57 protein-coding genes (2 of these 57 cut by a window edge) are annotated in these 57,671 nt (G+C 42.9%); 13 read left to right on the top strand and 44 right to left on the bottom strand.

Translation table 11 applies throughout. The features are described 5' to 3' along the window. Window positions 1-1,165, bottom strand: partial view of an o-succinylbenzoate--CoA ligase gene (gene menE / locus IAE45_RS05615; RefSeq protein WP_200125338.1) — the 5' portion only. The gene continues 335 nt to the left of window position 1, outside the view; only the first 1,165 of its 1,500 coding nucleotides appear in the window; its start codon is at window positions 1,163-1,165; its stop codon lies beyond the left edge, outside the window. Continuing rightward, window positions 1,165-1,980: a 1,4-dihydroxy-2-naphthoyl-CoA synthase gene (gene menB / locus IAE45_RS05620; protein ID WP_077451834.1), complete on the bottom strand. Its 816-nt coding sequence runs from the start codon at window positions 1,978-1,980 to the stop codon at window positions 1,165-1,167. The genes menE and menB overlap by 1 nt, the downstream gene beginning before the upstream one ends. Window positions 1,981-2,168: 188 nt before the next feature. On the opposite strand from menB, the gene IAE45_RS05625 reads away from it, so the two are divergent. Together IAE45_RS05625 and IAE45_RS05630 are read left to right on the top strand one after the other, a co-directional pair. After that, window positions 2,169-2,537 (top strand): PaaI family thioesterase, encoded by a 369-nt coding sequence (locus IAE45_RS05625; protein ID WP_016612672.1) that lies wholly within the window; start codon window positions 2,169-2,171, stop codon window positions 2,535-2,537. A 202-nt stretch (window positions 2,538-2,739) separates the two neighbouring features. Further along, the gene (locus IAE45_RS05630; protein ID WP_060792815.1) at window positions 2,740-3,939 is read left to right on the top strand and encodes an AI-2E family transporter; all 1,200 of its coding nucleotides are present in this window, start codon (window positions 2,740-2,742) and stop codon (window positions 3,937-3,939) included. A 46-nt stretch (window positions 3,940-3,985) separates the two neighbouring features. On the opposite strand, the gene IAE45_RS05635 is transcribed toward IAE45_RS05630, so the two are convergent. From IAE45_RS05635 to IAE45_RS05660, 6 genes are all read right to left on the bottom strand, one after another. Then, the gene (locus tag IAE45_RS05635; protein ID WP_200125340.1) at window positions 3,986-4,930 is read right to left on the bottom strand and encodes an ROK family protein; all 945 of its coding nucleotides are present in this window, start codon (window positions 4,928-4,930) and stop codon (window positions 3,986-3,988) included. Further along, window positions 4,927-5,565, bottom strand: a complete 639-nt coding sequence (locus IAE45_RS05640; protein ID WP_077451838.1) for a GyrI-like domain-containing protein — start codon at window positions 5,563-5,565, stop codon at window positions 4,927-4,929. The genes IAE45_RS05635 and IAE45_RS05640 overlap by 4 nt, the downstream gene beginning before the upstream one ends. A 148-nt stretch (window positions 5,566-5,713) precedes the next feature. Beyond that, complete coding sequence (gene celB / locus IAE45_RS05645) at window positions 5,714-7,066, bottom strand: PTS cellobiose transporter subunit IIC (protein ID WP_086291886.1); 1,353 nt, start codon at window positions 7,064-7,066, stop codon at window positions 5,714-5,716. Then, window positions 7,059-7,577 (bottom strand): hypothetical protein, encoded by a 519-nt coding sequence (locus IAE45_RS05650; protein WP_200125343.1) that lies wholly within the window; start codon window positions 7,575-7,577, stop codon window positions 7,059-7,061. Before IAE45_RS05650 ends, celB begins: the two co-directional genes overlap by 8 nt. Further along, window positions 7,567-7,923, bottom strand: a complete 357-nt coding sequence (locus tag IAE45_RS05655; RefSeq protein ID WP_140965976.1) for a PTS lactose/cellobiose transporter subunit IIA — start codon at window positions 7,921-7,923, stop codon at window positions 7,567-7,569. Before IAE45_RS05655 ends, IAE45_RS05650 begins: the two co-directional genes overlap by 11 nt. A gap of 13 nt (window positions 7,924-7,936) precedes the next feature. Further along, window positions 7,937-8,272 carry a PTS cellobiose transporter subunit IIB gene (locus IAE45_RS05660; RefSeq protein WP_086291883.1) on the bottom strand — a complete coding sequence of 112 codons (336 nt, stop codon included), beginning with the start codon at window positions 8,270-8,272 and terminating at the stop codon, window positions 7,937-7,939. Window positions 8,273-8,526: 254 nt separating this feature from the next. Between IAE45_RS05660 and IAE45_RS05665 the strand changes: the two genes are divergently transcribed. Then, complete coding sequence (locus IAE45_RS05665) at window positions 8,527-8,847, top strand: helix-turn-helix domain-containing protein (protein ID WP_081117526.1); 321 nt, start codon at window positions 8,527-8,529, stop codon at window positions 8,845-8,847. A 124-nt stretch (window positions 8,848-8,971) separates the two neighbouring features. Here the strand turns inward: IAE45_RS05665 and IAE45_RS05670 are convergent, their stop codons facing one another. From IAE45_RS05670 to IAE45_RS05730, 13 genes are all read right to left on the bottom strand, one after another. Next, window positions 8,972-9,652: an amino acid ABC transporter permease gene (locus tag IAE45_RS05670; protein ID WP_081117527.1), complete on the bottom strand. Its 681-nt coding sequence runs from the start codon at window positions 9,650-9,652 to the stop codon at window positions 8,972-8,974. Beyond that, window positions 9,652-10,503, bottom strand: a complete 852-nt coding sequence (locus IAE45_RS05675; protein ID WP_015510211.1) for a transporter substrate-binding domain-containing protein — start codon at window positions 10,501-10,503, stop codon at window positions 9,652-9,654. Before IAE45_RS05675 ends, IAE45_RS05670 begins: the two co-directional genes overlap by 1 nt. A 12-nt stretch (window positions 10,504-10,515) precedes the next feature. Beyond that, entirely contained in the window at window positions 10,516-11,967 is a 1,452-nt protein-coding gene (locus IAE45_RS05680) for an amidase (protein WP_195266586.1), read from the bottom strand. Between the two features lie 259 nt (window positions 11,968-12,226). Further along, the gene (locus IAE45_RS05685; protein WP_194195090.1) at window positions 12,227-13,069 is read right to left on the bottom strand and encodes a DUF368 domain-containing protein; all 843 of its coding nucleotides are present in this window, start codon (window positions 13,067-13,069) and stop codon (window positions 12,227-12,229) included. A gap of 120 nt (window positions 13,070-13,189) precedes the next feature. Next, window positions 13,190-13,699, bottom strand: coding sequence for a GNAT family N-acetyltransferase (locus IAE45_RS05690; RefSeq protein ID WP_200125345.1), 510 nt, complete (start codon window positions 13,697-13,699; stop codon window positions 13,190-13,192). A gap of 111 nt (window positions 13,700-13,810) precedes the next feature. Next, window positions 13,811-14,437, bottom strand: coding sequence for a glycosyltransferase family 32 protein (locus tag IAE45_RS05695; protein WP_200125347.1), 627 nt, complete (start codon window positions 14,435-14,437; stop codon window positions 13,811-13,813). A 177-nt stretch (window positions 14,438-14,614) separates the two neighbouring features. Continuing rightward, window positions 14,615-15,718 (bottom strand): alpha-hydroxy-acid oxidizing protein, encoded by a 1,104-nt coding sequence (locus IAE45_RS05700; protein WP_010749842.1) that lies wholly within the window; start codon window positions 15,716-15,718, stop codon window positions 14,615-14,617. A gap of 143 nt (window positions 15,719-15,861) precedes the next feature. Continuing rightward, window positions 15,862-16,284, bottom strand: a complete 423-nt coding sequence (locus tag IAE45_RS05705; RefSeq protein WP_200125574.1) for an NUDIX hydrolase — start codon at window positions 16,282-16,284, stop codon at window positions 15,862-15,864. A gap of 106 nt (window positions 16,285-16,390) precedes the next feature. Beyond that, window positions 16,391-16,708, bottom strand: coding sequence for a DUF1292 domain-containing protein (locus IAE45_RS05710; protein WP_005228559.1), 318 nt, complete (start codon window positions 16,706-16,708; stop codon window positions 16,391-16,393). A 22-nt stretch (window positions 16,709-16,730) separates the two neighbouring features. Continuing rightward, window positions 16,731-17,162, bottom strand: coding sequence for a Holliday junction resolvase RuvX (gene ruvX, locus IAE45_RS05715; RefSeq protein WP_005234242.1), 432 nt, complete (start codon window positions 17,160-17,162; stop codon window positions 16,731-16,733). Then, window positions 17,162-17,428 carry an IreB family regulatory phosphoprotein gene (locus IAE45_RS05720; protein ID WP_005228556.1) on the bottom strand — a complete coding sequence of 89 codons (267 nt, stop codon included), beginning with the start codon at window positions 17,426-17,428 and terminating at the stop codon, window positions 17,162-17,164. The genes ruvX and IAE45_RS05720 overlap by 1 nt, the downstream gene beginning before the upstream one ends. 145 nt (window positions 17,429-17,573) lie before the next feature. Next, a complete protein-coding gene (locus tag IAE45_RS05725) occupies window positions 17,574-18,404 on the bottom strand; it encodes a TIGR03943 family putative permease subunit (RefSeq protein WP_200125349.1) in 831 nt (276 codons plus the stop codon). A 3-nt stretch (window positions 18,405-18,407) separates the two neighbouring features. Next, window positions 18,408-19,355, bottom strand: coding sequence for a permease (locus tag IAE45_RS05730; protein ID WP_077451875.1), 948 nt, complete (start codon window positions 19,353-19,355; stop codon window positions 18,408-18,410). A 220-nt stretch (window positions 19,356-19,575) separates the two neighbouring features. Here IAE45_RS05730 and IAE45_RS05735 point away from each other — a divergent pair, with 220 nt between their 5' ends. Continuing rightward, window positions 19,576-19,938 carry a thioredoxin family protein gene (locus IAE45_RS05735; RefSeq protein ID WP_200125351.1) on the top strand — a complete coding sequence of 121 codons (363 nt, stop codon included), beginning with the start codon at window positions 19,576-19,578 and terminating at the stop codon, window positions 19,936-19,938. Window positions 19,939-20,030: 92 nt separating this feature from the next. Here the strand turns inward: IAE45_RS05735 and IAE45_RS05740 are convergent, their stop codons facing one another. After that, window positions 20,031-20,705, bottom strand: a complete 675-nt coding sequence (locus IAE45_RS05740; protein ID WP_005228549.1) for a redox-sensing transcriptional repressor Rex — start codon at window positions 20,703-20,705, stop codon at window positions 20,031-20,033. Window positions 20,706-20,922: 217 nt separating this feature from the next. On the opposite strand from IAE45_RS05740, the gene IAE45_RS05745 reads away from it, so the two are divergent. The 4 genes from IAE45_RS05745 to add all read left to right on the top strand — a co-directional run bounded on the left by IAE45_RS05745 (window position 20,923) and on the right by add (window position 26,100). Then, window positions 20,923-22,854 (top strand): ABC-F family ATP-binding cassette domain-containing protein, encoded by a 1,932-nt coding sequence (locus IAE45_RS05745; RefSeq protein WP_200125353.1) that lies wholly within the window; start codon window positions 20,923-20,925, stop codon window positions 22,852-22,854. Window positions 22,855-22,954: 100 nt separating this feature from the next. Beyond that, complete coding sequence (locus IAE45_RS05750) at window positions 22,955-23,677, top strand: C39 family peptidase (protein WP_200125355.1); 723 nt, start codon at window positions 22,955-22,957, stop codon at window positions 23,675-23,677. Window positions 23,678-23,824: 147 nt separating this feature from the next. Then, window positions 23,825-24,931 carry an alanine dehydrogenase gene (ald, locus tag IAE45_RS05755; RefSeq protein WP_200125357.1) on the top strand — a complete coding sequence of 369 codons (1,107 nt, stop codon included), beginning with the start codon at window positions 23,825-23,827 and terminating at the stop codon, window positions 24,929-24,931. A 152-nt stretch (window positions 24,932-25,083) separates the two neighbouring features. Beyond that, window positions 25,084-26,100, top strand: a complete 1,017-nt coding sequence (add, locus tag IAE45_RS05760; RefSeq protein WP_200125359.1) for an adenosine deaminase — start codon at window positions 25,084-25,086, stop codon at window positions 26,098-26,100. A gap of 69 nt (window positions 26,101-26,169) precedes the next feature. Here add and IAE45_RS05765 read toward each other — a convergent pair whose 3' ends face one another. The 8 genes from IAE45_RS05765 to IAE45_RS05800 all read right to left on the bottom strand — a co-directional run bounded on the left by IAE45_RS05765 (window position 26,170) and on the right by IAE45_RS05800 (window position 31,489). Continuing rightward, entirely contained in the window at window positions 26,170-26,937 is a 768-nt protein-coding gene (locus IAE45_RS05765) for a histidinol-phosphatase (protein ID WP_200125361.1), read from the bottom strand. A 2-nt stretch (window positions 26,938-26,939) separates the two neighbouring features. Next, window positions 26,940-27,047, bottom strand: coding sequence for a LacI family DNA-binding transcriptional regulator (locus tag IAE45_RS05770; RefSeq protein ID WP_200125363.1), 108 nt, complete (start codon window positions 27,045-27,047; stop codon window positions 26,940-26,942). A 161-nt stretch (window positions 27,048-27,208) separates the two neighbouring features. Further along, entirely contained in the window at window positions 27,209-27,919 is a 711-nt protein-coding gene (locus IAE45_RS05775) for a GntR family transcriptional regulator (RefSeq protein ID WP_200125365.1), read from the bottom strand. A gap of 42 nt (window positions 27,920-27,961) precedes the next feature. After that, window positions 27,962-28,861, bottom strand: coding sequence for a class I mannose-6-phosphate isomerase (locus IAE45_RS05780; protein WP_200125367.1), 900 nt, complete (start codon window positions 28,859-28,861; stop codon window positions 27,962-27,964). A gap of 36 nt (window positions 28,862-28,897) precedes the next feature. Continuing rightward, on the bottom strand, window positions 28,898-29,707 hold the full coding sequence (locus tag IAE45_RS05785) for a PTS system mannose/fructose/sorbose family transporter subunit IID (RefSeq protein WP_005234209.1): 810 nt from the start codon (window positions 29,705-29,707) through the stop codon (window positions 28,898-28,900). A gap of 12 nt (window positions 29,708-29,719) precedes the next feature. Next, complete coding sequence (locus IAE45_RS05790; RefSeq protein WP_142424621.1) at window positions 29,720-30,550, bottom strand: PTS mannose/fructose/sorbose/N-acetylgalactosamine transporter subunit IIC; 831 nt, start codon at window positions 30,548-30,550, stop codon at window positions 29,720-29,722. Between the two features lie 12 nt (window positions 30,551-30,562). Then, window positions 30,563-31,057, bottom strand: a complete 495-nt coding sequence (locus tag IAE45_RS05795; protein WP_142424622.1) for a PTS system mannose/fructose/N-acetylgalactosamine-transporter subunit IIB — start codon at window positions 31,055-31,057, stop codon at window positions 30,563-30,565. Between the two features lie 18 nt (window positions 31,058-31,075). Next, complete coding sequence (locus IAE45_RS05800) at window positions 31,076-31,489, bottom strand: PTS sugar transporter subunit IIA (protein WP_005234206.1); 414 nt, start codon at window positions 31,487-31,489, stop codon at window positions 31,076-31,078. Window positions 31,490-31,652: 163 nt separating this feature from the next. Here IAE45_RS05800 and deoC point away from each other — a divergent pair, with 163 nt between their 5' ends. Continuing rightward, window positions 31,653-32,354: a deoxyribose-phosphate aldolase gene (gene deoC, locus IAE45_RS05805; protein WP_200125369.1), complete on the top strand. Its 702-nt coding sequence runs from the start codon at window positions 31,653-31,655 to the stop codon at window positions 32,352-32,354. A gap of 10 nt (window positions 32,355-32,364) precedes the next feature. Then, the gene (locus IAE45_RS05810; protein ID WP_200125371.1) at window positions 32,365-33,228 is read left to right on the top strand and encodes an SDR family oxidoreductase; all 864 of its coding nucleotides are present in this window, start codon (window positions 32,365-32,367) and stop codon (window positions 33,226-33,228) included. Window positions 33,229-33,378: 150 nt separating this feature from the next. On the opposite strand, the gene IAE45_RS05815 is transcribed toward IAE45_RS05810, so the two are convergent. The 14 genes from IAE45_RS05815 to IAE45_RS05880 form a co-directional block, all read right to left on the bottom strand. Next, window positions 33,379-34,230, bottom strand: coding sequence for a sugar phosphate isomerase/epimerase family protein (locus tag IAE45_RS05815; RefSeq protein WP_200125373.1), 852 nt, complete (start codon window positions 34,228-34,230; stop codon window positions 33,379-33,381). Next, entirely contained in the window at window positions 34,202-36,874 is a 2,673-nt protein-coding gene (locus IAE45_RS05820) for a beta-galactosidase (RefSeq protein WP_200125375.1), read from the bottom strand. The genes IAE45_RS05815 and IAE45_RS05820 overlap by 29 nt, the downstream gene beginning before the upstream one ends. Before the next feature lie 193 nt (window positions 36,875-37,067). Then, window positions 37,068-39,278, bottom strand: a complete 2,211-nt coding sequence (locus IAE45_RS05825; RefSeq protein WP_200125377.1) for a helix-turn-helix transcriptional regulator — start codon at window positions 39,276-39,278, stop codon at window positions 37,068-37,070. 86 nt (window positions 39,279-39,364) lie between these two features. After that, window positions 39,365-40,243, bottom strand: coding sequence for a carbohydrate ABC transporter permease (locus IAE45_RS05830; RefSeq protein WP_086297880.1), 879 nt, complete (start codon window positions 40,241-40,243; stop codon window positions 39,365-39,367). Window positions 40,244-40,254: 11 nt separating this feature from the next. After that, window positions 40,255-41,202: an ABC transporter permease gene (locus IAE45_RS05835; RefSeq protein WP_005234199.1), complete on the bottom strand. Its 948-nt coding sequence runs from the start codon at window positions 41,200-41,202 to the stop codon at window positions 40,255-40,257. Further along, entirely contained in the window at window positions 41,187-43,700 is a 2,514-nt protein-coding gene (locus tag IAE45_RS05840; protein WP_200125379.1) for an exo-rhamnogalacturonan lyase family protein, read from the bottom strand. Before IAE45_RS05840 ends, IAE45_RS05835 begins: the two co-directional genes overlap by 16 nt. Continuing rightward, window positions 43,675-44,349: a YesL family protein gene (locus tag IAE45_RS05845; RefSeq protein WP_200125381.1), complete on the bottom strand. Its 675-nt coding sequence runs from the start codon at window positions 44,347-44,349 to the stop codon at window positions 43,675-43,677. Before IAE45_RS05845 ends, IAE45_RS05840 begins: the two co-directional genes overlap by 26 nt. After that, window positions 44,349-45,017 carry a DUF1961 family protein gene (locus IAE45_RS05850; protein WP_194193358.1) on the bottom strand — a complete coding sequence of 223 codons (669 nt, stop codon included), beginning with the start codon at window positions 45,015-45,017 and terminating at the stop codon, window positions 44,349-44,351. Before IAE45_RS05850 ends, IAE45_RS05845 begins: the two co-directional genes overlap by 1 nt. Window positions 45,018-45,284: 267 nt before the next feature. Further along, the gene (locus IAE45_RS05855) at window positions 45,285-46,799 is read right to left on the bottom strand and encodes an extracellular solute-binding protein (RefSeq protein ID WP_081117545.1); all 1,515 of its coding nucleotides are present in this window, start codon (window positions 46,797-46,799) and stop codon (window positions 45,285-45,287) included. Between the two features lie 419 nt (window positions 46,800-47,218). Further along, on the bottom strand, window positions 47,219-48,472 hold the full coding sequence (locus IAE45_RS05860; RefSeq protein WP_200125382.1) for a glycoside hydrolase family 28 protein: 1,254 nt from the start codon (window positions 48,470-48,472) through the stop codon (window positions 47,219-47,221). Window positions 48,473-48,896: 424 nt separating this feature from the next. After that, the gene (locus IAE45_RS05865) at window positions 48,897-50,510 is read right to left on the bottom strand and encodes a glycosyl hydrolase family 28 protein (protein WP_200125384.1); all 1,614 of its coding nucleotides are present in this window, start codon (window positions 50,508-50,510) and stop codon (window positions 48,897-48,899) included. A 75-nt stretch (window positions 50,511-50,585) separates the two neighbouring features. Beyond that, entirely contained in the window at window positions 50,586-51,419 is an 834-nt protein-coding gene (locus tag IAE45_RS05870; protein WP_005234188.1) for a carbohydrate ABC transporter permease, read from the bottom strand. Window positions 51,420-51,422: 3 nt separating this feature from the next. Then, entirely contained in the window at window positions 51,423-52,382 is a 960-nt protein-coding gene (locus IAE45_RS05875; protein WP_016608843.1) for a carbohydrate ABC transporter permease, read from the bottom strand. A gap of 189 nt (window positions 52,383-52,571) precedes the next feature. After that, window positions 52,572-53,882, bottom strand: coding sequence for an ABC transporter substrate-binding protein (locus IAE45_RS05880; protein ID WP_200125386.1), 1,311 nt, complete (start codon window positions 53,880-53,882; stop codon window positions 52,572-52,574). 264 nt (window positions 53,883-54,146) lie between these two features. Between IAE45_RS05880 and IAE45_RS05885 the strand changes: the two genes are divergently transcribed. The 3 genes in view from IAE45_RS05885 to IAE45_RS05895 are tightly spaced (at most 3 nt apart) and all read left to right on the top strand, a layout consistent with a single transcriptional unit that may run on beyond the window. Next, window positions 54,147-54,803, top strand: coding sequence for a DUF624 domain-containing protein (locus IAE45_RS05885; protein ID WP_195266559.1), 657 nt, complete (start codon window positions 54,147-54,149; stop codon window positions 54,801-54,803). Continuing rightward, window positions 54,772-56,535 (top strand): sensor histidine kinase, encoded by a 1,764-nt coding sequence (locus IAE45_RS05890; RefSeq protein WP_200125388.1) that lies wholly within the window; start codon window positions 54,772-54,774, stop codon window positions 56,533-56,535. The genes IAE45_RS05885 and IAE45_RS05890 overlap by 32 nt, the downstream gene beginning before the upstream one ends. A gap of 3 nt (window positions 56,536-56,538) precedes the next feature. After that, window positions 56,539-57,671, top strand: partial view of a response regulator gene (locus IAE45_RS05895; RefSeq protein WP_005234181.1) — the 5' portion only. 319 nt of this gene lie beyond the right edge of the window; 1,133 of the gene's 1,452 nt are visible here — the first part of the coding sequence; its start codon is at window positions 56,539-56,541; its stop codon lies off the right edge, out of view.

Genomic DNA, 57,671 nt, shown 5'->3' on the forward strand with positions numbered 1-57,671 from the left:
GACTGACTACATACAAAAAGCCCTCTTGATCAAGATACCCTAGATCTCCTGTGGCAAACCAGCCCTCTTGGTCCCACTGCTGTGGACTGCGATCGTTCAAGTAACGAGTCGTGATCGCAGGTCCTTGCAGGTGGATCTCTCCGATCGGCTGGGTACTTTCAACAGTCTGATGATCTGCCATTTTCGCATCAGCCGCAATTCGTAAATGGACACTTTGCAGGGGAACCCCTGAGGAGCCGATTTTTTCTGAAGCTTTTTCTGGTGGCAATGCCACCACTTGTGAACAAGTTTCTGTCATCCCATAGGATTGGATCACAGAAAGCTGTTTTTGCTGGCATTTTTCCAATATACTTTTGGCAATGGGCCCGCCGCCTAGCAGTACATAACGCAACGAATCAAAGCTATGTTGGGGCACCAATGGCAGCAAGTCCATCAACATTTTTGCCACCAAAGAAACGATCGTCCCTTTTCCTGCTTCAAGATCTTTTGCCATTTCTACAGCATCAAAGCGCTCATACAAACGAACACTCATTCCAAGTCGCAGTGAACGCAAGAGAATTGATAATCCACTGATATGGTACAGCGGAACTGCACAAAGCCAACAATCCTCACTAGTGATCGTTAAGTTCTTTTGAGTCGCTTCGGCACTTGCCAGATGATTCCCAAAGGTTTGCGGCACACCCTTTGGATTGCCAGTCGTACCGGATGTATACATAATCGAAGCTACCTGTTCTGCTTGATAGATTGCTTTATTAGGAACAAACGAAGGATCAAAAGAACTGGCAAGAGCCTTCGCCTGCTCCATCGCTTGTCCAAAGGCCATGCTGCGAACACCTGGGACTGCAGCTTGATCTGCCGTGATCAGCCAGTCGCAGTGGGCATCTTGCAATTGGAAGGTGATTTCAGCGGCTGTCAATCGCGTATTCAACAGCTGGACTTCGATCCCCAACTCCCACAACGCAAGGATCGTAAAAACCATTTCAGGGGAGTTATTGCTAAAAAGGGCTACCCGGTTTGGCTGATCAACGAACTGGGCTTGATAATAAGCAGCGTAAGCATAAACCTCTTTTTGCAAGGCAGCAAACGACCAGCTTTTTTCATACCAATAAAAAGCTGGTCGTTCTGGATGAAGTTGTGCTTGCCTTTGCAGCCAACTCCCAGTCATTATGGGAATTTAGGGAATTGGTCGAAGTTTGGTTGACGTTTTTCTTTAAACGCGTCACGACCTTCTTTGGCTTCATCCATCGTGTAATACAATAAGGTCGCATCGCCGGCTAATTGCTGAATGCCAGCTAATCCGTCCGTATCGGCGTTCATAGATGCTTTGATCATGCGTAGCGCCAACGGGCTCTTTTGCAGCATCGTTTCTGCCCATTCCATCGTTTCATCTTCTACTTGATCAAGAGGAACGACTGTATTGATCCAGTTCATCGCCAATGCTTCTTCAGCAGTATATTGTTTTGTCATGAACCAAACTTCCTTGGCTTTTTTATGTCCGATCGTCCGTGCAAGATAGCCCGAACCATAGCCACCATCAAAACTGCCGACATTTGGTCCTGTTTGACCAAATTTAGCATTGTCAGCGGCAATCGTTAAATCACAAACCAATTGTAAAACATTCCCGCCGCCGATCGACCAGCCTTTGACCATGGCAATCACCGGTTTTGGCAACGTGCGGATCAAGCGTTGCAGATCCAATACGTTTAAGCGAGGAACCTGATCTTCCCCAACATAGCCACCGTGACCACGGACTTTTTGGTCTCCGCCTGAACAAAAGGCTTTGTCGCCGGCGCCTGTCAAAATAATCACGCCGATGCCTGGTTCATCGCGACTGATTGAAAACGCATCAATCATTTCAAACACCGTTTTTGGTGTAAACGCATTGTGGACTTCTGGGCGGTTGATCGTGATTTTCGCCACTTTTCCATGTTGTTCAAATAAAATTTCATCGTACTCTTTTAAGGTTTTCCATTCTCTCATTACTTGTTCCTCCTCAATTCACATAGCTCTATTATACACATATCTAGTCGCTTTTCGTTAGAAATTGCTTTGTTTAAGGGAATTTCTTAAGACTTCTCCACCTGTTGCTGTCTTTCTTAGAACTTCGGCTATTTCTACCAAAACTCGTGCTATAATCATGGTAACTTTCTTAGAAAAAGGAGCAAAAAATGAACTTACTAGAAGCTTTAGAAATCGAAGTAGAAGCAGCAACAGCCGATTTTGTTCGTTTACGAATGCCCATCAAAGAACAGCACAAACAGCCTTTTGGTCTCGTTCACGGTGGCATTAACGGCGTTTTGATCGAGACTGCCTGCAGCATCGGTGCCAATCAAGCTTTGGCTCAAGAAGAAGCCTTCGCCGCCGGCATTGACCTACAAGTCAACCATCTAGCCGCCGCCCAAGAAGGAACCCTGATCGTAGAAGCTAGTCCTGATCGCATCGGCGCCCGTATCCAAACTTGGCAAGCCACTATTTGGTTAGCTAGCGGGTTAAAAACTGCCGTTGGTCGCTGTACCTTGACAACAGTGCGCAAATAATTCTTTTCGCTCCTGTGTTGTAAACACGGGAGCATTTTTGGCCTGCTTTATAAGAAGAGTTTCACCAGACAACTCCTTATGGAAGAGCTTCTTTCAGTAAAGAGGATTCTAAAAGCGCGACAGTGTTTTTTCGAAAGATACGTTGTTTTTTTACAGAATAGAGGTCTTTCGTTATAATGTAGCTAAGAAAGCGAGGCTTATTATGAAAAATAACCGATTGATCCACTTTTTAGGCGGCAAAACAAGCTATTATGTCTTAGGACTGATTATCTTGTCGGCAGTTGCTGTCTTTTTGCTAAATCAGATTTCTTTTTTATTTACACCCTTTTCAGCCATACTTACAGCTATTATCCCACCCTTTTTATTTGGGCTGATCCTTTACTATCTGTTTAACCCGGTGGTCGATAAATTGGAATCGAAAAAAATTCCCCGCAGTGTTTCGATTGCTGGGATCTATCTTTTGATTCTTTTGTTGATCGTCTTTGCTGGTTTCCAGCTTTACCCGATTTTGGAGCAGCAAACCACCGATCTGATCAACAGTTTACCGAGTTTGGTCAGTGACTTTGAGAAAAACGCGACCGCCTTTTTAGAAAATACCCCGTTTCAAGATGAGATGGCACAAATTACAGACACATTGCAAAATATCACCAACAACATCATGAGTTTTATTGGGGACTATTGGGAAACTGGTGCTGCTGGGCTCAGCAGTTTGTTTTCAACGATTTCGACCTTGTTCATTGCTTTGTTTACTGGACCGATCATTGCCTTTTTCTTATTGCGCAACCCCAACAAGTTTTATTTTTCGGTCCTCTCATTAGTGCCACCGCGTTTTCGCAAAGACTTTAATGAAATCGTCAAGATCTCTGACATACAAGTCGGTGCCTTTTTGAAAGGACAAATCATTTCTTCATTGATTTTAGGGGCGATCTATTGGGTCGTTTTCCTATTGATTGGCTTAGAGTATGCCAGTATTCTGGCGATCGCCGCTGGTCTGCTTTGCATCATCCCCTATATTGGTCCTTTTATCGTCTTTTTCCCGGGACTTTTCATTGCCGCACAAGACTCCACCGGGATGTTGGTTAAATTTTTGATTGCTTGGTTTGCTGTACAGTTGCTTCATGGGGATTTAGTCGTGCCCCGTGTGATGGGTGACCGATTGAAAATTCATCCTATTACGATTCTGGTTGTTTTATTAGTGATGGGTGATTTGATGGGGATCGTTGGGGTGATTTTCGGGATCCCAATTTATTGTCTGCTAAAAGTTCTTGTCGTTTACGTGTTCCGCAAATTCAAGCAGCGCTATAACCGCTATTACGGTCAAGAGGGCAAATACTTCCACAGTGCCTTCACTAGCAAAGATTACCTAGGTGACGAAGACAAAGACACCAAGAAAAAAGCCTAAAAAAACTGTCGCGAATCGTTGGTTCGCGGCAGTTTTTTGGTCTATTTTATTTCAGCTCATGTTCCAAAAAGAAATGATAGAGCGCCCCTAATAAATTGGCGTCATTTTGAAATTTGCAGACTTGGATTTCCGGCTTCGTCAAGGTCTGCTGCAAAATCGGTAAACTAGCCAGCAGTTGCTGATACTGACGGTCGATTTCTTCCACCACGATCGCTTGGGCACTGATGCCACCACCAATCACGAAGCGCTCTAAGTCGATCACGGCTTGAACATTGAGTATGACACACGCGATTTCTCGGCAATACGCTGTAAACAGCGCCCAGACCTGTGGCTCTTTTTGATTGATCGCGTCAAAAACTGCTTCACCATCCGCAAGATCAGCTAAGCCTAGCAGTTGGGCGCTGCGGTGAATCATGGCGACCGCTGAACCGCTAAAACCTGCCAATTGCTGCAGGGTCAATCCCTGATTAGCTGGTTGCTCAGCGTTTTCTGGAGCATCGCTTCTCTTAGTGGCATTTAGTAGAAAACTTAATTCCCCTGCTTGAAAATGTGCACCTTGGATCAGTTTTCCTTCAACGATTACACCACCACCCAAACCAGTACCTAAGGTTATGGCAGCCCCATTTTGAATCCCTTTAAGGTTTCCTAGCCACCATTCAGCTAATGCGGCTGCCTTGCCATCGTTGGTCACAGCCAGCGGCACTTGGTACTTTGCCAGCAGCTGTTTTAAGGAGACTCCATCTAAAAAAGGCAATGCCCCGCCAAACGAGATCGTCCCTGTCTCTGGGTTGACTTTTCCTGGAGTACTGACCGCAATGCCCCGAATGCTTCCATGAACATCCTCAACGATCGTTTCAATCCCTGTCAGAAATTCCGTAAGATTTTTCGGCGTATCCATCCGTCCTCGTGTCAGAATATTCCCCGAGCGATCAATGACAGCCGATTTGATTTTCGTGCCGCCGATGTCGATGCTTAAATAGTTTTTATTCACTGAATCCCACCCTCTGCTTCTACTGCCCATCGCAGGACGGTTTTGGCTTTATCTGGTGAAACTTTTCGCGGATCAGACAAATAGATTTCTCGATGCTGGAACGTGTCCATCGTTGGACGGATCACTAACTGTTCTTGTTTTAACAGCTCCTTCATTTGCGCAAAGGTTTCCGCTTCATTGTCAAAAGATCCTGTATGCATCGCTTGCAGACACAATCCTTCTTCATAGCGCTCAAAGATGAGCTTTTCTAGATTTGGATTGTCTTTCTTCTCTTTGACTGCCAAGAGCTGTTCTTGAAACAGTGTTTCCGTAACGGGCTCTGGTTGGCGAATCATGATTTTGTAGATCAATTCTTCTTTGTTGACGGCACCGTCTGGCTTTGTCAGCGAGGTCCATACGCCTTCCAAAGGAAAGACCGTGTATTCAAAGGGTTCATTGCCAAAAGCCCCTTTTTTCAATCCCATCCTGAGTGAATAAGAAATCGTATATAAAGCGGCGATCTCTTCGCTAAATTCAGGACGATTCGGATTGCCGCTGCCGCTCAAACTAATAAATTGATACGTTGGAACCTCGATCACTGTTGGTTTTTTGGGAAGATAAAGCTCTTTTTCTAGTTTGCGCCATTCATACTTCATAAAAGACCCTCCTCGATTTGCTTTTCTTTATTTTACCATGAAAAAGAAGGGACATCGCAAAAACAGTTATCCCCTCAACTGCAAAGGGACAACTGTTTTTTTCTTATAGGGATAATGTAGCTACTTGATTTTTTCCCAGCTGCTCGTCTTATGCAGCTTCTTGTTCTTCTTTCAGCAATTTTGTGTCATAAAACTTCGCAAATGGAAAATAGATCAAGAAAGAAACAACTGCACAGACAATGGCAACGACACCTGCACGCCAGTCTCCACCGGTGCCAATAAAGCCACCAAGTCCAACGGGTGTTGGGAAAGGAATATTGGCGATCATGGGACGAATCAATTCCATCCTTGTGGCAAAATACGCGATCGTGGCGGATGCCATCGGTGCTAGCAAGAAAGGAATTGCTAAATAAGGATTATAGATGATTGGCACCCCGAAAATAATCGGTTCATTGATATTGAAAATCGACGGGACGATGGCAGCTCTTCCTAATACTTTCATCTGTTTCGATTTAGCAATGTAGATCATAAATAAGGTAAAACCAAGGGTTGCTCCCGAACCACCTAACGTCACGTACCCGTTGGTAAATTGGCCTGCTAACGGGAAACTCGCTCCTTCAACATTGGCAGCTAAATTAGCTAACATGATCGGGGTGATCAGTGGACTAATGATATTGAATCCATGAATCCCTACCAACCACAAGGCATGCGCGAGGAAGTAAATCACCATGATTCCCAACCAACTATCCGTAAGGTGGGTAACAAACCCAAACGGAATTGCCACTAGTTGAAAAATATCCGTCCCCAAAACAACTAAAATCCCATTGATGGTCAGAACCACGACTGCCACTACAAAGGCTGGTATCAGTGCCGTAAAACTACGAGCCACACCTTCAGGCACTTCTTCGGGCATTTTGATGACCCAGTTGTTTTTTACACAGAGACGATACAACTGAACAGCAACGACTGCCATCACGATACCGGTGAAAATACCAACAGTTCCTAAACGTGCGACTCCATCGGCACCAATCAACCAGCCATTGATCAGCCCTTCTTCCACATCATTAATCCTTGTCATTTTTCCGCCGTCAAAAACAAGCTGAGGAATCGACATTAATGTAGCAAAAACACCTAACAATGCCCCATTGATCGGCGTCAGGTCGAGATTCTCCTCGACTTGAATGATCTTGGAATACTCATAGCCCAGAACGATACAAAAATATAATGCCAATAACCCCATGGTTGTACTATTTGCTAACATATACAAATCACTGAAATTCAAAAAAGTCGCTTCAAAAAAGTCAGCTAAAAACGGAAACGTGATTGGTAAAATGTTGAATACTAAAAACATTGAGCCTACGATCGTAAAAGGAATCGATGCCATCCCTGCCGCCATGATGCTACGAACGATTTTATATTGAGAAATCTTTCCCATCGGACCCATTACTGCTTTTTCCAAAAGTTGAAATAGTTTATTGTTCGATTCTGTCAATTCAATCACCCTTTCTTTCTATCTCTTCAAATTCGCGTATCCATTGCCAATGTTTATCTTTATTGCGAAAAATTTTCTTCAATTTTCTGACACCACTCCAAGCAAAGACGCCACTTATCCAGAGAACTATGCGAACATACTCCGTACTTTGCGAGGTAAAATAGGGGAAAATAACTTCTGTCACTCCAAAAAATGTCAATAAAAAAAGAATGATCATTGTCCCCGCTTGAAGGCGTAAATACCAAGTTGTAAAAAAGAGTTGCTTGGGGTCGATGGTTGCGTGGTGTCCATATAAGCGAATAAATTCACTGACCGGTCCCATTGAAAACAGCAACAGGCTCAGTGGAACCACACGCAGCCATTGCCCTGCCAAAGAAGCAGCCAACAACCAATATAGGTTAAAAAAGAAAAAGAATGCGACTAAGTACCGCAAAAGTAACAGACGTTGAAAATAGAGATTTTTCTTCGTCAGTTTTTGCGATGCATCTCTTTGCGCGACTTTTGCTTGCTTACTCGCCATCTGCACTCCAGCATTGGATCGCTTCTTCAAGGCGATTCATCTTTTGATAAATCCCTAGCATTTCTAGTGCAACTTCTCTGAGGGTCATGGTTGTCATCAAATGATCTTGTGCATGGATCAACAAGATATCACAGGTAAATGAAGTCCCTGAAGCATATTCTTGCAGCATTTTTGACTGGATGCGGTGGGCTTTGACTAATGAATCATTGGCTGTGTCCAACAACTCTTGCGCTTCTTGACAACTGCTGATTCGCATCTGTTCAAAGGCTTGATGAATCATCGTGCGGGCATCACCGCTTGCTAAAATAAGTTCAAAGGATATTTCTTGAATTTTTTCACTATCCATAGCCTACCTCCATTTATTTCGCACTTTTTTCTAATGCAATGCTTTCTTTGACTAGCTGTGCTAATTTCTCGATCCCGATCGGTATCGGAATATATGCTTGCGGGGGAATATTCACGATTGGTTTGCCGTATTTTTCGGCGCTTTTCTTTAAATTGGCAAAATGCATTTTCGTTTGCGGGCTAACTAAATATAAATCATACTCATCCTTAGCAATCGTAGCGATCCCCTCTGAAGCAGAGATGGCATCGATCCTCACTGACCACCCTTCTGTTGTTAAAAAGCTTGTTCCTTTTTTAGCGATCAACGATGAAGACATGCCTGCTGCACAAATTATCAATACTTTTTTCATTTCACTTCCTCCTTCTATGAAACGCTTCCATTTTGGTGTATCTGTTTCTTTCTTCTACCCTCCTTCGTGCTAAAAAAATCCTTGAGAACGATTCACTACCTGCTGATTCTTACAGGTAGTAATCCTTCTTCACATAAATAGTATTACAAAACGAGTACTTTGTAAATGCAATAAAACTCTATTAGTGATATAAAACATTAATTTCTTTCTGCTTCTACCGTGTCATAGTAGAATAATTTTGTGGAGGGGATTTCATGTTTAAAGATCGTTTAAGACAGTTGCGGAAAACGCGATCTGGTTTAACACAAGCAAAAATGGCAAAATACTTAGGAATCGCCAAAACAACCTATGCTTCGTATGAGCAAGGCAATCGGATGCCCGATATTGAGATCCAGAAAGAACTTGCTGATTACTTCAATGTCAGTCTCGATTATTTGCATGGACGTCCGAATGATTTGGAAGCCCTCTCTATGAAACAGATTCGTGTGGCTTCAAGAATCAATGAGGACTTTACTGAATATCAACTATCTGAAATCATTACCTTTATTGAATTTGTAAAAAATCGCCCAGAGTAAACGGTACTATTCTGACTTTTTTCTCTGGCTAACTTGTGGTGCTGCTTCGTTACCTAAAGAAAAAACTGCTGTCAATGTCTCGCAAGGAAACATTGACAGCAGCTGAAGAGCCTCGGCTCTTTTTTTATTGTCTTACGGTCTCATTAGCAGCAAAGCGTTTTGAAAAATGTTGTTCTAACCGCTTTTGCCCGGCTTCAATCAAAATGCACAACAGCCAATAGATGATGGCAACTAGCACATACATGGACATGTAATCAAAGGTTCGTCCACCAACGATCTTGGCTTTTTGAAAAATATCAGGAATCGTGATCATTGCTGCCAAGGACGTCCCTTTCAACAAATCCATTGCCACATTACTCAATGCCGGTACAGAAATACGAAAGGCTTGCGGCAAAATAATCAGACGCATCGTTTTCGTAAAGGATAACCCTAACGCATAGGCAGCATCAAATTGCCCACGATCCACACCAGCAATTGATCCTCGGTAGATTTCCCCGATAAATGCGCTGCTGGTCAATGTAAAACAGATGATCGCAGCACTAAGCGCCGACAATTGATAAGGCAAGCCAAAATACAGTAGGAACAACAAGACCAGCGCTGGGACGCCTCTTAGAAATGAGAGGTAGCCCCGCACGAACCCTCTAATGATGGGGTTTTCCAACATCCCTAAGAAGGTGAGCATGATCCCTAAGAGGTTGCCACCTAGAAACGAAACGACAGCAATGCCGACCGTATAGGACAAGCCCGACAGCAAATAGGGCAATGAGTCCCACATCAACGGCAAATCAAGGGTTGGAATATACATTAGTCTGTTTCAACCGTTTGGATCGCTTGATCAGATTTTACTGAAATATCGGTTTGAAAATACGTTTCCGCAAGTTCTTTTAAACGGCCGTCTTCTTTCATTTCTGCTAAAACAGCATCCACTTTTTCCTGCAATGCTTGATGATCTTTCACAAATAAGAAGCCCGTTTCATTCGGATTAAAGTAAACATCTTCTAAAATTTTCACAGGGATATCTGGCAAAGCAGCGACTGCCATTTTTTGTAAATAGTAATCATTCAAGATCACATCCGTTCGACCATTCGCAACATCTGTCAAATACTGATCATTCGTTGCGTTGTCGTAAGTCACTAATTCTGCCCCATAAGATTCGGCTAAGCGCATGTAGCTGGTATTCGGTTCACCAGCAGCTTTTTTGCCATCCAAATCTTCTAAAGAAGCAATCCCAGAGTCATCACTTTTACGCACGATCATACTATCGAACGAGTATTTGATAGGCGTTGAGAGACTGAATTTTTCCGCTCGTTCATCCGTCAAACCAAAATCGTTGGCAGCAAAATCGGCTTCTCCACGTGTTAAAGAAGAAACTTGTCCATCGACATTGTACTCTTTAAATGTGATCTCTACGCCTAATCGTTTGGCGACTTCTTTTGCCACATCGACATCATAGCCCACTAATTCATTTTCATCGTTATAGTAAGACGATGGATACAAGGTTCCCGAAGTAGCAACAACCAATGTTTTGGCTTCTTCCACCTTGCTTAAACTGGTGTCTTCTTCCGTTGGCTTGCTGCAGGCACTTAACAAGACTCCCGCAAATAAACCTAAAAAGCCAACCATTGCAACGATTTTCCCTTTTCTAACTTGTTTCATAATATCCTCCTCTTAGTTTCCTTGTTTTGGCAACAGAAATCGTTGCTGTGTTTCAAATAAATAGCCGACTTGGAAAAGTAGATCTTCTCTGCCTTTAGACGCCATAAATTGGATCCCTAGCGGCAACCCTTCCTCACTAAGAGCAGTTGGCAAGCTGATGGCTGGCTGCCCCGTTAAATTGGCTAATTGAGTGTACGGTGTCAGAGCATAGCTCTTGGCAAACATTTCTTCGATCAACTCACCCGCAGCACTTTTTCCAAGCGTCTCGATCTCATGCAGTCTTTGGCGAATGCTATCGCTTTGTAAGTCTTCCTCAATCAAAGGGGCTGGAAAAGCCGTCGTCGGTGTTAAAAAGAGATCATAGGTCGAAAAGACTTCTTCCATTTTTTCTGCCAGCTGATCCCACCACTGCAAGGCAAGGACGTAATCGGCGGCAGGCAGTTTTTTGCCATATTGGTAAAGTGCCCAGGTCATCAATTCCATCTCTTCCCGTCTGACCGGTTCTTGACGAGCAGCATTGATTTCAGCAAACATCGCAGCTGTTTCGCCGCCATTCATGGCGTAATAGGTGGTCATCATTTGCTGACCATCCACTGGATAGCCCACTTCAACCACTTCGTGCCCCTGCTTTTCTAAAAATGCGGCTGCACTTCGGACTGCTTGGATGGCAGTTTCAGACACTTGGCCACCGGTCGGCGATGCGGTAGTAAAAGCAACCTTCAACCGCGGTTTTTGACTCGCTTGCTGATGATGCCATTCTACTTGCGGTGCCTGATAAGGGGCAGTCGGCTGTGACGTTCGCAACGCATAAAACAACTGTTCCGTATCACGCATAGAAAGCGTCAACGCAAAGTTGATGGAAGCGCCTTGCCAGCTGCGCCACTCACTAGGACCCACTGGCATCGTGCCACGGGTTGGCTTCAAACCAATCAATCCGCTAAAGGATGCTGGAATGCGGATCGATCCGCCGCCATCACTGGCACCCGCAATCGGAAACATCCCCGAAGCCACTGCCGCTGCCGCACCACCACTGGAACCACCAGCTGAATAGGCAGGATTCCACGGATTACGTGTAGGCCCATACAATGTTGGATCAGTGATATTTTTGAATCCAAATTCTGGTGCATTGGTTTGCCCTAACGGCACAAAGCCCTTCTCTTCTAAACGAGAGACAAAATGAGCCGTGCGACTGGCCCGTGCTTTTGCAAACAGTTTGGCTCCTGATGTTGCTGGCCACCCTGCTTTGTTTTGGCCGAGTATTTTTAATGGCATGGGTTGTCCACCAAAAACCGTTTTTTGAAGATGCTGCTCGTAATGCTGAATCGCTGCTTGCGGATCAAATGTTACAAGCGCATTCAAAAGCGGATTTTGTTGATTGACTTTTTCTTCGATCATCGCCACCCGCTCGGCAAAGCTAATTTGTCCTTGCCGAAATTGTTCCGCCCAATAGGTCGCATCTTGCATGATTGTCCCTCCTTTTTCTCAAAAACCTCAAACAATTATCTAAACTGTAACACATGAAAAATTCTTCTTTATATAGACTACAATATACCAAACACTAGGAAATCTTTCAACAAAAATAGAACAGTTTCCAAACCTGTATCATATCGTTCTCAAATGTTCCCATCTTTTTACTACCAGCTGTCGACCAGCGCTTCTTCTTAGCTGCCCTCATCATTACCTAACAAAAACGGCACATCGCCAAACGATGTGCCGTTTTGATTTACTTGTATTTTTCTTCCAGCTTGCTCATCCAAAGACCTAACCAAGCCCCCAAGACAAACAAGATAATTCCGATGACGGCCGTTATCCAAGTAAAGCCGCTATAGTTTGCCACAGGAGGAATCACGATCAAACCCGTTGAGGCAATAACGATCCCTAAAATGAAGTGATAGACTTTTGAATGATAATGGGTCAATAGCCACTCCATCAATTTCGAAAACAACAGCATCACTGCCAAGCCGCCAATGGCGATCGGTAGAAAGACACCCATGATGTCAAAGCTCTTAAAGCCTTTCAACATCGGATCATAAAGGCCCAGAACGAGCAAAAGGTTTGAAGGACTCAAGCCGGGAACCAAAACACCTAACGCGATCAGACCGCCGGCGATCACAAAACCTATGAAATTGGCAGGGATCGTTCCTAAGATATCGCCCATAAAATAGAGGAACAAGAAGCCGATGACCATACTGCCGAAGAACCAAATCAAATCACCGGTTGTTCGTTTGCTTTTTAAAGTCGATTCTTTGGCAAGTGCCGGTAATGTCCCAATAATTGCCCCCGCAAAGCCCCACAAAACGATGATTTGATAATTTTGCAGCAGCCACTCTAATGGCTTCGATAAAAGACCGATCCCTACGATTCCCCCAATCCCTACTGGTAGGAAAAAGAGGAAATTCTCTTTAAAATTCTTCGTCAGATGTGCCATAAAGCGCAGCATCCGCTCATAAATGCCTAAGATGGCTGCCAATACACCACCTGAAACACCAGGCAAGATAAAGCCCAAGGCAATCACCACGCCTTTAAGAAAACGTGACAAAATACTTTCGTTTCTCTGTTTTTCCATTTACAATTGCTCTCCTTAGCGATGGTTTTCACCAATCGTTCTTTTTTCATCAATCCCTTTAACTATACTTGATTGCCAAAAAAATGGAAAGTAATTTCTAATTCCTCATAAAAGCAGATTTCAAAGTTCTTTCAGCATCAAGAAATCCGTCTGCTCATCATCCCCCATAAAAAAGGAATGACTGCCAACTCTTTCAAAGCCCATCGTTTGATAAAAAGCCAACGCATTGTCGTTGAATTCCCAAACGCCTAACCAGATCGACTTTTTCTGCAGCTCTTTGGCGGTCTCTTGGGCAAACAGCAGCAGTGTTTTGCCATAGCCACTGCGCTTATGTTCTTTTTTGATATAGATTCGTTCAATTTCCAACCCCTCTGGGGCGATCGCTTCCGTCTGTGCCTCACCCCAGTTAAGTTTGATATATCCTACGGTTTGATCATTTTCTTGTAAAAAATAAAACGCCGACTGCGGATTTTCTAACTCTCGGGTCAGTTTCGGCAGATTGTAGGCTTCTTCTAGATAGATACGAGTATTTTCCTCCGTATTGAAAGGAGCAAATGTATCGTAATAGGTGGATACGCTGATTTCTCCCAATTCTTCTAAATCTGCCAAAGTACATCGTTTGATAGCCATCAAAACGCCTCCTTTTTTTATCAAGCTATTCTATCACATCTCCATTATCCCTTGCAAAAGCAAAAAGGACCGACAGCTTTCCCACTGTCCGTCCTTTCATAGACTTACTTTTTATAACCAAGACCCAGAAAACTGATGGATCACCATCGTACTCGGATCTTCCTCGACCTCACCCGTGATATAGCTTTTTGGTGAAAACGTCATTTGCGGGAAGATCTCTACGCCCTTAACGGTTTGTCGTTGATTATTCAATTCTAATCCGTGGTTTTGCAACAGTTCCGTCACTCGGATCACATTGGTGACGACATCTTCCGTTTTTTCTGCCCGGACAAATTTTCGGTCATCGTAATCGTGGTACCATTCTTCCATAAAGGGATGATGCGGCACCGCCCCAATGATCCCAGTAGAAATCTTGGTTTCGATCTCAAAGCCCATAAATGCCTCCAGTGTCAAGAGCCCATCTAAAGGTTTGACCACCTCGATATCGGTATCCATATAAATACCGCCTTCTGTCACTAACGCATACAAACGAACCACATCTGACACAAATGCCCATTCTTCTTGGTCATAGGCCTCTTTTAGATAAGGACCGAATTTTGAAAGGTCGATCGTTGATTCATCCCAACGTTTGATCTCATAATCCGGACAATATTTTTTCCAGGTATCCATGTATTTCTTTTCTTGTTCACCTAATGGATTGCCGCCAAACCAGCAATAATGAATAATTTTGGGAATCATCAATCTCTCTCCTTTAGTTTATTGGTCTCTTTTAAGTGTAGCTGATTTTGCAATTGTTTCAAAATCATATACACTTTTTACGGCGAAAAGAACTGTTGTCTCTGCTCTTCAGGATCAGAAAGGATCATTGAAAAAAGCACCTGAGTCAACGACTCGAGTGCTTTTTTGAGGGATTGCTTATAAATAACGATTGTCCCGTAAAACGGCTTTTTTGATGTCTGCCACTGTTTGTGTTCCCGCAAGCTGCATGACCATCTCCAATTCTTTTTTGAAGAAATCAAAGACTTGTTGAACACCAGTGGCACCACCTAGAGCCAACCCATAGATCACTGGGCGGCCGATCGCCACTAGATCTGCTCCGCAAGCGATTGCTTTAAAGACATGCTGTCCTCGCCGTACCCCGCTATCAAAGACGATCGGCGCCCGACCTGCCACTGCTTCAGCCACGATCTGCAAGGAATCAAAGGAAGCTGGACCACCATCCAATTGGCGTCCCCCGTGATTTGAGACCCAAATCCCTTGTGCACCTGCCCCTAAAGCTCGTTCCACATCTTCTTCTGATTGCACCCCTTTGACATAAACTGGCAAGTCAGATTCTTTGGCGATAAAAGCGACATCCTGGGGACTTAATTTTTGTTTTGATGAGCCGTAAACGGCATCCATCGTTTGTCCGATCCCTGATTGATAAGCCTGAACGATCGGCATTGCCAACGGAAAGGTGAAGCCATTGCGGCGATCCGTTTCTCGATTGCCCCCAACAGTTGCATCTGCGGTCAAAACGATCGCTTTGGCGCCATTGCGTTTTGCCATCGCCAAGATGTCTTTATTGATGCCATCGTCTTTGCTCATATAGAATTGGAACCACTGCGGCGCTTCTTGGCCACCAGCTGCTCGGATTTCTTCCAACGTACAAGAAGCATACGAACTCGCCGTATAGATCGTGCCAAAACGTGACACACCTTTGGCTGACGCTTGTTCTGCCGCAACATTTGCTAAGCCGTGGGCAGCCACAGGCGCCATAATGATTGGCGCTGACAACGTATCACCGCCAAAGGACAACGTTGTGTCCGGTAATTCAATGTCCTTTAAGACATGAGGAATGATCAATTTGTGATTGAAGGCGCGTTCATTTTCTTGATAGGTAAAAATATCCCCCGCACCACTGCTGATATAGCCATACCCACCTTTAGGAATCACTTCCTCTGCCGCGATCTCCAAATCGCGCATATTGATAAAATCAATTGCTCCTTCTGCTGTACTTGCTTGATAAATTTTTTCCATGCCTTTCCCTACTCTCCAATAAGATAACGTTTACATTCTCATCCTACGCCTGATTGTAGGATCACGCAACTCATTCGCTCACTCTGTCAAATAAGCTTCTTTTACTTTTCCACTCAAGACAGCCCTCCATTGAGCTGGCTGAATTATTGTTTTGCTCGTTTAACATATTCTGCCAATAACAACGGCTGAATCGTTGGATATGTCCAGCTGGCAGGCGGCTCTGCCATTACATAGATTGCTTCGATCTCTGAGGTCAACTCATCCTCCAAGTCCGTGATCTGGGCTTCGAACACCAAGCCGTAATCGGTCTCCCCGTCTTTTTCTACCCCATAGATAAATAACGGCTCTAGAGTAAAGTGCTTGGCGCCTGTTTCTTCTTTTAATTCACGGGCAGCACACGCTGTGATGCTTTCTCCTAGTTCTCGCTTACCTCCGGGTATTTCTAATGTGTCTCGTTCTTTGTGTTTGACATAGACGAGCTTTTCTTGATACTTGCTGATGATCACCGCAAAATCTAGCTGCTCTTCTGCGATCTTTTCAAGCTCAAAAATCGTTACGTGATTCATTTTACTCATTCCTTTCAAAAAAGCAGGCTTGCTTCTATAATAAACAGTCGTTAAAAATCAAAAAAAGTGCTGATCCCTTATGAAAAGGGCCAGCACTTGCAGCTTATTACTCTTCTTCTTCCGCCATGAATGTGTTGAAGACTTCTTCAATCATATCCCATTCTGCTTCTGTTTCGATCTGTTCTAATTCACCTTCAGAACCGTCTTCGTTTTCAATATAAGCGTACGCTTGTAATTCAACATCTTCTTCTTCTGGTACGCCTGCTGGATAAAGCAAGACGTAGTTGCGGCCGAATTCTTCCGTACCGTCAACCGTTAATAGAATTTCGTATAATGTTTCATTTCCTTGATCATCGATTAAAGTAATGTGTTCATGTCCTTCATGATCGTGATCGTGGTTATGATCGTGTGTATGTTCTGACATTTATTTTCCTCTTTTCTGTAAATTAAAACAGCTGTTTCCCAGCACCATCTAAATAATTCTGCAAAATCATGACTGCTGCTAATTTATCAATCACTTTTTTTCGTTTGGCACGCGAGGTATTCGCCTGTTCTACCAGCATTCGTTCTGCTTGAACGGTCGTCAGACGTTCGTCTTGGTAAACGACCGGCAAACCGAATTGCTGTTCGATCGCTGCGCCGTAAGCCATAGAAGCTTCCGCTCTAGGTCCGATCGTATTATTCATATTTTTAGGTAGTCCTACCACAAAACGTGAGACTTCATATTCTTTCACCAATTCAGCAAGTCGATCATAACCGAAATTGCCTTCATCTTCATTGATGCGAATGATCTCAATCCCTTGTGCTGTCCAGCCCATTGGGTCACTGACCGCCACGCCGACTGTCCGCGAACCAACATCCAATCCCATGATTCTCATTATAGGTTGATCCCGTGATTGCCTAAATAATAACGGATCAGAACTTCCATGATCTCATCCCGCTCGTGACGACGAATCAAATTCCGGGCATCCCGATAACGAGGAATGTAAGCCGGGTCGCCAGAAAGGAGATAACCGACGATTTGATTGATCGGATTGTATCCTTTTTCCTCTAATGCTCGGTAGACGATAGCTAATGTTTCGCTGACTTCTTTTTTACGGCTATCATCAAAATCAAAGCGAACTGTTTCATCTGTAAAACCCATTTCACGACACCTCTCTTTTGTATAGATTTTAGCATATGTTCCTTCTATATTGTACTAAACGTTTGATAAAACTACAAACATATGCTTAGATTTTCTCCATTATAACAAAGGTTTATGATGTTTTTATGAACTTTCTTAAAAAAAGCTAGAAAGCGCGATAGACATACTGATTTTCTGGTGCTTCAATCGTCTTCTCTTGGTCTGCTACCACCATCGGCAAGTCCCGTTTGAAGGGTTGATAGTACTTCGATTGGATCGTCCCTTCCACGTGGAGCCACTGGTTATTTTCTGCCGTTGTTTGTTGAGGTAATTCCACTCGCAAGCCAAAAACGCCTGAATCAGCCACACAATGGATAATGCCAAAACGAAACAAAAAGATTTCATTGGCATCATCTTGATCTGCATGGTACACAAATCCATCATAGGTGATTTTCTTACCAATGAATTCACTCGGGTACGTATAGATCAACTCCATGACTTCCAAGTAATTTTCTTCCGTTACCGCAATCGTCTCATCTTTGGCGTAACGTGCCAATGCGGCATCCATCTGAGTGTCATAATCTTCTTTGTTAAAATAAAGACTTGTATCGGGTTTCAGATATTGGGTCGTCATTTCTGGATCCCCTACAGATTCTTCACTTAGGGGGAAATTAAACCCTTTTGCTTCAACGATCGTCGTATCCAAGCTAACGGTGGGGAAAAAGAGACCCACGATGATCGGTAAGGCTAATAGAAAATACGCAATCACTCGTTGGTATTTTTTCTCTAATCCATGCTGGTGTTCGTCGTCATGATGATGCTCAGGCTCTTGTTTGACCCAAAAGTACAGCTGGACCAAAGCCAACAATAAAGAAATGATCATAGATAAAATAGCGAGATAGCGATAATGAATGTTGATAAACTGATTGAGTTTGCCCGTCACTTGCAAATACATCATTAATTCAAAATAGCCTGATAAGATCAAAAAACGAATCATTCTTTACACCACCCATGCATAAATTGAAACGACGATTGCGACTAAACCAACTAAAGAAGCGATAAAACGCCCCGAAAAGTACCGCTTCATCATCAACAGGTTTTTAATATCTACCATTGGACCAAAAACCAGAAAACCGACGACTGGTCCAGTGCCGAATAAACTCAACAACGAAGAGCCGATAAAGGCATCTGCTTCGGAACATAGGGATAATGTCAGTGCCAACAGCAGCATGACGAAGACCGCTAGCAGCTTCGTGGAACCTAATGTCAGCATCAAGCCAGTTGGCAGATAGGTCTGCATCGCTGAGGCGATCAACGCACCAATGATCAAATAACGCCCAGTATCGAAAAACTCATCCAAACTATGTTGCAGCAAATGACGAATCTGCCGAAGGAGCGGATGACTGGTCTTTTCAGTTTGATGGTGGGCGTGATCATGCCCATGATGGTGTGGGTGAGCTGCCTGCTCATTCCCGCCACTTAATTGATTGGCAAGCCGTGTTTTTAAGACCTCTTGTTTGTTAAAATACGCCAGCCAGATCCCCACGACCATTGCGACCAATAAGCTGCCCAGTACACGCAAAAAGGCAAACTTCGCGGAATTTCCAAAGGCAATGAATGTAGAAAAAATCACGATAGGATTGATGATCGGCGCAGTTAACATAAAGGCAAACGCCGTATACACTGGCACTTCTTTTTTTACGAACTGATTGACGATCGGTACGATCCCGCATTCGCAGGAAGGAAAAAAGACCCCCAGACCACAACCAACTGTGATCGATGCCAATTTGTTTTTTGGTAAGAGTCTCGTGACTCTTTCTGGCGTCAAGAAGACTTGTAAGGCGCCTGAGATCAAGCAGCCCAATAGGACAAAGGGCAAGGCTTCAATGACGATAGATAAAAAAATAACACTCATTTGCAGGACAGAATTCGGTAATGCCTGAAACATAACTTTAACCTTCTTTATCAATAAATTCGAAACGCTGGAATTACTATACGTTTTTTCCTTTTTTTATACAACGTTTTTTTTAAAGCAGCCTGTTTTTTTAATCGTTGCTTTAGATTTCCCTTATCTTAAACTCCTTCTTACTCACCTAAGCGATCAGCTACTAGCAGATATTTTGACTTTTCCTCAAGAACAGCGTACATTTTCCATGGAGGAATGACTTATGCAAAAAAATCAACCGATCCAAGAGCAGCTCGCCCAACATCCGTTGGCACTACTCTATCTCTCTCAACCAAATTGCAGTATTTGTGTTGCGGACAAACCACGCATCCAAACACTGGCACAAACCCAACAACTCCCACTATTTACCATCAACACGCTGGCAGAGCCAGAAGCAGCCAGTTTATTTTCGGTCTTAACGGTTCCCGTCGTCCTCTTGTTCGCGAATGGGAAAGAAGTGCATCGTGAAGCCCGCATCATCGATTTTACACGTTTGACTCAACAAATCTTGCGGTATCAAGAAGCGCTCACAAGCGATGAGGAGCAAGATTCCTACGAATCACTTTTTGACCAGTTAGACGAGTAAGTTCAGTGAATGAAAGAAAAAAACAGCTGTCAGATCCTTGTATATACTACGATCTGGCAGCTGTTTTGCTGGTTCCTATTTATGTGAAGCGATTATTCGCTTAGTGATGGTTCTTCTACTGGTTCTTCATGTGACAAGACGTTGCCTGAATGCAAGAAATAAATCAATGTTTGCAATTCATTGGTTAAGTCAACGTTTTGAATCAGCACGCCTTTTGGTGCGGTGATTCGCGCAGGTGTAAAGTTCAAGATTCCTTTAATGCCAGCTTTCACAAGCTCGTTCACTAAATCTTGTGAATGTTGTGCGGGAACCGTCAAAATAGCCACATCGATCTGCTGGATCTTCACTTGTTCCTTCATGTCATCCATTGGATAGACCGGCACACCATCTACGATTCGACCAACTAGATCTTCGTTGACATCAAATGCGGCACTGATCCGAATGCTGTTGCTTTGGTGAAATTTGTATTTCAACAAGGCGCTCCCCAAGTTTCCGACACCGACTAAAGCTACATTCGTCATGTGGTCTTCGTTCAATGTCTTCGCAAAGAACTGCATCAAGCTTTCAACATCATAGCCGTAGCCGCGTTTTCCTAATTCACCAAAGTAGGAAAAGTCGCGGCGGATCGTCGCACTATCAACTTGAACAGCTTCACTTAGTTCGGTCGAAGAAACTTTTAATTTGCCTGCTTGGTGCAAAATACGCAAGTAACGATAATATAAAGGCAATCGCTTCGCTGTTGCCTTTGGAATTTGATGATCTTTCAAAGAATACTCCCCCATTGTGAAAAATTCACTTGTGATGAAGCTATCATAACAAATACATTGTTCAAAAATCAATTTGAATGCTCATAATTTGAAATATAAATTTTATAATGGTAAAATCAAACTTTTTCCCAATCGCCGTTTCCCCTAAAATATGATAGACTTGTAGTATTGCAACCTTGATACAGACAAGTTTCTTAAAGATAGGAATGACATACACATGATTTTATTACAAGCCAACCAAATCGCCCGTCTTTTCGGAGCCGAGGTTTTATTTGAAAATATCCAATTAGAGATTGCCAGCAATTCCCGAATCGCGCTTGTTGGGCGCAACGGTGCTGGTAAATCAACGCTACTGAAAATTATTGCTGGACTCGAAAGTCCTGATAAAGGAACGATCGCTAAAAACAAGACCGCTACGATGGGCTACTTAGCTCAAGATACCGGACTTGCTAGTGAGGCCACCGTTTGGGAAGAAATGCTAGGAGCTTTTGCAACGGTTCGACAGATGGAGCAGCGCATGCGTACCTTAGAGATCGCCATCTCCGAAGCAGATCCTGCTGCTGACTCTGGCAATCTCCTGAAAGAATACGACCAGTTGCAACATGAATTTGCAGAAAAAAACGGCTATGGCTATGAAAATGAAATTCGCTCCGTCTTGCACGGTTTTCAGTTTGATCCTTCTTTTTACACGCAAGCTATCAATACCCTTTCCGGTGGTCAAAAAACCCGCTTGGCATTAGCAAAAATGCTGCTGCAAAAACCTGATATCTTGATCCTGGATGAGCCGACCAACCATTTAGACATCGAAACGTTATCTTGGCTGGAAAACTATCTACAAGGATATGCCGGTGCGTTGCTGATCGTTTCCCATGACCGTTACTTCCTAGACAAAGTCGTCAACGAAGTCTACGAACTGAGTCGCCAAAAAATGCGCCACTACAAAGGCAATTACAGCCGCTATTTGACCCTGAAAGCCGAACAGCTGCAAAGCGAATGGAAAGCCTTTGAAAAGCAGCAAGAAGAAATCAATAAACTGGAAGACTTTGTTGCCCGCAATCTTGTCCGTGCCTCTACCACCAAACGCGCGCAAAGTCGCCGTAAGCAATTGGAGAAAATGGACCGGTTGGATCGCCCGCAAGGAGATGAAAAGTCCGCCCACTTCCTTTTTTCCATTGAAAAACCTTCAGGAAATGTTGTAATGCAAGTAGAAAATGCCGCTATCGGTTATTCTGAAGAAGAAGTCTTATCGGCGCCCATCGACTTAGATGTTCGGCGCAAAGATGCGATCGCTTTAGTAGGACCGAATGGGATCGGCAAATCAACCTTACTGAAATCACTGATTCATAAAATCCCCTTTATTCAAGGAAAGGTCCATTTTGGCGCCAATGTCACAATCGGGTACTATGACCAAACTCAATCCGATCTGCACTCAACCAAAACGATCCTCCATGAGCTTTGGGATGACCACAGTACCACACCTGAAGTCGAGATTCGCAATATATTAGGCAGCTTCTTATTTTCGGGAGAAGATGTTGAAAAGCCGATCACGCTGTTAAGCGGTGGCGAAAAAGCCCGTGTCGCTTTGGCAAAATTAGCCATGGACCATGACAATTTCTTGATTTTGGATGAGCCAACCAACCACTTAGACATCGACAGCAAAGAAGTCTTAGAAAATGCCCTGATCGATTATGAAGGCACGTTGTTCTTCGTATCTCACGACCGCTACTTTATCAATCGAATCGCTACAAAGGTCGTGGAACTGTCTGAAAACGGCAGCAAGCTCTATCTAGGCGATTACGATTATTATTTAGAAAAGAAACAAGAAGAAGCTGAGATCGCAGCGATGCTGGAAGCAAAAACAACCGAAACCATCATTTCAGCGGGCAAACAAACCTTTGTCCAAAGCAAAGAACAGCAAAAAGCCGTTAGAACCTTACAGCGAAAAGTCGCCCAAATCGAAGAAGAGCTTGCCACGATAGAAGAAACGATCCAGCAACTGGAACAAGACATGACCGCACCAGAAGCGTTGAATGATCATGTAAAATTGACCGCGTTGAATCAAGCGTTAGAACAAGCCCGCACTGAACAAGAAGCCCTATTAGAAGCATGGGAAAATACTAGCTTAGAACTAGAGGCATTTGACAGTTGATCGTGTCATCGGTCTGTAGGCCGATGACAATCGCCCCCTCCTTTGTTCTACTTAAAAGAACAGGATGAATACGTACGATTCGTAAAACAAGGAGGGAAAAATGCAAAAACAGACAGATGTTTATCGAAAGCGTCGGCCAATGATTGTTTTAGCAGGATTGGTGTTGATTTGGATAGGGTTCAATCGAATCTCTCATCACGTGTTGTACGGAGAGTTGTCCGAACACGTGTCTATCGCCGTTGCCTATGATGAGAGTTATGACGACGAATATGTTTATTCTCAAGCTATTTTTAGTGAAGACATCAATGCTTACTTAGGGGAAATGGACATCACAACACCGATTTTCCTGCAGACGAACGAAGAATGGGCCGATAGATCCTATGGCAATGACGGCAGCCAAACCTTAGCAGAAAATGGCTGTGCGATTGCTTCTCTTGCGATGGTTCAATCCTATCTTGAAGGCTATCCCATTTCGCCACTGGAAGTCCTCGATTGGGCAGGAGATCATTATTACGTTGGCGGCCAAGGAACGGACTGGCGGATTTTTTCTGACTTTGCCGATGCAAACGGCTACAACTATTATGATCTTAGTACTGACCTAGCTAGTGTTGAAGCCTACTTGCAACAAAATCATCCCGTCATCGTTTCTGTGACTCCAGGGGAATTTACAGATGGCGGCCATATTATGGTCTTAGGTGGAATGATGGACGATCAAGTGTTTGTCTTAGATCCCAATGATGATCCAGAAAAATCCCATTACTCTATCTATTACACACTAGATGAAATCGCTAATCAAAGCTTGCGCTTTTGGACCTTCAGCTGATTGATCGAAAAAAGTCCCATTGGGGGCTTTTTTCTTTGTCGTCCCGAAAGCAGCAACTGGATCTTACTTTTTTAATAAAAAAACCATTCTTTCTCCCCTTAGGAATCCGCTTTCTATTATAATGGAAGAAAGAAAGGTGTGAACTCTATGAAAATCGGTATCCCCAAAGAAATCAAGAACAATGAAAATCGTGTGGCATTGCCGCCCTCGGGAGTCTATGAGTTAGTCCAAGACGGACACGAAGTCTTCGTTGAACAAGGCGCTGGTGCAGGATCAACCTTTTCTGATCAAGCGTATCAGGAAGTCGGCGCTACGATTACTACCGTTGAAGAGGTTTGGGCCTCTGAATTGGTTATGAAAGTCAAAGAACCTTTACCAGAAGAATACCCCTTTTTGCATGAGGGACTGGTTTTATTCACCTATTTCCACGTAGCCGCCAATCAACAGCTTGCTCAAGCATTGATCGACAGCAAAGTGATTGCTGTTGCTTATGAGAACGTCCAGCTGGCGAACGGCACCCTACCTCTGCTGTCCCCCATGAGTGAGATCGCTGGAAGAATGTCTGTTCAAATCGGCGCGCAATTTCTCGAAAAAATTTATGGTGGAAAAGGGATCCTGCTTTCAGGTGTTCCCGGCGTCCGTCAAGGTCGGGTAACGATCATTGGTGGTGGCGTTGCCGGTGAGAATGCCGCGAGAGTCGCCGTAGGTCTAGGCGCACAAGTGACGATTTTAGACGTTTCGATCCCACGCTTACAAGAGCTGGATCGACAATTTTCTGGTCAAGTCCAAACCTTGTATTCCAATCGCTTGAATATCGAACGAACGATCCAATCCGCAGACTTGGTGGTAGGAGCCGTTTTATTGCCAGGACAAAAAGCCCCGTGCTTAGTGACCCGCGACATGGTGAAACAGATGCCTGAAAAATCCGTGATCGTCGATATTGCCATTGACCAAGGCGGAATTTTCGAGACTGAAGACAAAGTCACCACCCACGACGAGCCAACCTATATCCGGGAAGAAGTTATTCACTATGCAGTGGCGAATATGCCAGGTGCTGTGCCGCAAACGGCAACCATCGCATTGAGCATTGCCACCTTACCATATGCCCAGCAGCTAGCAAAAGATCCTTTAGCAGCGTTGCGAGAAAACGAGGCCCTTGCCAAAGGGGTCATCGCCTATGAGGGCGCATTTACTTCAAAAGAAGCTGCTCATGATCTGTCATTGCCTTTTACCGATCTATCGGAATTGATTTGAGCCACTCTCCCACAATAAAACCAGCAGCCGCACAAGTAATTCGCGGCTGCTGGTTTGCTTTCTATGAGAATTTCCTTTTTTGGGTAGCATAGGCTTTGGAAGTATGCTATATTCATACTTAAAAAAAATTCGACCTAGACAGGAGGAACGCTGTGCTTACTCAACAACAAATCCAAGCTTTTCCCAAAGTAGAACTTCACTGCCATCTCGACGGTTCCATTCGTCCAGAAACATTGATCGCCATCGCCAATCAGCAAGAACTACCGATCGAGCAAGACATAGAAGCGGTAAAAGCACAGATGCAAGCCCCCAAGGATTGTCATGACCTGAGGGATTACCTTAGCTGTTTTGATTTCGTTCGGCCGTATCTGCAAACACAAGAAGCGTTAGCAGCTGCCGCCTATGACGTGATGGAACAAGCTGCTCATGATGGGGTCGCTTATATTGAGATCCGCTTTGCTCCCAGTTTATCGATGGACAAAGGACTTACTTGCAGCCAGACCATCCAAGCCGTGATCGAAGGCATCGCACGAGCAGAAGAACGCTACCCAATCAAAGGCAATGTTTTGGTCATTGGGATGCGTCAAGAAGACCTACCAGCTATTACGGCGATTTTTGATGAAGCGATCGCTCTTACCGATGAAAAAGTCGTCGGCATTGATCTGGCAGGTCCAGAAGAAGATGGGTACGTCCCTGATTTAGCTGCCAGCTATCAAGTGTTCCTCAAGAACCAAAGTGTCCAGCTGACCTTACATGCAGGCGAATGCGGCTGTGTGCAAAACATTTATCAAGCCATCGAAAGCGGTGCGCAGCGGATTGGCCACGGCATCGCCTTAAAAGGAGATCCTACTGCTCAAGCATTTGTTCGAGAACAAAATCGCTGTATCGAAGGCTGTCCTACCAGCAATGTTCATACGCGTGCGATTCCCACATACTCGGCATACCCATTAAGAGAATGGCTGGAAGCCAAGGTCCCTTTTTGTTTGAACACCGATAACCGAACGGTCTCCAACACGACATTGACCAATGAATACCTGCAAATGGCTCATCATTGCGACATGACCGAATCAGAGATGCGCTTCTTAAACGAAACTGCCGCTCAGCATTCCTTTGCGGAAGCTTCCGACAAAGCGGTACTCTTGAAAAAAATCCAAGAGTGGCAATTCTAATAAACATGGACGCTAGTGATCCCCACCGGCGTCCATGTTTTATTTCCAAAACGATCAACTTTCTTTCCTTTACGCAAAGAAGAGCCGATCGATCCGTGTTAACCCCAAAGCATCGATTTCTAAAAGAGCTCTTTCGTAAATTTCTGTATTCGTTAAAGCCGCACTCTCGTGGGCATCGATCCCAATAATACAAGAGCAGCCGACTTCCTTGGCGATCTTCCAAAATTCAGGATGCGGATAGCCACCGTTCGTATAGCCTGCCAAATTATACTCCAACGGCAGCTGATACTCTTTGGCTTTTTCACATAAGCGGTAGGCAACTTCTTCACAATGAGAATCGAAGATTTTATAGCCCCGCATGAACACATCTGGGTGTGCCATATAAGCAAAAATTTCTGATTCAATTCCCTGTAAAGAAACACGGAGATAATCTTTGATCGCTTTTACCGAATCCCCAGGTGTATGGTCGTAATAGTGATTGCTTTCGATTTCAGGAAAGTGATTGCCAAAAATCAAATAGTCGATCGACAGCCTTTCTTTCTCTGCAACTAGCCAAGGGATCATTGTTTCAAAATATTCACACTCTAATCCTAATTTCACATCGATTTGTCCTTGGTATTTTTCCCTTAAGCTTTTCACCGATGAAACGTAATCTTCCAATTGCGCAACATCCATCCGCATGGGCGAGACATACCCATCCTCAAAGGGCCAGGGACAATGATCAGCGAAGCCAATTTCCTTAAAGCCAGCTTGGATGGCTTTGATTACATAGTCTTCATCAGAATCCCGTGCATGTTTGCATCGAGTTGTGTGGGTATGATAGTTTGCTTTCCACATGGTTATTCACTCCTTTGTGTTACTTCGCTCACGTATTTTTTCTTGATTACTCGTAAAACGGTGTTCACAGACACATTGGCAAGCTTTGCCACATCTTGCATATTTCCCATTATCCCCCCTTTAATTAAAGCGTTTTCTTACATAATAACAAACTATCCCTCTATTTTCGTAGATATTTGGTCAATAAAACAAAAAAAGCAGTTGAAGTTTCCTGATTACGGATACTTCAACTGCTTTTTGCTATTTAATAAATAGTCCTCACTCCTCACGATTACTCAGACAGTTCAAAAATAAAGGAGTTAAGATCTCCACGATATTTCGAAATGGAGTATTCGATTGGTAAACGATCATAAGAAAACCCTTGGGTATGGAAATAAAACAACGGTTCATCTAAATCGATATCCAGTAAATCGCTCGCTGTCTCCTCAGCTTTGATCACTTCTAGCTTTCGCGATACTGTTTTTATCGGATACCCCATCTCCTCAAATTTACGATAAAGTTTCTCCTGTGAAAAATCGGCATGAATCAACTCTGGAAATAGATGAAACGGGATATAACTTGTAACCAAAACTATCGGTTTTTTTTCAGCAAAGCGTAGACGGGTCAGCTTATATACTTTAGCGCCTGGTGCTAAGGCAAGATTTTCGGAAACTTCCTCAGTCGCACGAACCACACCAAATTTTAAGACGTGTGTTTCAGGCATTAATCCTTTGCGTGACATTTCAGAGTCATAGCTTTCAATGACATGGGTAAATTCTTGTTGTATTTTGGGCTTACGTACGATGGTTCCTCGTCTTTTTCTTTTCTCTAAATAGCCCTCATTGACTAGCGCTTGAATGGCTTGACGAATCGTAGGACGACTGACACCATAGATTTCAGCTAGTTCTAATTCAGTAGGAATGAGTTGATTTTCGCTATATTCATTTGTCTCGATCTTATTCAAAATATCTTGTCGTATTTTCTTATGCAGCGGAATGTTCATTGGCACCTACTCCTCTAATTCTTGCTTTCATTATAACATAGGTTAGGATGACCAATAAATATGAGGAGTCGCTATAATGGCTTCAGCTTTTCCAATTATTGAGATGCACTCATGAGGCAACAGTAAAATACTTTGTCCCGACTGACACACTGATCCCGCTATTTTTAACTCACCATTTACTATCGTTACGACACTCGCTACATCAGCTGAATTCTTGAGTGTCTGTTCGACAACTAAGTGCTTGATCGTGAATTCTCTTAGTTGAACTTCTTCGCCAAGTTTAAAAGTTGTCTTGATGACTTTTTGCATCGGTTGTAGCGTTTCTACTGCACGTTTTACATGTAATTGTCTTTTTTTGCCAAATTCATCAGTTCGGTCGTAATCATAAAACCGATACGTAATGTCGGTTGCTTGCTGGATTTCATAGACCAATGCTCCTTTGGTCAGAGCGTGGATCGTGCCTGAGGGAATATAGATCAAATCTTCTTTAGACACAGGATATTCCTTTAATAGACGAGAATAGCTTCCCTGAGCGATCGCTTGTACTAAACTTTTTTTATCGGCAATCCGTTGTTCAGCATAGATCCACTTTTTCTCCGGAGCTTCTAGAAAATACCATGCTTCACTTTTCCCATAAGGCATCCCTTCCTTTTCTCTTGCTACTTGGTCTGTCGGATGTACTTGAATACTCAGGTCTTCATCACAAGCCGTAAAAGAAATGATCAGAGGATAAACTGCTCCTAGCGGCAAGCCAAATTTTGCTGGGTTTTCTTGGATCAGTTGGTTCAAAGTCACCTCCTGATCTCTCACTTTGCAATCAATCTCTGGAATTCCGCTCAGAGAATAGATCGAGCCAACTTTGGCACTTGCGCTGGAAATATAGTGCTTCAAACGAGGTGTTCCCCATACTCGCTCTCGTAATTCAGGGACTAAAATATACACAACGATTCCTCCTTAATCTGCTTGGGCAAACGCCTGCTAAAACACACCGATGATAACGCCTACTGCAGAAATAACCGTCAACACTAAAATCACTTTTGTTGCAGTCATTTGTTTTGAGGTCAAGAGATACCAAGCAAGTAAAACCATTGCTAAGGGGAGAATCTTAGGGAAAATCCCATCTAATACAGTTTGTAGTGCCTGAACCTCCTCACCCATTGGGATTTCAAGGGCAGTCGTCAATGCAATATTGGATGCAGCTAAGCCGCCAACTACCATCACCCCAAGTATATTGAATGCATCAGTGATTCGTTTCGCATTTTCCCCAACAATGACATCAATCGCATTTACACCTAATCGATAACCATTCATGAAACAAATATACGAAATCAATGGTCCAATAATGCCATAGCTCACTAAATAAAAGAGTGGACCTAATGGATTCCCACCTGCAGCTAATCCCATTGCAATGGACAAGAGGATTGGAACAATAATTCCCTGAATGATTGAATCGCCGATTCCTGCGAGTGGCCCCATCAATGTAGTTTTGATATTGATTGGCATTTCTTCTGGTACATCTGCACCTAAAGCAATTTTTTCTTCCAATGAAGCCACGATGCCATTGATCAGTTGTCCCGTTTGGGGTTCTGTATTGTAAAACATTGAATGCCGCAAAAACAAGCGTCGTTTTGCCTCAGGATCATTTTTGTAATATTTTTCAGCAAATGGAATATAAGAATATGCCCATGCGTGTGCTTGCAATTTCTCATAACTCATGGACGACAAATGAGTGAATCCCCAACGACGCCATATGCTACGCAATTCTTTTTTACTTAATGTATTCTCCATAATTAACCCCTCCTAAAACAAATCATCATCTTCATAAGCTACATTTGTTCCTTGAACCTCTGAAGCCGTTTGAGTCATTGTGGACTTCCCTGTACTCAAATAAACGATATAAGCAACCATCGCCGCTAAGAAAACAAGTGCGATCATATTCAGGTTGGCAAATGCCATCAAAACAAACCCTGCAAAAAAGAACACTAAATGTGCTTTTTCTTTAATGACGATTCCCATCAACATTGCGATCCCCAAGGCAGGTAGCACGCCTCCTAAAACAGAAATAATATCCGTAACGACATCTGGGACATTGTTTAACAACCAATCAACCAATCCTCGGCCAAAGAAAATCGCCGCAAAAATGGGGACAGCTCTCAACAAAAAGGTTGTGATCTGTGGATAAACGATATGGTTCATGACGATCCCTCGCTCATCGATCGTTTCAGCCGCAGTCTGAGCACGCGTATTCCAGAATGAATACAAAGCCATTCGTGTATTATAAAAAATCAATCCAAATGTTTGGCCAATTAAAATTGCTAAGGTAACTGCAACTGCTGGATCTTTAGTCGTCGCTAATGCAAGTCCGATGCCACCATAAGCAGCATAGGTAATTTCACTGTTTGTCGCGCCCCCTGTCGAAAGATTGGCAATGAAAACTGCCTGAACCGCTAATCCACATAGAACCCCCGCCTGAATATCCCCAAATGCGATCCCTGTTAGAAATCCTGCGATAAGCGGTCGACCAACAACATAGAACCCTCCACTCATCCCAAAAAGCCAGGGACTTTCAATCGCACCTAAATAGCAGAATATCCCCGTTAACAATGCTGGCAATAATAAACTCCCATTCATTTTGTCTCCTCCTTATCCTAGAGAATCATATTTTTTCTTCATTGTTTCCCAGCTTTTACTATCGTCATCTGGCAATAGTTGAAACAAAACTTCGATTCCTTTTGATGTGATATACTCGAATGCCTCATAATCCTTTTGATCAATAGCTACGGTTCTACCTAATACTTTTGCACCTTCTCTTGTATTCATAGGCCCAATATTTAGTTGTTTTCCAAAATCAACCCCCAGTTTTACAAGTTCTGCAAATGTTTGTGGAGAATTACTGATCAAGAAAAAATTTTTCTCCGATTGTTTCCCTTTTGGGATACTTTCTATTGCTTGCTCAGTCGTATAAATACCTAGTTTTAAATTACCAGCAGCTGCCTTCAAGACTTTTTTACGTAATTCATCTTGAGCGATATCATCGCCAACAACAAGAATTCCTTGTACCGGTCGTGACTTTGTCCATCTCGTTGTTGTCTGCCCATGAATCACTCGATCATCCACACGTGCTAAAGTTATTGTCATCTTCAATCTCCCCTATCTTTAAAATATATTCTCATCCTCAAATTCATTATCGTCCTCGATAAAAGTCACCCCATCTTTACCTGCAGCAATCGCTAAATCAAACAAAGCATCGAACGATCGACTTCCCACTGCTAAACCAACTTCCAAGAGCATGGGTAGATTCATACCAGCAACTAATTTGATTGGTTTCTTTTGCTCTAATAAGTAATTATAAGAAACATTGAAAGGCGTTCCTCCTTTGATATCTGTAAGAATCAAAACCTCCTCTCCCTTCAATTGCTCCATTACTTGATAGAACTGTTCTTTGAACGCCTCTACACCTGCATCTGTCAACTGAATCGTTATCAACTGATCATTCTCCCCAGCAATCATTTGATAGCTCTGTAATAACCCTGTCCCAAAGTTTCCATGAGATGCTACGATCACTTTCATTGTTCCCCCTCCAATATGTAATTACAAATAAAATTGTTACCCTTATACTAAACCCATCAGGTAAGCGTTGTCAATAAGGTAAAATTAATATATTTAACTATTTGACAAAAAAGTCATTGTGAAGTATCATCTGATTTGTAATTACATATCAGGAGGGGAAACCATGAAAAAATTTTCGATTGATCAATTGGCTCGTTTCATTGATCATACAAACTTAAAACCATTTGCAACCGAAGAAGACTTAAAGATTTTGTGCGTGGAAGCAAAAGAGTATCACTTTAAAATGGTTGCCATCAACCAAGTTCAATCTAACCGATGCTATACCCACTTAAAGGAAACGGATATTGGGATTGGTGCAGCAATAGGATTTCCGTTAGGACAAACATCAATTGCAGCAAAAGCCTTTGAAACAAAAGATGCAATAGAAAATGGTGCGACTGAAATCGACTATGTTATCAATATCACTGAAGTAAAAGCCCAAAATTGGGATTATCTTAAAGAAGAAATGCAAACCATCGTTTCTTTGTGCCGAGAAAAACAAGTTATTTCCAAAGTTATTTTTGAGAATGCGTATTTAACTCAGGAAGAAAAGATTGCACTTTGTCAGATCGCCAAAGAAATCAGACCAGATTTTATTAAAACCTCCACTGGATTTGCACCATCTGGGGCGACTTTCGAGGATATAACACTCATGAAACAATATGTAGGAGAGGATGTAGCGATCAAAGCTGCAGGTGGTATCCGTGATGCAGAAACATTCTTAAAAATGATCCAACTCGGAGCAAGTCGCATTGGGACAAGTTCTGGTATCTCAATCATCGAAACACTAAAAGCGGACGCATTGGATGGGTATATAACTATTTAAGGAGGAGTATATGACTACGATCGCGATTACCGGAGCCAACGGCTATATAGCCTCTTTGATTCAGAAACAGAATCACGAAACCTTCACATTTCTTCCTATCACTCGTAAGGATGTCGATTATGAAGATTTAGCTGCCGTCAATAAGTTTTTTGAAAAGCAAACGTTTGACATACTCATCCATACCGCTGCACGTACCCAAACGGCCGACTGTGAAGCACATCCCTTTGAAACAAAAAAAGTGAACACGGACAGTGCAATTGAATTAGCAAAGATTTGTAAAAAAAAGAATGCTCGCTTCATTTTTTTAAGTACTGAACAAGTCTTCAACGATAACGCAGTCGGTCCCTATTCAGAATCGGATTCGCCCAAAAGCGCATCGATCTATGGGCAACAAAAACTAGCTGTCGAAACCTTCCTAAGAACCTTTGATTGCGATTATTTGATCTTACGCCTTTCATGGATGATGGGTCTTTCTTATCCCGAAGTCTCTGCCAGCCCGAATATTCTCAAGCAGGTAATAAATGCCTTCTTGTATCAGCAGCCAACCTCTTTTCCAGTACATGAGGTAAGAGGACTCACTTACGCCAAAAAATTTGCTGATCAGCTTGAAAAAATCCTTCAACTACCAACTGGCATTTATCATTTTTCTAGTACGAACTCACTGTCTACCTATGCGTTCGCGACATTTATTGCCAAAGAGCTTGGCTTTGATGAAAAATTATGTAGAAAGTATGTTTTGCCAGATGAGGAGCGTTACGCACAGGCGCCTCGTGATCTTCGTTTAGCCACTGAAAAAATAAAAAGCCATGGTCTGTCACTATCTTCTTCTCAAAATGATGTGATCGAATGTCTGAAAGATTTTGGCTGGCAATAAAAATGATCTCCAAAAGTCCTAGCCAAAAAGGCTACGAATTATTCGGTACGATTGATTGTCAATGAAATGAAAACCATACTAAAAAAGCACGTACTGGCTTTTCTACCAGCACGTGCTTTCGTTATCAAGCAGCTACTTGAAAATATTGTGTTAGTTGTAAGAGCCACCCTGTCCAAATCTCTCTTCAATCAACGCCACCGCACGATCGATCCCAGCGTCTTTTGTTTCTTCTAGCACCACGTAACAGTATGGCTTGTGTTTGATCAGAAGCTGTAAAATTTCTGTATACCGTATTTGTCCTTCACCTAACGGGACAGGGATCACTTCTTCTCCCGAGAGTTGAAAATCCTTTAGGTGCAAGCAGACGATTTTCTCTCCGAAAAGAGTAAATGCTTCTTCTACCAATGCGACTTGATCAGCAGCTGTTTTTGCGGTGATCAAATTCGTTGGATCGTAAATGATCCCTAAATAATCAGAAGGAACACGTTCAATCAGCTCGACGATGCGCTGATTCGAATACAGCGGATGATTCAGTCCAGCTTCGATCCCTACCATGATTTGATGTTTTTCTCCCACTCGAACGAGTCGCTGGATCACATGGATCAAGTCTTCAAAAACCTCATCCGAAAAATTCTCTTCGCTATATCCCAGCGCGGCAATGACTGAGCCTGTTTCTGAAGCCACCATGCTGGCACCAAAATAACGGGCATGGAATAAATAGCGCTCAAATTTCTGTAAGATTTTTTCTCGTTCCCCTGGTTCGGGGTGAATCAAGTTACTATAACAACTTAACAAAGCGATTTGAACGCCTTGTTCTTGGAATTCATTCTTGAAGAAGGTCCCCATACCTGGATTCATCTTTTCAGGAGCACTTAGCTCTGGAAAAGACACATTCAAGGCAAACTGAACGTTTTTTATTTTCTTTGCACCTACCGCTTGTGCTAGCTGCTTGGGTGTATATTCTCCTGTAAGGTCATGCCCTCGGATGGCTAAATGAATCATCTGACTCCTCGCTTTCTACTGTTTTTTCCCATTCAATAATCAAATTTTCATAAGGTTTTAGCCTATAGTTACCGCGCGTCAGCGCTTCCCCTGACAAGCGTTCGAATCCGGGGAGATGTAAGGTAAAGTCAGCTGTCGTCATCCCTAAGTTACTGATCCAAAGTTGGACATGGGTCGCTGACTCTCTGCGATACTTCATCACACCTTCCGAACATTTGATCAACTGGCGCTCTGATTCATAAGGGAAAAGTTCTTTGCGACAAAACGACTGCCATATCAAACTGTCTGTTAAATTTCTAGGTAGCGCACCTAAATAGATGATCTCTCCTTGAGCCAGTTGTTTCTTAGCTAGTAGTGTTTGGTCATTCCCTCGTCCGATCGTTTCCCAATCTTCTGGGCAGTGAAAAACTGTGACCAAATGATCCAAAGGTTCTTCTAGGCCATCATAGGTTAGCTGATAAGCCAGTCCTTTCACCGTAAACTGCTGGATTTGGTCAAACCCGAGCCATTCTCCTAAACGATCTAAGCCATTCGTCGCTGGCCACGCCAGCTCTTTGGTCCGATCCCCCGTCATCGGGCCTAAAATCAGCTTGCCTCCTACTTCAGTAAAGGCGGCAAATTTTTTCAGCAAAGTAGGGCTTATCCAACGAACAAATGGGGCAAGAACAACATCATACTCTTCTAACGGACTATTTTCTTGAATGATTTCTACACGAATCCCTTGGCGAATCAGACTGTTGTAAAATTCGGTAAATAGGCTGCGATAATCATAAACACCCCCATGATCGATCGTGTAAAAGCGTTTCGAGTAATCCGAGTACATGATGGCTATTTTTGCTGATACATACTTCGTTTCCGCTAAAAGTGGTGCGATCTGTTGTCTTAGTTCGCCAATCCGAACTACCTCTTCATACCCACGATCTGGCTCTCCCCAAGCAGTTAACACGGCACTATGGGGTTGCTCCACACCATAGCGATGTCCACGAAAATGCCAAAAGCAGAAGGATTTCAAATGACCAGCATAGCCAATGAACGCTTCACTTGTGACAAACCCATGAGGACGAGGTGCCGCATAATTTTCAATATGACCAGCATTGGCAGTACAAGTTTCTAACAATAACATTTCCTTGTTGCGCGGTTTGACATTCCGCCAACGATCCAAGTTCATGGTATACGCTGGATAGTTGTCTGCCGGTGCATACGTATCAAAACCGGCAATATCTAAATCAGCAAATAGCTCATCATTTTGCAAGTTAAACCCAAAAGCGGAGTTATGGGTAATGGGTAACGCGGTCTCCATTCGGATAAAATGACAAAGATCATGCGCAAACTCATTCAACGTATCAGTGGTAAAGCGGCGAAAGGCATTCATCAAGGAAGAATTATGCAAAAATGGGGTTGTTAGCGGCAAGACGACATCCTCAAATGCGTCATACCACTCACTCCATACCTTCGTTCCCCAACACTCATTGAGGTTAGTCACGGATTGATAGCTGTCTTTTAAATACGTATGCCAACGCGTTTGGCACGTCGTACAGTAACATAGATCGACATGACATTTAAACTCATTGTCCAATTGCAACATAACGACATTTTCATGTTTTTCGGCAATCTCCGCGATTTTTCTCGTCAAACGATAGGCATAACGGCGAAAGTCCTCGTTGTTGGTACAGACATGCTGTCTTGAGCCGTGATGCATCTTCGTTCCATCTTGGTTAGTGACCAACGCTTCTGGGTACTGTTTTGTAAACCAGCGGGGTGGGGTCGGCGTTGGAATACATAAGCAAACATCGATGCCATTTGCTTGGTACTGTTCTAGCGCACGTTCCAACAACGAAAAATCATATTCTCCAGGTTGAGGCTCCAAGTCACGCCACATGAATTCCCCAATTCTAGCAAAATTCATGCCCAACGTTTTCATCGTGTGACTATCACTTTGCATGATTTCTTCCGACCAGACTTCTGGATACATGCAGGCGCCATAATAAATATCAGGAAAAAGTGGTTGCTCATGGAAAAACGCCTGTAAACGAATCGCCACGTAGCGAGCGATCATATGCGCCCCGAGCTTTGAAAAGTGGGTATCATCTGCAAGACCTGCAGGATAATTGGGATGCTCATTCGGTGCTAACCAAACAAAGAGTGCTTTGGAAGCTTCTAGTCCTAATGTGTCATAATAATGATAGGTATAGCGATTTAAATCAAACAAAACTACTTCTTCCGTTCGACTAAGTTCTCTTAAGACAGGTAAAAATGCTGACAACGTATGCGCCAGTCGTCCCTCTTCTCCTACCCGCCGTTCAACAGGTGTACACAGGATCGGGATTCCTGCTTTTTCTTTGATCTGACGGATCATGTCTGTTAAATGAGCAATGTATGCCTCCATCGTGACATGGTTTTTCTCTTTTTGGTCATTATGTCCAAATTGCAGTAGGACGACTGTATTCGGTTCGACTTCTTGCAGGAGCTGCTCAAACACCCCTTCTTCGATAAACGAACGAGTCGTACTGCCGTTTTTTGCAAAATTGCGTACGTTTACTTCTGGGGATAGATAGCTTGGTAAGGCTTGTCCCCAGCCCATCATTGGCTGTTGATCAAGGGGATAATCCGCCACGGTTGAATCTCCGCCTAGAACGATTTTCATTTCTTTTCTTCCTCCATCTATTTACTATCAGATTTCCAACAGCTTTGACAAGTCTGCTGGTTTTCTTGTTGAACTTAAGCTGTATTAGAAATCGCTTTCTTTTCTATTATACAAAACATTCGCTGATGAAAACATGGAAAAATCAGAGCAAAAGCTGCGAAAATACGAGCTTTTCCGCAGCAACCAACAGTGATCAGCTCTGACCTTTTCGATATTGTCCTGGGGTCATTCCCGTGCACTTTTTAAATAAACGATTGAAGTAACTGGGATTATACCCAAGGTTTTCTGCAATTTCATTGATTTGGTGATCAGTTTCGAGCAACTGCCGTTTTGCTTCTACGATGCGAACATTGGTTAAATAATCAATAAAGTTGACCTGCTTGGCACGCTTGAACTCCTTACTCAAAAAGATTGGGTCGACTTCGAAACGATCCGCAACGTATTCTAAGGAAATTTGTTCATTGCGAAAATCAGATTGGATGTACTCCGCTACTTTCTGGATCATTTCACTATAAGAATTAGCGACATTTTCTTGCCAGAGGATGGAGACGGGTTTTAAGAAATGATGGTACAAAAAGGCTTGGATCTGATTGATGTCCAAAAGTCGTTCGATTCGCTCTAACACAACCGTTTTCGATACATAATCCGTTCGTGAGACACCATTTTCATTTAAAAGGTAATCGACTTGATCGTACAGTCGATTGACCACATAGATCACCGCAGCCTGTTGATTGTTTTCTGCCACGACCTGTTCTAAAAACCGCTGGACACTTCGTTGCAATTCTTCATGATAGCCACTTTTCAGCGCTGTTAAAATCAAATTTTCTTGCGAAAGAGAATACTTCGGCAGCGGGCGCATTTTCTCTCCTTGAAGCACTTGATTTTCGGGAATCAACCGTTGCAGATGGATTTGCTTTTTGAGACGTTGGGCAACTTCAGGCAACTTGCGAATCTCTGTTTCTTGTTGCGAACTAACGATGGTGACATAACGGCAGACGATCAAATTGATTTGCTTGGTGATCATCGTGAAGTAATCTGTCAGTAGCTGCTCTTGATTGACCACAAAAACCAAAATCCGTCCTTCATTTGAAGAAACAATGGTTGATTCTGGGAAAAACATGGCTGTGACATCCGCTATAATGTTTTCTAACGCAAACAAAATGTGGGTTTCATCTTGTGAATTTGCTTGATTGCTTAATAGATCATTGAGTTGGAAATAAAACAAGCGATACCCTTGGTCACTTAAGCGCCAGTTTTTTTGCTGCAGTAATTGTTGCGATTCTTCCTCTGACAAATAGCCATAATATCCTTCCATCAAATGTTGGATCACTTGCCGCTTCAGCGAATCTTGAAAGCGTTCCGCCTGATTTTGTAGCAATCCTTTTTCCCGACTTAATTGTTGCCAACGGTCCACCAAAAACTCCAGATCGTTTTCTTTTTTCCATTGGGTATTACCAAAGAGCTGATCCATCATTTTTTCAAAAGGTTGGTATTGTTTTTTTGCCAAAAGGAGACTCATGACTGCCACACAAGCAATAAAAAGAATACTTACGACGATCAGCACTCTAGCCAAATGAGTGACTGGCTCGGTAATCAATGCTAAGGGAACGACGGTATAAAAGGTCCATATTTGGTTGAGTCGCGTACTGTTTACGGCGATCATGCTATAATCATTGCCATTGATCGATTCGACCCAGGTTCCTTGATGCTCCTCACTCAGCGGTTGGATAACATTCGCTAAGTTCTGATCGCCAATAAAACGAAAACTCTCATGATTAAAGGAAATCGCTGCGAGTCCATTTTCAATTTGGGTATCATAAAAATACTTTAACAATGATTGCTCGTCGATCGTTGCAACTAAAAAGATTTTAGGCTGATCTTCGCCTTGGCTATCAATGTTTTGTACAAAAATCAATTCATCCTCTTCTTCAATGATCTTCCACTGATACTGCCTCCCATTATCGATCCGATAGCGTTCAAATGCTGTTTTGGTTTGCTCGAGCGTTAATTCATACGTACCGCCACTCTCAATCCCAAAAGGCGCCTCTCCGAGCGAATAAATACCAATTCGATTGACATAATTGGAGCTATTTGTTAAGTAAAACAATTCTTCCGACAGTTGGATCAACGTCTGATAATTTGTCGTTTCCAGTAAATCTTCTTGGTAGCGCCTTTGAAACGATTGCCCCCAAACGCTTAAAGTCACTTCCAGCTGCGAGAACTGTTGGTTGATGTTACTAACGATTCCTTCGACTTGGCGATTATTTAGTTCTTGATACGATCGTTGTAATGGTCCGATCAAATAGGCATGCAAAAAGATTGCAACGGCTAATAGCGGCACGACGATCCATAGACTGGCTAGCTGCAGTTTTCGATGAAAACCGCCTGTTTTAAAGTACTTCATTCCCAAACACCCTTGTAATAGATTTTATGTAACAAATTGTCATGCGAAAAAACGCATGACAACCTATCCACAACTATTGAAGTGTATCATCCTTTGACGGATCCAATCAGCATTCCTTTGGCAAAATGTTTTTGCAAAAACGGATAGAAGATCAAAATTGGTAAAGTCGCCACAATGATGACTGCAAATTTGATTCCTTGTTCAGGCGGCACATAGTTTGGGTCCATACTTGCTAACGCATTGGCACCACTGGACGCCATCGTGATCTGTCTTAACAATAACTGAATCGGCCATTTTGCTGAATCGTTGATATAAAGCAATCCACTCATGAAGTCGTTCCAGATACCAACGGCGTAAAAAAGGGTGAAGGTCGCGATCACTGGTTTTGATAAAGGCAAAATGATTTTCCATAAGATCCCTAGTTCCGTACAGCCGTCCATCTTGGCGGATTCTTCCAATTCGATCGGCATTTCTTGGAAAAAGTTTTTGATGATCATTAAGTTGAACGGATTGATCGCGATTGGCAAAATCAATGCCCAATAAGAATTGATCAGTCCTAAATTTTTAACCACGATAAACGTTGGGATCATCCCACCTGAAAAGAGCATTGCAAAAATCACGAGATTCAACAAGGTGTTCCGTCCTTTTAGGTGCTTACGTGATAAAGGATAGGCAAAGGTGAAGGTACAGAAAAGCTGCACCAGCGTGCCAACGATGGTAACGCCGACCGTTACAAGCAAACTACGGATAAAGGTGTTGGTTGAAAAAATAAAGCGATAGGAGTCGAGACTGATCTCATTTGGCCATAAGAAAAACGAACGTGTGGTCAATTCTAACTCCGTAGCAAATGACCCGGCGATCACATAAATAAAAGGAATCACCATGAATAACCCAATCAATGCCAAAAATAGCGCATTAAAAATGTCAAATATTTTCCCTGCCTTCGTATTGTGTAAAGTAGCCATCTTTTTCCTCCTTAATATAAGCCGCTTTCGCCAAAGCGTTTCGCTAATTTATTGGTACAAAGTACGAGGATGATCCCAACGATCGATTTAAATAATCCGACGGCTGTTGAGTAACTATAAGCGCCATTGGTAATCCCCATCATATACACATACGTATCAAAAACATCTGCTACTGTTCGGTTCAATTGATTGGTCATCAAGAAAATCTGATCAAACCCAGTAGACAAAATTGACCCGATCCGCATAATCAGCATAATGATGATCGTCGAACGAATCGCAGGTAAAGTAATGTGCCACACACGTCGGAAACGTCCTGCACCATCCATGATCGCGGCTTCGTATTGCTCCTGATCCACACCTGATAAGGCAGCTAAATAAATAATAGTCCCCCAACCGATCTCTTTCCAAATCGATTGCATCACGATCATGGGGCGGAACCATTGCGGGTCTGAGAGAAAGTCGATTTCAACGCCTGTCAACGAAGCGATAAATTGAGTGATCGCTCCATGATCGATGTTGAATAAAATATGCCAAAGACTAACGACGATCGTCCATGAAAGAAAATGTGGTACATAGACGAAGGTTTGAATGGTCCGCTGAAACAGCTTGTTGCGCAATTCGTTCAGTAACAGCGCCAAAAAGATGGGTGCTGGAAACGAAAAGAAGATGTTTAAAAAGGCAATCATCAACGTGTTCCACAAGATCCGAAAGAAATCAGGATTATTGAAGAAATCCATAAAATTTTGTGTTCCGACCCATGGGCTATCTGCGATTCCTAAAAAGGGCACATAATCTTTGAAAGCAATGATCAACCCATACATCGGTGCATAACGAAATACTGCAAAATAGATGATCCCGGGAATCGTCAAAATATAGAGCCATTTATTTTGTTTAAAATGGTTGAGGAAACTCCCCCATTGCTCTTTCGTTTTCGGCACTTTTTTTATTGTTGTTTCCATTCAGTCTCCTCCTCTAATTCCGCTCCAATCAGTGCTAAACAACAAATCGTATTTAGCCCCCACTGTGACAACACATTGGTCGATACCCACGGCATTTCTTTTATTTTTTTCCACGTTGTCGCTGCTTCAATGGTCGCTTCGATCGGCAGTGGAACACCCGATTTGTCATTATCAAGCAATAACTGCCAAGCCCTTTGACTGATTGCTTGATCGTTACGCACTCGCCCAGCAAAGGCCATCATCGTCGACGCAAACATTGGCCAGGCAAAATGAGGTTCCGTCAGTACCTCGTTTGACTCTTCTGCTTTTCTCTCAGGACTCAAGCTATAAAACCAGCCAAACTCCCCTAACATCTCTGTCCACTCTGGGTCTTCCAGCACTTGAGCAAGTTCTAACCAAACTTGCGGCGCCCCAAAGGAGATGACCATGTGATAGCCGCCAAAATTCCCAGTTCCCATATAAGATAAGGTTTTGTCTTGTGGATCAAATAACACTGTGGGACCAGACAATAGGCGCTGGGGCATGGCTTTGATGCAGGTGATGCCCGTGCGAATTTTTTCAAGGTAAACAGGATCATTCGTCCGTTCCCACTGGGTAAACCAGTTCGAGACTAGCGCAGCCCAATCTGGTCCGATGCGAATCGGTATCCGCTTCGTTTCTCGTTCATAAAACTCGCGCATCGGTGGTAACGCATCAAAAGCATAGGTTTCATTGTCTTTGACTTGTTCCATAACCTCCCCAATACGTTCATCCGCTGTCAAATAGTAGTAGTAGCGATGCAGACCCGCCATTGAAATTCGAACTTCTTTGGCTTGGCAGCCCCAATGAACGACATTATGCCGAGACCCCAATCCTTTGTATTCACCAGCATGATACTGATCGACTTCTGAAGTATGTCTCGTCATGCTTTCAGCCAGATAGTAGACGCTTGGATCACCGGTTCGTAAAAAATCTAACCAAAGCCACATGTTGGGGACCAATTCAGTGTTTTGCCAAGCGTACCCACCAAGATCGTAGCGCCATTGGTGTCGAAACTGATCATAGGTATGCATGACATCACCATAGTTCCAATAGCCATACCAACCTCTTTGTTGGACTTCTGCTAAATAGAATTGCCGCATCTCAGCCAATTGTTGCTCCAGCAATTGTTTCGTTTTCGTTGATTCGTCTGGTAAACTGATCCTGCCAAAAACCTTCGTCTCTTGATAACGCTCTGGCAATGAAACGATCTGGGCAGGTTCTTGATTTTCTTGAGCTAAGCCCAGCAACACTTCTTCTGACGGGGCTTCTTCATAAAGATCCAACCAACAACGCGTCGTATTTGCTACACCAACTGCCGTCGAACGAATCTCTTCCATTCCTTCGTATCCGCTAAGCATATGATCCCGTTTGGAATAGTGCTGAAAATCCATTGGCTTGGCATTCGGTGACCACTGCCACATCGTGATTTGGGTTGCTTTTTGGGTGATGCCTGCCACCTCGATCGCAGAGGGTGCTTTTTCCCAAAATTTCTCCATGCTGCAAGCAACGCCGCCGGTTTCTCCCCCAGCGTAAAAGGTACCTGAATAATGCTCGCCATCCCCAATGGGCAACCAACAGTACCCAGCTTCGGTCTGTTTTTCTAATTCAAATGACCGATGATTGATTTGATTGACCCGAAAATTGTCCCAAATAGCATTTTCCACCGCATGAGACAGCATCGGCTCGTCCGCTGGGGTCAATGAAACAAGCTGTCCACTGGCTTGTTCTTGATAGGGAATGTTTTGCTGATAGTGTCGCCGTGAAAGTAACAATTGCGCCGCTTCATGATACACAGCATCTGCAATAAATTTGACTTGTCGATTCCAATTTTCACCTGTCAACGCATAATCAAATGCTATCCCCATGCCTTCATAAGCAAGTGGTTTGATGATAATGACCGTATGAATGATTTCCAATTTGCTGATTTCGCGAAAGATGCGGAACCGTAAAATAAACTCTTGCACCACTTCTTGATCGATCTCGATGTCGCCCGATACTTTGATAACGGCTTTCTCGGAACCATTTTCTTCCAAAATCAAGTCCGTTACTTTGGACTGCACCTTTTTGTTTTGGTATTGCAGGATTGCGTGAAGGTCTTGCAATTTTTTCTGCCCATTGACCGCTACCCAGTCCAATACATTTTTCCCTTCCCCATGTTTCGGGAAGAAGCCTTTGATCGTACCGTTGTCAAAATAGATACCGTTGTAAGCTTCCCTAGCAATCGCCTGTTTCTTCTGGACACGCTGTTTTCTTTGAAAAAGTAACTGCGTCGTTTCTGCCACCAAACCACTGTGTCCTGTCCATTTCACACTGCCATCTGGCCAGTAAGCCAGTACTTTCGTTTGTAGCGGCTCCTCACCCAGCAAAAAAATTTCCTCACTTAGAGCCTCAGGTTGTAAAGCTCCTTTTTCCCATGGATACCCAAAACTCAGCCCACGTTTTCCCTTAGGTTTATTTTTGAGCCATTTCAATGCCATGTTCGATTTCCTCCTCTTCCCTCTCTACAGGTTGACCTGCATCGTTTTGTTGCTTTAGCTTTTGTTCATTTTCATCAAATAATTTCAAGTAAATCCCCATTGTGCCAATGATCCACATCCCAATACTTAAAAATGGCAGGAGACCGGGGAGAAAAAAGCTGATCGTACTACAAATCCCAAACCAAAGGACGCCTAAAAAGGTGCCAATAGGTTGAAAGAAAAGAAAGCGTAGTGAAGCGCCTAGGTACTTCTTCGTTGGGAGCACATAATATTCGTACATGCTAAGCAATGTATTGATCACAGCGATCGCGACGCATTGGCTAACGATCAATAGGATCAAGCCTGTTTGAGTCAATGCCGCTAAAAATCCTTGCTGGATCACCACCATGGGGCACAAATAAAAGAGAATGATCGGTAAGCCCAAGCGATTCGATCGCCAAAAGTTCCTGCGGTAATACCCAAAGAACGTTTGAAAAAAAGGCGGCGATTCCTGTTTAAGGGTTTTCTTTGCTATGTGGAATCCTGCTTGTACGCTAGGCGCCAGTCCAAAGATGATCCCACCTACTAGCGCACCTATAATAACGGTTACATTTATCAGTAAACAATAAAAGACAAAATCTGCTGCTTGATATGCTTTCTGCCAATTCATCACCGTTCCTCCTCTAAGGAATATACCTTTAAGTCTTTATAGCGGGCCTTCATTGGCGCCATTTGCCGAAATCCGATCGCTCCTTTGGTTAATACGGGACCAAACTGTTCCTCATCAAGGTACCTTAACACCAATAAGTCGTTGATCCAAAAGGAGATCGTTGCACCTACCTTATCGATTCTTAGGTGATAAAACCCTCGGGCATCTGCTACACTCGGAAGTGGATCTGCGCCTTGGGCGACCAGATGAAACCCATAGCTTTTGCGCAAATTACACGTTTCAAACGCCCGTTCCTCCTCATACTTTCTTCGAAAATAAGAAAGGTGGTAAGCATTGATCCCTCCAGAATGATACTCGGGATATGCCCCGGTTCGTTTGGGTACTCCAGAATCGAAGATCGAGCCACCCTTGCGATTGGCTGCTGCAAAAAAGAGCATACATAAGCCTGGTTCAGCCAGTGGTTGAAACTGCCAGGTGATTCGTAGGTCCGCTGGAAATTGTTGAGGCAGCCATAAAACAAAATGTGGTTGTTTGTTTGATTCTTCAGAATACGTATTTGCCAGAATCATCCCGTCTTGGAAAGTAATTTTGGGCTCTCCTTCAGCAATAAAGTGTTGAATATCTGCTGCTTGATTCAGCGGATTTTCATAGATCAATTTCGCTAACATTTCCTCTTCTCCTTTTATGCCTATATGAGCTGCTTTTCTCTTTTCATAGTAAACTTGACCTACATTTCTAACAATTGACTTTTTTTGAATTCCTTGATATCAAGCGTTAGATTAGGGTTTTCACTTGTTTTTTTCCATTTTTTCTTTTCTGATTTCTTACTACCTGTCTCGTCTCACCTGAATAGTACTCCATTTTATTAGCTGAAAAAAATTATTGAAAAAGAAAAAGGTTGAGAGCAAGATCCACTCAACCTTCTTCGACTGTCGTTATTGTGCTTGATGAAGGGCATTCGTTTCTTCCATCAGCTGCGTGCCTCCTTGATTCTTCCAAAGTTCGATCGCAGCTTCCCAACCCGCTTCATCGATTTGTCCTGCAATAAATTGAACCCGTGCATCACTAATGATCTGATCAAGCTGTGCCCCTTTTGTTACATACGTATCTGTATTATAGGAGGCTGCTGGGTTAAAGACAGCGTGCTCTAAATCAGCTTCCATCAATGACAATCGTTTTTCATAGCTTTCAGTAGCCGCTTCTGTATCAGGCTTAGCAATATAGTACAGGGTATCTTCCGTTACATTCATCCCAATTTGTGAGTACCCTTTGACCGCATTGGCTAACGCTTCAGCTTCTGATCCTTCTAATGCCACGGACATTCCATCCACTACTTCAAAATTGATTCCTTCGATTCCGTTGTTCAGCAATACCTGTGCTTCTTTATCATTTAATTTATCAAGGAACGTCAATACCTCTTTTAGATGTTCCTCTGTCTGGACACTCGACTTAGGAATCGCCAAGAAACCAGAATAGCCATCTGTCGGTAACGCATTCATCGTACCGCTATTATCTTTTAAATTCCCTGTAAAGACGACGAGGTCTTCTTCTCCAGCTTGCAATAATTTATTACTGATTTGTGCTGCTCGTGAATACGTATCAATAATGATCCCACCACGTCCATTGATAAACGGCTCATCCCATTTATCTGCTGCCATAGTTGCAAAATCACGATTGACATAGCCTTGTTCCACCATATCTTTAACAAATTGCATTGATTCTAGGTATTCTGGTTGCATAAAGGATGGCTCTAAAGTGCCGTCTATTTCTTTCCAAGCATTTCCTGCCCCAAACCAAGTAGCTAACACATCGTAAGGACTATTTGAATTGATCGAGCCAGGCCATTGGGGAATAATCAAACCAAACGTATCATTTTCACCATTCCCATCGGGATCGTTCTCAGTAAATGCTTTGGCAACCTCATAGAGATCATCGATCGTTTCTGGTACCTCTAAGTTTAAGTTTTCTAACCAATCTTTTCGGATGATCACCGCCGTCCGCATCGCATCACGTTTCCGATAAATTCCGTACACTTTGCCATTCACAGAAGAATTACGCAAAACATCCTCGTTAGACTGAGAGAGATTAGGATAATCAGCTAAATAGTCGGTCAAATCCCAAAAAGCCCCATTTTCTGCTGACTTGATAAATCCTCCTGATTTTCCTTGAATGACCATCACTTCTGGAATATCATCTGAAGCTAACGTAATATTCATTTTATCCTCATAGGATGTATTGGGTGCCCAGGTAATATCAATGTTTTTGCCAGTGTAAGCTTCTAATTGTTTCAAAATCTCGTTGTCACTTGCAGGTGGTTCAGTTTCAATGTACGGCGATAACATCGAAATCGTATCATAATCTGTTGTGGAACCTGCTTCCTCCTTCCCACATGCCGACAAAAAGGCGACCGATAGTAACCCCAAACCAAGAATCGTACTTAATTTTTTCACTACTTTTCCTCCTTAGATTTTGTTGTTGAGCTCGATTAAATAAACCGCTTTCAATACCAAAAGCATAACGAAAAGCAGGATTTCCAGCAATTGACATTTTTTGTTAATCGTTGATATATGGCTGGGTAGGGAGTTTTGCTCTACATTTGCAGGTATCGTAAATTATAGGAAAAAAGAATAAATAGTTCTTCGTGTTCTTAGTTCGCTCAATCAATTTAATTATCGCAGTTTTTCTGATTCCTATCATTCTTAAATTCTCATTGTAGAAAGGGTAGCCTAAGTACTGATGTTCTTATTCGTGAGAGATTTGGAAACACCTTATCATGAAAAAAAGACCAACTCATTGGTCTTCTTTGATAATTCATCAGTTTTGTAGTACTAAGCGGATCACCACTTATTCATATTTGACAGAAAGAGTACTACCGCTCATACACATCATTTTGATCCAAGGTTGGCGCTAACGCAGTGACGATCGTTTCCACCATCTTTAAGTTCTCAACCCCTGCAATCTTGCCGAACTCATCGGCATGAATGAAAAGATTTTTCAATGTTAGATTGCGGATCGGTTCTGCTGGGCTGGCCTCGATGAAAAAAGCACGCACGCTTTGTTGTCCTGTTTTGGTAGCTTGCACGTTTTCAATAGTAATGTCGCAGACCTTTGCTGGACCTACTGGAATAGCTGGTTGTGCCATCAATTTGTGCCAATAGTCGGGAATCTCTTCCGCATAATCAGCTGGCAGTTCTGGATAACTATAATCTGGGTACCAATTTGTTTGTAAGAGAAAAGGAAAGCCAACATCCTTCATCGTTAAATCCGAAGCAGTGACCTTGCGTATAAATCCACCTCGATTGTTGGCGGATTTGATCCGAAACCCTGCGCCAGTTTGCTCAAAGACGACTTTTTGGATTTTGATCTCTTCGATCCCACCCGAAGTTTCACTACCAATGGCAATTCCTGAACCGTACCCTAACTGACAGTCTTTGATCGTGATTTTCCGACAGCTTCTTTGCTGGGCTAAGGCTTCTGCCCCACGTCCCGCCTTGATCGAGATATTGTCATCGTTGCAGGAAATGTAGGCATTTTGAATCGTGACTTCTTCACAGGAATCAATATCGATGCCATCAGTACTAGGCCCTTTTCGATTGTCTATCGTGATGCCGTCGATCAATATGTGGTGAGAATATGTGATTTGGGTATTCCAAAAACCCGACTGTACCGACGAAATATCTTTGATGGTTACTTGCTGACTTTCATAAACAAGGATATTTCGTGGCCGCTTGCAATCATAATCTGCTGCCCAGCGTAAGCCTTTCTTTGCATAATCCGCCATCATCCCGCTGGCTTCATCTGTTCCCCAAAACGTTTGCCACCATGTTTCTCCACGACCATCAAGTTTCCCTTTTCCCGAGATCATGACATTTTCTGCGTGAAAAACATTGATCATCGCTGCAGGCCACTTCATATTGATCCCTGCGACCCGATTATCTACTTCGGGATAATCGGCCAGTTCTTGACTACCATACAGAATCGTATCCTCTGAGACAATCAAGTGCACATTGCTTTTTAAAAACAATGCGCCGATTTGATAGGCGCCGGGTGGTGTAATCACTGTTCCCTGCACAGTTGATGCTTGGTCAATTTCTCGTTGCAATAATTGCGTGATGTCTTCCATTCTTGCTTACCTCCTACGCTTTTGTTTTACGCTACAAATAGGTTTGTCGATATGCATGACTTTTAAAAATTTGCGCATCGCCAACCTTTTTTCATCTATCATTTATTTGGATAGAACTAAGTGCTTCTTACTGGCGCTGTCCATCAAGTAAAGCGTTCCTCTTGGCACATCTCGTTGTCTTTTCCCATGTGCTTTCTGGCGTCCTTTTTTCCTACATTCTTTACTATAGTCCCCTTAGCGGCAAAAGAAAGTCCTTTTTGATTTCTGAGGATCGTCTTTTTTTGTAACGTCCTTTCTTATTAGAAAAATGCGCCTTTTTGTCTACGAAAGCAAAAAGGCGCAACCTCTCAAGGAAGGAAATAAGGTGCTTAACTAACTGTTTCTCATTGGGAAAACCAACGCAGATCATTTCCAAAAGCTTGTTCTACGTGCGTTTCTTTTGCCCCATCAAGGATAGCTCGACTGTTTCTCGGCAACTTATTGCGTCACTTATGGCCGCTTGATCAATGATCGATGCTTCTTTAAAGCAGATCTCCTGACACTGTTCAAAAATCATTTTCTTTTGCCCTTTAGCTGATTCAAAGGCAACTGACTCAAAAGTAACGCGTTGGATCGGTGAAACCTGCTGTGTTTGTTCATCGACAAACCCTTTTAGCTCGACCAAAGGGTTCTGCCCTACGATACAGGTATTCTTGACCAAAATATCCGAAATGATTGGTAACTGTTGTGCGGCCTGACCATCGGCATTGTAAGCAACAGGATGAGCCATGAAACGATCCAACAGGCAATCGATGATTGTCACTTGACGAATATAGCCGCCACGATCATTCTGCGCTTTCAATTCTAGCCCATAAAGCGTATTGGTCAGTTGACAATCTCGAAAAGCGATATTTTCGACACCACCAGATTGCTCACTACCAATCGCGATGCCATGTCCCCCTCGAATAGCCAAATCAAACAGCCGAATATTTTTCGCTGGTCTATTGATCTGATTTCCTTCTGGATTTTTGCCAGATTTGATTGCGATACAATCATCGCCCGTATCAAAAACGGTGTCAAAAATCAGCAAATTTTGCGAAGAATCTGGGTCCCAACCATCGCCATTGTCAATGCCTTTGGACTGAATAATCACCCCATGGGTCACAACGGTGTCACAGTAAATCATATGAACAGTCCAGCATGGTGGATCAATCAACGTCAGCTCTGTCAAATGGATGTTTTTGGCCTGCATCATACAGATCAAACGTCCCCTTACTCGTCTTCCAGGTTTTCCATCAGAAACATATTCTGGATACTGTTCACGGTCTGCATAAGGGTTTCGCATCGCTAGTCCTAATGGATTTCCGCCACCAATGATCGTCCCTTTGCCACAAAGACGGACATTTTCACAAACGATACGCCCTCGATCGCCTTGATCGATATACCCAATGTTGATCAATGAACGAAAGCAAAACAGTTCCCAGCCTTCATAACGGCTTAATGGTAAGCCCTCTTGATTCACGCTTCCTAAATACTCGTGAGGGGCAACCCGATACGTTTCTATGTCGAGGCTTGCTTGCAATGTGCCATCTACCTGAAAAATCATATTGCTTTTTAGCTCCAACGCACCAGAAAGGATCACCGCCCCTGTTGGGATCCAGACAGTGCCATTGCTAGGGCAATCGTTGATCGCTTGCTGGAGAATGGCGGTACTATCTTCTTTGCCTGCGCTATCAGCATGGTAGGGTGCTTGCGTAACATCTAACACAACACTTTTTTTCTTTGTACGAAAGGTCGTCGTGACTGCGGTATTTGTAAGCAGGCATCCCTGAAGATCGAGGCAGATGATCGTTACTTGATACGTTTGATCGGCAGATAAGTTTGTCAACGTCCAATGCGTCTTGTTTGTTGGTCTGGTTTGGATCAAATCGTTGTCTAAAAACAATTGATAACCAAAAATAGCTTGAGCGTGCAGCGGCTTCTCCCAAATAAGGGTCGCTTGATGAGCGCCGATCGTGCTTGGTACGAGATGAAAATCAATTACTTGAAATGGTTCCATCGGTTTGTCCTTTCTTCAACGAATTCATTCAATAGAAAAAAGATATTCCAAAACAGCGAATATCTTTTTCCACACTTATTTAAGACCAGTCGTGCTGATGCCTTCAACAATGTATTTTTGGAAAATAAAGAAGATGATCAACACAGGCAGCAAGGAGACCACAGACATCGCGAACATCGCTCCCCAATTGGAGGTGCTGCTAGCATCTAGGAACTGCTTTAAGGCAATCGATACCGTGTAGTTTTGCGGACGTGTAAGGTACAGCATCGGTCCGATCAGTTCTTCCCATTTCCAATAGAAAGAGAAGATCGCAGCGTTTGCCAAGGAAGGCTTCATCAACGGTAGAATCACGCGGAAGAAAATACCGACCCGTCCACAGCCGTCCATTTTTGCTGCTTCATCTAAATCTGTCGGGATCGCAGAGACGAATTGGACCATCATGAAAATAAAGAAGGCTTGTCCGAAGTATGAAGGAACGGTTACCGGACGAATCGAGTTAAGCCAGCCTAATTGATTAAACCAAAGATACTGAGGCACCATGATGATCTCTTGCGGCAGCATCATCGTGACCAAGATACAAGCAAACCAAAAACCTTTTCCTTTGAAAGGAATTCGACCAAATCCATAAGAAATGACAGCCGAAGAACAGACCGCCCCTACCATTGAAATCAACGCGATTTGCAACGAGTTGAAAATATAGCGAATGAAGGGAATCCCTGCGATCCCTTCAAACCCTTTGGTAAAGTTTTCTAACGTCCAGCTTCGGGGGATCAACTCTGTTGCCGTTCGAAAAATGTCACTACTAGGTTTAAAGGCACTAAACAGCAGCCAGAAAATCGGATAAAGCATCAGTAATGCAGCAACTAAGATCACGGCATCAAAGAAATAATTTTGTTTTTGTTCACGCATCAATCAAACCTCCTCGTTTTCTTTAAACACCCAAAATTTCGATGTTGCGAATAACAGAATCGTAATCAACCCAACGATGACCAGTAAAATCCACGCTAAGGCTGAAGCATAGCCCATTTTGAAATCGGTAAAGGCTCGTTGATACATGTACAAGGAATAGACTAACGTGCCGTTACGGGGTGAACCCGTCCCATTCGAAATGATAAACGCAGGTGTAAACGTCAAAAAGGCCATGATCGTTTGATAGATCAGATTAAAAAAGATGATTGGCGTCAGGACTGGAACCGTGATATTGAAAAACTGTCTGATTTTTCCTGCCCCATCAATTTCCGCCGCTTCGTAATAATCTTTTGGAATATTTTTCAAACCGGATAAGAAAATCAACATCGACGAGCCAAATTGCCACGCTGCTAATAAAATCAAGGTCATCAATGCTAAGCCAGGACTTTTAAAGAAGTAGATCGGGTCTAAGCCGATCGCCGCTAGCACGCCATTGATCAATCCTGAATCGCCAAAAAGATTCCGCCACATGATCGAGACCGCTACGCTCCCACCTAAAATCGAAGGGATATAAAATAATACCCGATAAGCGCCGCTTAATTTCGATGGGCGGTTGATCAGCATTGCCACTGCTAATGCGACGATCAACCGTAAAGGAACTGCCAACACAACATATTTCAGCGTAACAGTCAGTGACTGAACAAACTTGGGATCATTCGTAAAAATCGTTTTAAAGTTATTCCAGCCAACAAATTGCGCCTCTGTCAATAAATCATAGTCATGAAAAGACATAAAAAGAGAAATCCCCATCGGGACGATAATAAAAGCAAAAAAGCCAATGATGAAGGGTGAGATAAATAAGTAGCCTGTAACCATATTCTGTTTAGATTCTGGTAATCGATTAAACCAGCTTTTGAGTTTCCCAGGTTCTTTGGCCGTGGGTGATTTTGATTGTAGTTCCATAATTTTCACTTCCTACCTCCTATATTTGATTACGCTTACAAGTTGATTTTAACGAAGTGCTTCTTAAGAATGAATAGAAAAAAAAGCACAGAAATGTGAAAAACTAGAGGACCTATATTTTTTGCCTCCATTGTTTCTCCTAAAAAAACGCCTTTACTGAAAAAGTCAGTAAAGGCGCCGCAGCTAAGCTTATTGATAGTTTTCTGCAAAAATTTCTTCGCAGCGTTGCGCAAAGGCATCATAGGTTTCTTCTGGTGTCATCGTGCCATAAGTGATCTCTGCGTACAGCTCTTTAAAGTACGTGTTGATTTCAGCAAACCCAATTGGTGGGATTGGGGATGGATCACCGACGATGTCTGCAATATCATCTAAGAAATCAGAGGACTCTTGTTCTTCTGGTGTCATGTCGTCATAAAGCAATTCTTTGATGGCATCATTAGAAGGAATTCCCCGCTCAGTACCGATGATCTTATTGGCTTCTTCACTATTCACTAAAAAGTCAACAAACTTCGCAGCTGCTTCTTTTGATTCAGAAGCATTCGCGATCGAATAAAAGAACCCTGGTCGATACGCCATCGCCCCGTTTTCTGAGTCGAATGGACGAGCCAAGTTGATTTCGACATCTTCTGCGGCGGAGGCCTTATAGGTCAAGTATTGATTGGACCAAGTCATCATATAGGCTGCTTTTCCTTGTGAAAACGGATATTGATCCATACTGTTGGCATTGCTAGTCACTTCTGCGGTTGGCATTGCTTTGGCTTCCGTAAGGTCCGCGATAGCTCCCATAAATTCAACCCAGTTTTCTTTGGTAAAACCGATCTCTGGTTTGCCGTCCGCATCGTATTGGTATAGATCTTCGCCTTTAGTACGTAAAAAGTATTGCAAAATCGTACTGTTGTCATTGTTATCATTCCAACCATAATCACCGGTTGCTTCAGCGATCGCTGCCGTACTTTCTACAAGGTCATCGAAGGTATAATTGCTAAAGTCGATCCCAGTGCCCCCTTGTTCTACCAATGATGGATTGTAGAGCATCGCCATAGTATTGACAGAAGTAGGTATGCCGAAAACGTTTCCATCTAACTCGCCAGTTGCTAAAATCGATTCTTTGATATCATCGGTTTGAATCTCATTGCCGATAAATTCCGACATATCTGCTAATTGATTTTTCGTTCCATATTGCGCAATGTACTGCACATCCATCTGGATCACATCAGGTAATTCTCCAGAAGCCGCTTTTGTTGCTAGTTTTTTCCAATGGTCATCCCAAGAACCATATTCATATTCAACTTTGATGTCAGGATTTTGTTTCTCAAATTCTTTGATCGATTCGATATACTTCTCGTGTCTGACTTCTGAGCCCCACCAGGTAAAGGAAATCGTCGTTTTCCCATCTGCATCAGCTTCTGAGCTTCCGCTACTATTGCCGTTATTGCCACAAGCTGCTAAGGTCGCACCAAGAAACAACAAGCTCGCTGCTTTTAAAAAAGTTTTCTTCATTCTTCTACACTCCTTTTTGTTTGCGCTTACAAGGTGATTGTAATGGAAATCCTCGTTAATAAAAATGAAAAAACAAGAGCAAATATGTGAAAAACTAGACTGTCGTTTTTGCTGAAGGCTAAGCCTTCACGGGCAATAGCTAGAAAAAAATAGAAAAACAGATGAAAAATGTAAAAAAACAGACATGCTCTATTTTTTCCAATATACTATGCTATACTAGCGTTGAAAAGGCTTACTTTTCAAAAAACAAGGTAGGTGGAAACAATGAAAAAAATACAAACCGGACTGTTTCGTCTTTTTACGGTAACAGCTTATTTTGCTAAATTAAACCTTTTATGGCTTTTCTTTACCCTTTTAGGGTTGGGAATCTTTGGCTTCGGTCCTGCCACCGCTGTCACGATCAAATGTTTACATGATTTTCGTAAAACTGGCCATGACTATTCAGCTGTTGCCTTCTGGCAAGCCTACAAGCAAGCCTTTCGCACCTTTACCCTTTTTGGCATTGGACTATTAAGTACAGTACTCCTGTTATTGTTTAACTTACGGATCACTCATTTTTTCCCGACTGAAATGGCTTGGCTGCGTCCTGTCTATTTACTTTTAACGATTCTCCTCCTCTACACTGCATTCATCAGCTTTATGACCTATGCCAAAGCCGAACAACACGCTTGGAAACAGACCTTGTACGTCAGTATCTTTCTAGTCTTTCGCTACCCACTGCAAGGCCTTGCCTTGTTGTTTACCTGGTATTTATTGTTTCTCTTATTGACTGCCAAAACCTCTTTGTTACTCGTCTTTGGACTGGTGATTTTCTTGTTCTTCGCTGAATTTTTTCATGGTCAGATGATTGAAAAAACCAAACAATTGCAAGCAAAGCGAGGCAGTGTCCATGAAGTCCCAGAAGCTGATCAATCATTTTAAAAAGCAGCCTTTTGAGCGACAGTTACATTTTGTTTTTTTTGCGACGGTGGCAATTATCGTCTCATTGGCTGTTCTCCTGACCTTAGTTTGGCGACAAGTCTACATGGCGCAGCTGAAAGAAGCTGCGTATAAAGATGTCTCGATCATTTCAACAAATATCGCCAAACGTTTAACTGCCGTCGAAACCCTCTCTTTTCGCATTATCGATAGTGCACCGATCCAAAATGGCCTACAAAGGATCTTGGCACAAGATTCCTTACAATCCTTAGAGGCGATCGACCAAAAGAATGCCTTAAGTGCAGAAATCAACGCCCTCGTACGCAATGAATCAACGATTCAAAACGTCTATCTCTTTACCCCAACGAACGAAAACATGATCAACTTTCTAGCCGAGACCGACCATATCTTTAATGGCCAAACCATCAAAGATATGATCGAGACTTTGCCCGATAAGCCTGCCAAAGGGAGTTGGTTTTTTGCAAAAGACCTTTCTCAAGGTGTCTACCTGCGAAAAATCTATTCAACAGCCGATCTTTCTTTAACCTATATTGGTACGGTGATATTTCTAGTCAATACGTCCTTCTTTCGTAACGAGATCGAAAGTCTTCCTATTGTCTCTGAACAAAACCAATTTTTCATGGCGTATCAGAACCAATTTTATAGTACCGCACATGACGAGCAAACCCTCGCTGCGGATCAAAATACCTTGCAGCAAAAAATGGAAACCTTCCAGCGATCGATCGGCTCCATGACGTTTGATAATCGCCAGTACTACTACGCAATGGATCGGAAGACGATGCCGAATATGACCTTCATTTATTTACTGCCTGAAAATCAAGTCTTAGCTGATCTTTATAAACTACAAGGCCTTTCCATCGCTGTGAGTTTGCCTTTTTTATGTTTGATTATTGTTGTGATTCGGAAAATAAGCAATCAGCTGACCCGCCCTTTAGCTGACTTGGCTTCGCAAATGGCAGTTCTGCGGAAAACGAAAAAACTGGCCTCTTTAAAGACCCTCGCTGTCCCAGAAAATAGTCAAGAAGAGATCATGGTCCTTTATGAAAGCTACAATACGATGATCGATGAATTAAATGCCTTGATCAAGGACAATTATGAAATGCGTATATTGTCCCAAGAAATCGAATTTAAAGGATTGCAAGCGCAATTAGATCCACATTTTCTCTACAATACGTTAGACTCGATCAACTGGATCGCCATTGAAAATCAGCAGTGGCAGATCTCAGAGATGGTCACCTCCCTTGCCTATTTGTTTCGAAAAAAAATCGATACCAAGTCTGACTTCACAACGCTACAAGATGAGTTAGATATCGTGCACGCCTATATCAATATTCAAAACGTTCGCTTCGGGAAACGGATCGAGTATATCGAAGTAATTTTGGTGAATGACTTGTCCTTTAAGATTCCTAAGTTACTGATTCAACCATTGATTGAAAATGTCTTTAAATACGCCGTCAATGATATGAAGGAAACGTGTCGCCTCGTCCTTACGATTGAACAACAAGCAACTTTTCTCCAAGTCAGTGTCTCTGACAATGGCCCTGGTTTTAAAGCCAACTTCTCGATTGAAAAAGAAGGCGGCATCGGATTGACCAATATTCAAAAACGATTGCAACTGCATTATGGTGATCAAGCGTCGTTAGCCATCGTCTCCTCGATTCCCTTCAAAAAGACGACGGTGCGCTTTGTGATCCCCTTTAAAAGGAGTGAGTAAAACATGAAAAACATCCTCGTTGTTGACGATGAACCCTTGATAGCAAATGGTGTGGCTAACCTCGTTGCTTCTTTTGATTTTCCATTAGTGGTCAAAGGAATTTATACAGACAGTGAAGAAGCCTTGGCATTTTGTCAGCAAAACACCATCGACATCGTGATTACCGACATCAATATGCCTAAAGTCAATGGACTTGCCTTGATCAAAAAATTAAAAGCCATCAATCCTGCGATTCAAATCATTATTTTGACAGGCTTTGGCAGCTTCTCCTTTGCCAAAGAAGCGATGGCTTTAGGAGTCAAATTTTTCCTTGAAAAACCTGTTTTTCCGAGCAAGCTTTCAGAAGCGTTGGCTGAGACGATCGAACGCTCTGAACGTCGCCAAATGGAATCTACCCTCTATTTAAAACAACAAATTGAGCAATACATCAATAGCTGCGGAGAAGAACCGCTGCCTGAATCATTCGTTTTTCCATTTTGTATGTACTTATTTGATTCGAAATTCTATCACGCCATCGCTAAGCGGATCGAAAGCTATGAGAACCATCACGAGTTGGTGATCGGTCATCAAAACAAAGTTGGCTATATCCTGAACTTCAGTACGGAAAATACCTTTAATCTCTTTTTTAAAACGAAGGTACAGGCTGCGCATCTAGGAAAAGGGATCGCTATCAATTGCTGGGTCGAAACTCCCGAAAAATTTTTACTCAGTTATCATTTAGGCAAGCGGAACTTGGATAAGGAGTTTTATTTTGATACATTTGAAGTCATCCAAGAAGCCCAAATCTCACAAGAAAATGTCTATGAAAATAGTCTCTACATGGAATACCGTGAAAAACTTTTGGCATTGATCGACAAAGGCGAACTGACTTTAGCCCAAGTTCTTACGGAAAACTTTTTTTCTACCTGCCGCATGGAGCTTTACCCTGTCCAACTATTGCGGCTGCAGGTCAACGATTTGTTATCGGCAATTTTTGAAAACCATCGCATCAAAAAAGACATTTACTTTGATGACTATTCCCCAAAGATCATGCTCTTGAATAATTGGCACGAACTCCAGTTTATGCTGCTTCACTGTATCGATTTGATGCGGGGCAGCTTAGATGATAGCGAGAACATGCAGCTGTCCCAAAAAGT

The organism is Enterococcus sp. S53 (assembly GCF_016516865.1).
GTDB lineage: Bacteria > Bacillota > Bacilli > Lactobacillales > Enterococcaceae > Enterococcus_D > Enterococcus_D innesii.

What these genes read in the sequence shown, in the direction of transcription:
- menB (WP_077451834.1), bottom strand. Translation starts at nt 1,980, where the DNA reads ATGAGAGAATGGAAAACCTTAAAAGAGTACGATGAAATTTTATTTGAA.
- IAE45_RS05625 (WP_016612672.1), top strand. Translation starts at nt 2,169, where the DNA reads ATGAACTTACTAGAAGCTTTAGAAATCGAAGTAGAAGCAGCAACAGCC.
- IAE45_RS05630 (WP_060792815.1), top strand. Translation starts at nt 2,740, where the DNA reads ATGAAAAATAACCGATTGATCCACTTTTTAGGCGGCAAAACAAGCTAT.
- IAE45_RS05640 (WP_077451838.1), bottom strand. Translation starts at nt 5,565, where the DNA reads ATGAAGTATGAATGGCGCAAACTAGAAAAAGAGCTTTATCTTCCCAAA.
- IAE45_RS05650 (WP_200125343.1), bottom strand. Translation starts at nt 7,577, where the DNA reads ATGGCGAGTAAGCAAGCAAAAGTCGCGCAAAGAGATGCATCGCAAAAA.
- IAE45_RS05655 (WP_140965976.1), bottom strand. Translation starts at nt 7,923, where the DNA reads ATGGATAGTGAAAAAATTCAAGAAATATCCTTTGAACTTATTTTAGCA.
- IAE45_RS05660 (WP_086291883.1), bottom strand. Translation starts at nt 8,272, where the DNA reads ATGAAAAAAGTATTGATAATTTGTGCAGCAGGCATGTCTTCATCGTTG.
- IAE45_RS05665 (WP_081117526.1), top strand. Translation starts at nt 8,527, where the DNA reads ATGTTTAAAGATCGTTTAAGACAGTTGCGGAAAACGCGATCTGGTTTA.
- IAE45_RS05670 (WP_081117527.1), bottom strand. Translation starts at nt 9,652, where the DNA reads ATGTATATTCCAACCCTTGATTTGCCGTTGATGTGGGACTCATTGCCC.
- IAE45_RS05675 (WP_015510211.1), bottom strand. Translation starts at nt 10,503, where the DNA reads ATGAAACAAGTTAGAAAAGGGAAAATCGTTGCAATGGTTGGCTTTTTA.
- IAE45_RS05680 (WP_195266586.1), bottom strand. Translation starts at nt 11,967, where the DNA reads ATGCAAGATGCGACCTATTGGGCGGAACAATTTCGGCAAGGACAAATT.
- IAE45_RS05685 (WP_194195090.1), bottom strand. Translation starts at nt 13,069, where the DNA reads ATGGAAAAACAGAGAAACGAAAGTATTTTGTCACGTTTTCTTAAAGGC.
- IAE45_RS05690 (WP_200125345.1), bottom strand. Translation starts at nt 13,699, where the DNA reads ATGGCTATCAAACGATGTACTTTGGCAGATTTAGAAGAATTGGGAGAA.
- IAE45_RS05695 (WP_200125347.1), bottom strand. Translation starts at nt 14,437, where the DNA reads ATGATTCCCAAAATTATTCATTATTGCTGGTTTGGCGGCAATCCATTA.
- IAE45_RS05700 (WP_010749842.1), bottom strand. Translation starts at nt 15,718, where the DNA reads ATGGAAAAAATTTATCAAGCAAGTACAGCAGAAGGAGCAATTGATTTT.
- IAE45_RS05705 (WP_200125574.1), bottom strand. Translation starts at nt 16,284, where the DNA reads ATGAATCACGTAACGATTTTTGAGCTTGAAAAGATCGCAGAAGAGCAG.
- IAE45_RS05710 (WP_005228559.1), bottom strand. Translation starts at nt 16,708, where the DNA reads ATGTCAGAACATACACACGATCATAACCACGATCACGATCATGAAGGA.
- ruvX (WP_005234242.1), bottom strand. Translation starts at nt 17,162, where the DNA reads ATGAGAATCATGGGATTGGATGTTGGTTCGCGGACAGTCGGCGTGGCG.
- IAE45_RS05720 (WP_005228556.1), bottom strand. Translation starts at nt 17,428, where the DNA reads ATGGGTTTTACAGATGAAACAGTTCGCTTTGATTTTGATGATAGCCGT.
- IAE45_RS05725 (WP_200125349.1), bottom strand. Translation starts at nt 18,404, where the DNA reads ATGATTCGTTTTTTGATCTTATCAGGCTATTTTGAATTAATGATGTAT.
- IAE45_RS05730 (WP_077451875.1), bottom strand. Translation starts at nt 19,355, where the DNA reads ATGTTTCAGGCATTACCGAATTCTGTCCTGCAAATGAGTGTTATTTTT.
- IAE45_RS05735 (WP_200125351.1), top strand. Translation starts at nt 19,576, where the DNA reads ATGCAAAAAAATCAACCGATCCAAGAGCAGCTCGCCCAACATCCGTTG.
- IAE45_RS05745 (WP_200125353.1), top strand. Translation starts at nt 20,923, where the DNA reads ATGATTTTATTACAAGCCAACCAAATCGCCCGTCTTTTCGGAGCCGAG.
- IAE45_RS05750 (WP_200125355.1), top strand. Translation starts at nt 22,955, where the DNA reads ATGCAAAAACAGACAGATGTTTATCGAAAGCGTCGGCCAATGATTGTT.
- ald (WP_200125357.1), top strand. Translation starts at nt 23,825, where the DNA reads ATGAAAATCGGTATCCCCAAAGAAATCAAGAACAATGAAAATCGTGTG.
- IAE45_RS05765 (WP_200125361.1), bottom strand. Translation starts at nt 26,937, where the DNA reads ATGTGGAAAGCAAACTATCATACCCACACAACTCGATGCAAACATGCA.
- IAE45_RS05770 (WP_200125363.1), bottom strand. Translation starts at nt 27,047, where the DNA reads ATGGGAAATATGCAAGATGTGGCAAAGCTTGCCAATGTGTCTGTGAAC.
- IAE45_RS05775 (WP_200125365.1), bottom strand. Translation starts at nt 27,919, where the DNA reads ATGAACATTCCGCTGCATAAGAAAATACGACAAGATATTTTGAATAAG.
- IAE45_RS05785 (WP_005234209.1), bottom strand. Translation starts at nt 29,707, where the DNA reads ATGGAGAATACATTAAGTAAAAAAGAATTGCGTAGCATATGGCGTCGT.
- IAE45_RS05790 (WP_142424621.1), bottom strand. Translation starts at nt 30,550, where the DNA reads ATGAATGGGAGTTTATTATTGCCAGCATTGTTAACGGGGATATTCTGC.
- IAE45_RS05795 (WP_142424622.1), bottom strand. Translation starts at nt 31,057, where the DNA reads ATGACAATAACTTTAGCACGTGTGGATGATCGAGTGATTCATGGGCAG.
- IAE45_RS05800 (WP_005234206.1), bottom strand. Translation starts at nt 31,489, where the DNA reads ATGAAAGTGATCGTAGCATCTCATGGAAACTTTGGGACAGGGTTATTA.
- deoC (WP_200125369.1), top strand. Translation starts at nt 31,653, where the DNA reads ATGAAAAAATTTTCGATTGATCAATTGGCTCGTTTCATTGATCATACA.
- IAE45_RS05810 (WP_200125371.1), top strand. Translation starts at nt 32,365, where the DNA reads ATGACTACGATCGCGATTACCGGAGCCAACGGCTATATAGCCTCTTTG.
- IAE45_RS05815 (WP_200125373.1), bottom strand. Translation starts at nt 34,230, where the DNA reads ATGATTCATTTAGCCATCCGAGGGCATGACCTTACAGGAGAATATACA.
- IAE45_RS05820 (WP_200125375.1), bottom strand. Translation starts at nt 36,874, where the DNA reads ATGAAAATCGTTCTAGGCGGAGATTCAACCGTGGCGGATTATCCCCTT.
- IAE45_RS05825 (WP_200125377.1), bottom strand. Translation starts at nt 39,278, where the DNA reads ATGAAGTACTTTAAAACAGGCGGTTTTCATCGAAAACTGCAGCTAGCC.
- IAE45_RS05830 (WP_086297880.1), bottom strand. Translation starts at nt 40,243, where the DNA reads ATGGCTACTTTACACAATACGAAGGCAGGGAAAATATTTGACATTTTT.
- IAE45_RS05835 (WP_005234199.1), bottom strand. Translation starts at nt 41,202, where the DNA reads ATGGAAACAACAATAAAAAAAGTGCCGAAAACGAAAGAGCAATGGGGG.
- IAE45_RS05840 (WP_200125379.1), bottom strand. Translation starts at nt 43,700, where the DNA reads ATGGCATTGAAATGGCTCAAAAATAAACCTAAGGGAAAACGTGGGCTG.
- IAE45_RS05845 (WP_200125381.1), bottom strand. Translation starts at nt 44,349, where the DNA reads ATGAATTGGCAGAAAGCATATCAAGCAGCAGATTTTGTCTTTTATTGT.
- IAE45_RS05850 (WP_194193358.1), bottom strand. Translation starts at nt 45,017, where the DNA reads ATGTTAGCGAAATTGATCTATGAAAATCCGCTGAATCAAGCAGCAGAT.
- IAE45_RS05860 (WP_200125382.1), bottom strand. Translation starts at nt 48,472, where the DNA reads ATGGAAGACATCACGCAATTATTGCAACGAGAAATTGACCAAGCATCA.
- IAE45_RS05865 (WP_200125384.1), bottom strand. Translation starts at nt 50,510, where the DNA reads ATGGAACCATTTCAAGTAATTGATTTTCATCTCGTACCAAGCACGATC.
- IAE45_RS05870 (WP_005234188.1), bottom strand. Translation starts at nt 51,419, where the DNA reads ATGCGTGAACAAAAACAAAATTATTTCTTTGATGCCGTGATCTTAGTT.
- IAE45_RS05875 (WP_016608843.1), bottom strand. Translation starts at nt 52,382, where the DNA reads ATGGAACTACAATCAAAATCACCCACGGCCAAAGAACCTGGGAAACTC.
- IAE45_RS05880 (WP_200125386.1), bottom strand. Translation starts at nt 53,882, where the DNA reads ATGAAGAAAACTTTTTTAAAAGCAGCGAGCTTGTTGTTTCTTGGTGCG.
- IAE45_RS05885 (WP_195266559.1), top strand. Translation starts at nt 54,147, where the DNA reads ATGAAAAAAATACAAACCGGACTGTTTCGTCTTTTTACGGTAACAGCT.
- IAE45_RS05890 (WP_200125388.1), top strand. Translation starts at nt 54,772, where the DNA reads ATGAAGTCCCAGAAGCTGATCAATCATTTTAAAAAGCAGCCTTTTGAG.